The sequence below is a fragment of the Kitasatospora viridis genome (assembly GCF_007829815.1).
GTDB lineage: Bacteria > Actinomycetota > Actinomycetes > Streptomycetales > Streptomycetaceae > Kitasatospora > Kitasatospora viridis.
Genome location: NZ_VIWT01000001.1, coordinates 785525 through 841502, shown reverse-complemented (window position 1 = coordinate 841502; position 55978 = coordinate 785525). Strand labels below are relative to the sequence as shown.

The following is a 55978-nucleotide window of genomic DNA, read 5'->3' as shown; positions in this document are numbered from 1 at the left end:
AGGAGAGGCCGCTCTGCCGGTTGGTCCACCGGCGGGCGTGCGCCTGGTCGGCGGCGTCGGCGAAGACCACCTCGCCCTCGGGGGCGATCTCGGTCTCGCCGGAGAAGGTCAGGTAGGACTCGGTGCCGCGGGCGTACCGGACCTCCAGGTGCTCGGTCACCTTGGCCAGGTCGAAGACCGCGATCGGCACGGCGAAGGCGAGCGAGACCGCGTTGCACAGGTCGATCAGCGGGTGGATCTCCGGCAGCGAGCGCTCCTTGCGGTAGCGGCGCAGCAGCGACTCGGAGGCGCAGCGGTACTGGGTGGGCTTGAGGCCCATCTTGGAGAACGTCCGCCGCCACGCCTGGATCTCCGGCATCTCGCCCTCGGCCCCCGCCGCCAGCCGCGCGTCGGCGCTCTCGTACAGGGCGGCGACCCGGTCGCGGACCGGGGCCTCGGGCGAGACCCCGTCCACGAGGAGCACGCCGGGCACGAGGGTCGGGAAGTCGCGCCAGATGTCAGCCGAGTGCTGGAAGTACACGGAACCGCCTAGCTACTAGTAGTCGTATCGGTGGTGATGGTGGGTCAGATCTCGAAGGCCAGCACCGCGGCCAGGGCGGCGAAGGCACCGGCGAAGGCCCGCCGCATCCCGGTGACCACGGCCGGCCGGGCCACCACCTTGTCGCGGAAGGCCGCCGCGAAGCGGCCGTAGAGCACGAACACGGCGAAGGTCATCGCCATGAAGACGCCGCTGAGCTCGCTCATCGGCAGCCAGGCGTTGGGCTGCTTGGTGTTGACGAACTGCGGCAGGAACGCGAAGAAGAAGATCGTCAGCTTCGGGTTGAGCAGGTTGATCGCGATGCCGGTGCGGATCACCTTCATCGCCGGCAGCGCGGGGGCGTCCTCCTCCACCGCGAGCACGCCCTTGTCCTTCAGCGTCCCCCAGGCCATGTAGAGCAGGTACGCCACACCCGCGTACTTGATGGTCTGGAAGGCCGCCGCGCTCGCGTTCAGCAGCGCGGCCAGCCCTGTGATGGCGGCGATCATGTGCGGCACGATGCCGAGGGTGCAGCCCACGGCGGCGACGATGCTGGCCCGGGTGCCGCGCGAGAGTCCGGCGGCGACGGTGTAGAGGGCCCCGGTGCCGGGCGTCGCGACAATGGCGAGTGACGTCAGCAGGAAACTGATGCTCAAGGCGGTCCTCCGGGCCTTCCGAACAGAGCTCAAATCACTTGGCGTAGGCACGACGATACAGGTCGGGCGGGTGGGCCAGCGGCCTCGAACAGAAGTGATAGATGACATTCCGGAAGTGTAATAATCGACACAAGGAACTCCGGGTGAATTCCCAGTTCGCCTACCTCCCCCAGTTCCGCCTACTACGATGACGGATATGTTCGTCAAAGTGTGTGGTGTGCGGAACGCGGCCGATGTGGCGGCCGGTGTGGCGGCCGGCGCCGACGCACTCGGATTCATGCTGACCGAGAGCGTGCGCAAGCTCGACACCGGCACCGCCCGCGCCCTGGCGGCCGAGCTGCCCCCCGGCGTGCTCTCCGTCGGCGTGGTCAACGGCGTCCCCGCCGCCGAGGCCGGCCGACTCGCCCTCGCCGCCGGCGTCCGCGCCCTGCAACTGCACGGCCGCTACACCCGCGAGGACTTCGCCGCCCTCGCCCACCTGCCGCTGCGCCTGCTGCGCGCCACCCACCTCGACCCGGACTCCGCCGAGCCCCCCGAGCTCGCCACCGGCGCCTACGGCGAGGAAATGCTGCTGCTCGACTCCCCGAGTTACGGGCGCGGCGAACGCTGGGACCTGGGCCGCCTCGAATCCGCCCGCCCCAGCGGAAAGTGGCTGCTCGCGGGCGGTCTGACCCCGGCCAACGTGGCCGGGGCGATCCGGGTGGCGAAGCCCTGGGGAGTGGACGTGTCGAGCGGCGTGGAATCCAGCCGGGGAATCAAGGACCCGCAATTGATCCGCGATTTCGTGGCGGCGGCCAAGAACGCGGCGAAGGCGGAGAACGCCGAAAACGTCGAGAACGCCTGAAAAGGGGCGATTCGCGGAATTGGCGCGCCATTCGCCGGCCGGCCGAACCGCTCGCGCGCAACCGCGGCCCGGCCGGCCACCGTGCAGGGTGGCCGGCCGGGCCGGGGGTTCGTCAGGCGGCTTCGTCAGGCGGCTTCGTCCGGGGCCAGTTGGTGGAAGCCGGTGCCGGCGTAGGCGCCGCGGGCGGTGTTCACCACGCCCGTGCCGGACTCCAGCGTGGTGGCGCGGGCGTAGATGCCGCCGAAGCCGCGCTGGGCGCCGAAGATGCCCCAGACCACCAGCCAGGGGACCAACTCGCCCCGCTCGTCCGGGAAGTACTCGGTCAGCGGGGCGATCCGGCGCTGCACCAGGAACGGGCCGTCCAGCCCCGCGGTGACCCGCTCGTGCCAGAGCTGCGGCGTGACCTGCTCGTCCCAGCCCAGCAGCACGCCCTGGCCGCCGTGCAGCAGGGTGGGCTTGAGCACCAGGTCGTCCTGGTGGGAGAACACGTAGTCGAGCAACTCGACCTGCTCGCCGTCCTCCAGGGTGACCTTGCCGGGGCGCAGCATCCTGGTCCACGGCAGGATCCGGTCCAGGCTGTCGCGTTCCGGCTCGGTGAGCAGGTGGCGGTTGCGCTCGTCGGAGAGCATCGCCAGCGCGCCCTTGCTGGCGAAGGCCTCCGACTCCATCGGGGTGAAGATCTTGACCTGCCCGGCCGCGGCGGCGTCCAGCAGCGGGTCCAGCAGGGCGGCCGCCTCCGGCGACTCCAGCAGGTCCTCGATCAGGAAGAGCCGGTGGATGATGTCCACCTTCAGGTCGCCGAGCCGCACCGCGCCGTCGCGGACCGCCAGCTCGCCGACGTGGCAACCGTGCACGTTGATCCCGCGGGCCCGCCAGTGGTCCACCGTGAGGGCCACGTAGGGCGCCAGGTCGGCGTAGCTGGACGGCCAGTCGGCGATCACCACGACCGGGTCGTCCTGCGGCGCGAAGCCGGACTCCACCACGATGTCGTGCAGCTTCTCGGTGGTGAAGTCGGCGAAGCCCAGCCGGTGTTCGGCGGCGAACTCGCGCATCAGCGGGTGCTCCAGCAGGGCCCGGGACATCTCGCCGACGTCGAGGCCGCCCAGCGCGCTGCCCATGTTGTACTCCAGCAGCTTGAAGCCCGACCCGTCCACGTACATGTCGGCGCGGACCTGCTTGGTCACCGCGCTGCCCCGGCTGCGCAGGATCGCCGAGACCTGCACCTCGGCCATCCCGACCGCCCGGGCGAAGGCGCCCAGGTCCCCGCCGAAGAGGCGCTCCGGCAGGGCGGTCAGCGCGGAGTGCAGGTTCTCCAGGTCGGCCTGCAGGCGCACCCGCTCCCGGTGGCCGAGGAAGAGCGGGCGGGACAGGAACCTGCCCTGGTAGAAGGCGACCAGCATCTCGTTGTCGGGTTGGCTGCCGATGAGTTCGGAGGCGACCGCGCCGTGGGCGCGCACGCGGTCCAGGTAACTCGCCGTCAGTTCGGTGCGATCCGTCACGCGGGCCGCCTTTCCCAGGCTGGAGCGGTGGGGGAGGGGGGTTCAGTGGTCGCGCAGTTCCAGCGTGCAGCACTTGACGCTGCCGCCGGCGAGCAGGAGTTCCGACAGGTCGACTCCGACGGGGTTGAAGCCGCGGGCCTTGAGCTGCTCGATCAGGCCCGAAGCCGCCTGCGGGAGCAGCACGTTGTAGCCGTCGCTGAAGGCGTTGAGGCCGAACACGGCGGCGTCCTGCTCGGTGGCCAGCAGTGCGTCGGGGTAGAGCTCGCGCAGTACGGCGCGGCTGCCGGGGGTGAACGCCTCGGGCCAGTACATGATCTCGGTGTCGGAGAGCACCGAGAGTGCGGTGTCCAGGTGGTAGTGGCGGGGGTTGACCAGGGTCAGGCTGGTGACGGGCAGGCCGAAGAACTCCTGTGCCTCGTGGTGCGAGCGCTGGTCGGTGCGGAAGCCGGTGCCGGCCAGGATCCGCCGGCCGACCGGGAGGTAGTCGCCCTCGCCCTCGTTGATGAACTCCGGCCACAGCAGCTCCTGGTAGCCGTTGCGCCGGAACCAGGAGAGGTAGGCCGGGCCCTCGGCGGTGCGCTCCATGTGCCGGAACCGGGCGGCCAGCACCTTGCCGTCCACCACCGTGGCGCCGTTGGCCGCGAACACCATGTCGGGCAGGCCGGGCACGGGCTCGATCACCTCGACGGTGTGGCCGAGCGAGGTGTACAGCTCGCGCAGCCGCTCCCACTGGAGCAGGGCGAGGCCGGTGTCGACCGGCTTCTCGGGCTGCATCCAGGGGTTGATCGAGTAGTACACGTCGTAGTGGCTCGGCCGGCACATCAGCAGCCGGCGCGGGACGGCCGTCCTGGCTGGGGTGGCCTCGCGGCCCGCTCCGATGACGTCGGTGTACGGCATTCCTGGTTCTCTCCTCGGTGTGGGCCGGACCCGCGGTGCGGGGCCCGGCCCGGGTCCGGTGGGTCCGGGCCGGGTCGGCCTGGATCCCGTGGCCTAGGGTCTGTCTCGTAATTCCCGCCGGGTCCGGCCCGCCCGGCACGCCCTCTCGCCGCACGGCCGAAACGCCCAAGTAGCTCCGCTACGAGGACGTTCCTGCCGCACGCCGAGAGAACGCACCGAACGACCCGGCCTGATCCGACGCGAATTACGAGACAGACCCTAGGTCCAGTGGCCTAGATCCCCTTGAGGCCGGTCGACAGCTCGCCGGTCAGCGGGGTGACCGCGGTCTGGTAGTCCGCGATCATCTCGGTGATCTTCTTGTCGTAGTTCTCCTCCCATTCGGCGCTCGCGTAGAACGCCTCCTGGACGGAGACCCGCAGCTCCTCGGACGGGAAGCTGCGGATCAGGTAGTAGCCGTCCTCGGTGTTGAGGGCGGGGCCGAACGCGATCACGTTGATGCCCCAGCGGCGCATCATCGGGATCGTCTCCTCCCGGCTCACCCGGTCGAACTCCTCGCGGGTGCCCGGTTGCACGGTGAACAGACGGATCTCCAGCAGGCTCATGGTGCCCTCTCTCCTTCGGTTCCGACAGACCGTCAGAAAACCGTCCTGGTCTAGCCGTTCAGCGTGGCGGCGAGCAGGGCCGTCATCTCCTCGACGGTCCGCACGGCCTGGAAGGCCCGCAGCTCCAGCCGCACCCCGAAGGCGCTCTCCAGCTGGGCCAGCGCCTCCAGCGAGGCCAGGCTGTCCCAGTCGTAGCTGGCCAGCACCGGCTGCGCGGCCAGTGCCTCGGGCTGCTGGTTCAGCACCTCGCTGAGCACCTCCAGCACCCGGCTGCCGACCTGCTCGACGGTGTTCGTCATGCTCCCTGCTCCTCGTTCTCTCGGGTGTTCGCGGTGTCCTCGGTGCCTCCGAGGCTGGTGATCCACGACGGGGTCGGGTCGGGGGTTCGGCCCGGCAGGAAGACGAAGTGCCCCTCGCCCTCCGGGACGAAGCCCGCCTTCTCCCAGAACCCCGCCGCCACGCCGTTCTTGGCCGAGGGGGTGAAGCGGCCCTCCAGCACCTCGGCCCCGGCCCGTGCGGCCAGTTCGGCGAGCCGCCCGGCGATCGCGAACTCGACCCCGCGTGACAGCACCCGGCAGCTCAGCACCAGGTTGAGCACGCTCCAGCGCTCCGCGTCCCGCGCCACCCAGACCGCGCCCACCAGCCCCTCGTCGCCGAACCGGTCGGTGACCGAGACGCTGAGCGCCAGCCGGTCGGGGGCGTCGATCATGGCGAGCGTGGCCGCCTCGTCGAAGCGCACCCCGGTCAGGTTGAACTGGTTGGTGCGAGCGGCCAGTTGGGCGGCCCGGGCGACGGTGAACCGGGTCACCGGGGCGATCGTCACCCGCAGGTCGAGGGCCCGGAGGTAGTCCTCGGCCTTGCCGAAGCCGCCGGAGAACTCGGTGCGCAGGCTGCGCGCCCGGTAGAGGTCGGGCCGCTGGAGGTCGGTGCCGGTCAGCTCGACCACGTCGAACCAGCCGTGCCGCACCAGCGAGTCGACCAGCTGGGCCGGTTCGCCGCTCGCGTCGATGATCGCGACCTCGGGCAACTCGGCCGCCACGCTGCCGCGTTCGAAGTCCGAGTCGTCCATGAAGACGAACGAGTCGGTGCCCAGGCCCAGCGTCTCGGCGGCCTGGCGCAGATTGCCCGCCTTCGGCGCCCAGTTGACCATGCTCACCGAGAAGGCCTCCGGGCGCAGCAGCGCCGCGGGGTGCCCGGCGAGCGCCTCCTCGACCGGTCCCGGGTCGTTCTTGCTGGCCAGCACGAGCACCACGCCCTGCTGCCGCAGCCGGCTGACGGTGCGTTGCAGGTCCTGGAAGCTCTTGCCCGGGTAGAGCCCGCCGAGTTCGACGCCCTCCGCCCCGACCTCGCCCAGCACCCCGCCCCACAGGGTGTTGTCCAGGTCGAGCGCCAGCACCTTCCTGGACAGCCCCGAGCGGGCCTGGGCGATCCGCCGCACCTCGTTGGCCAGGAGCAGCAACGCCCCGTCCGTGTAGGGCAGGTCGGCGTACTTGTGCAGGCGCTGGTCGCGCGCGGCCACCGGGGACTCGGCGAGCAGGCCGACCAGGTCGACGACCTGCACCTGCGGGTGCTCCTCGGCGAGCGCCAGCAGGCCGGCGTTGAGCCGGTGCCAGAGCCGGGTCAGCGCGCCCCTGGTCCGCAGGCTGAGCATGGTGTCGCGCAGGGCGCGCGGCAGCGGGACGGTGTGCAGGACCAGGGTCGCCTCGGTGCCGCCCAGCGCCGCGCCGATCAGCCCGCCCAGTTGGGCCAGCCGGTCCTCGACGTAGTCGGCGGCCGCCTGCGGCGCGGTCACGTCCAGGTCGTCGGGCAGGAAGTAGGACTCGTCCAGCAGGCACAGCAGCAGGTCGCTGGCGTGGTCGAAGTCGCCGGTGGCCAGGGTGAGTTCGAAGGTGCCGTAGGGGGCGAGCGCGATCGTCGGCAGCGCGCCCGCGCCCACCAGGCAGGCGCGCAGCAGGTGTTCGAGCGGTCCGACGGTGCAGGCGGCCACCACCGAGACGCGCAGCGGCCGCAGCCGGCCCTCCGGGTCGGTGAGCCAGGCCAGCGCCCGGCCGGCCTTGCGCAGCACGCCGGTGTCCTCGGTCTGGGCCAGGGCGAGCCGCAGGTCGGGGCTGGGCGCGGTGCCGGCCGCGACGGCCGCCTTGAGTGCGTCGACGAGTTCGGGCATCAGATCCTGACCAGGGTGCAGTACCAGCGCATGCCGATCGAGATGCCGATCAGCGCGACCAGGTCGCCGGGGACCAGCTCGCCGGAGCGGCAGTACTCGGCGAGCGTCACCAGGTGGTCGGCCGCGCCCATGTGGCCGTGCTGGGCGGCGATTTCGGCGCTGGTGCGGTCGATCGGTACGTCGAAGGCCTCGGCGATCTCCTCGAACGAGCCCTGGTTGTCGTTCAGGTGGATGATCTTCTTGAGCGAGTCGCGGGTGACGCCGGCCCGCTCGCAGGCCTGGTCGGTCACCTCGACCAGGCGCCGGTTGAGCGCGGCGACGAACTCCTGGAGTCCCTTCGGGTCGGTGCGGAAGTGGTTGACCACCGCCTCCAGGCCGTTGGCCTCGGTCTTCGAGGACCAGTCGGCGGGCGCGACCGGGGCCACCTCGCCGCCGTACTCGGTGCGGAACCAGTAGGACACGTCCGGGTCGGTGAACTGCACGGTGGTCAGCCAGCGCCCGAAGTCGTGGCCGCGGCGCAGCACCACGGCCGAGGCGCCGTCGCTGTGGATCGAGTTGTTCACCCGCATCCGGTTGCGGTGGAACTCGCTGACCCGGTTGACCGCGACGAACAGCACGTTGCGCAGCGTCGGGTCGGTGGCGAACAGGCCGGCCACGTTGCCCAGGCCCGTGACGCCGGAGACGCAGCCCTCCATCAGCAGCAGGTTCGGCTTGAGCCGCACCCCGATCTCGTGGGCCAGCGCCGAGGAGGCGTCCCAGTTGAGGTAGCCGGGCACGTCGGAGAGCGCCAGCACGACGTAGTCCACGTCCTCGACGGTCAGCCCGGCGTCCTCGATCGCGGCCAGCGCCGCCTTGGCGGACAGCTCGATCGCGGTCACCTCCTCGGGCGCCCGGTGGAAGGTCCGGTAGCCCCACTGGAGCACCCGCTCGGGGTCGTCCACGAACTCGGTGAGCACCTCGGTCCCGACCTTCTGGTCGGCGCCGAGCGAGTAGCCGAATCCCGCGATGCCGAAGTCGGCGAATTGGTTCGTCGTCATCTCTGTTTCCTCAGTCCTTCACACGGTCTGGCTTTCGGGGACGGTCGGCCCGAACTGGGCGGTCCGTCGGTGCTGTTCCAGGGGGGTCTGGTCGATCCGGGACATCGCGGTGCGGAGCAGCGGGGGCGCCATCAGCGAGGTCGCCACGGCGACCAGGACGACCACGGTGTAGGTCGCGGAGTCGAGCACGCCCAGGCGCAGCCCGACCATCGCGATCACCACCTGGACCACGCCGCGGGCGTTCATGCCGGCGCCGAGCGCCAGCGCCTCCCAGCGGCCGAGCCGGCTGGCCCGGGCCCCCAGGTAGGCGCCGCCGAACTTGCCCAGCACGGCGACCAGCAGGGCCGTCAGCGCCATCAGCGCCACCGACGGGCGGGCCAGCGCGGTCAGGTCCATCCGCAGGCCCGCCGAGGCGATGTAGACGGGCGCCAGCACCGAGAGGGTCACGGTGCGCAGCGGGGCCAGCTGGAGCGGGCCGACCGCCCCGGTCGCGGTCACGGTCACGCCGCAGACGAAGGCGCCGAAGATCGGCTCCAGGCCGAGCGCCTGGGTGCCCGCCGCCGACAGCAGCACCAGCACGGCGGTGGTGCCGACCACCGTGCCGGTGCCGCCGTTGCGTTCGGCCCAGCGGTAGAGCGGGCCGACCAGCAGCCGGGCGGCCAGTACGGCGGCCAGCACCACGACCGCCAGCGCGACCACCGAGTGCACCACGGTGCCGGCGGTGACCCCGGTGGTGGCCATCGCGGTCACCACGGAGAGCAGCAGCCAGCCCACCGCGTCGTCCAGCATGCCCGCGGTCATGGTGAGTTGGCCGATGTCGCGGTGCAGCAGGTTCATGTCCAGCAGGGTCTTGGCGATCACCGGGATGGCGCTGACGCACATCGCCACGCCGAGGAAGGCCGCGAAGGTGGTGCGGTCGCTGTGCGGGGCGAGCAGCGAGGCGGGCAGCAGCAGGCCGAGGCCGACGCCCAGGGCGAGCGGCAGCACCAGCCCGGCCGAGCTGACCCGGGCGGCGGTCGCGCCCTGCTTGCGGACCAGTGCGAAGTCCAGGTGGCTGCCGCTCACGCCGACCAGCAGCATCACCCCCAACTGCCCCACCGCGTCGAGCAGGTGGACCTGCTCGACGTTGTGCGGGAAGAGCCAGCCGGACAGTGCGGGGGAGAGCGAGCCGAGCACCGAGGGGCCGACCAGCACCCCGGCGCACAGCTCGCCCGCCACCGCCGGCCAGCCCAGCTTCACGGCGAGCCGCCCCAGCAGCACGGCCAGCGTGAGCAGCGCGCCGAGTTGGAGCAGCAGCACCAGCAGCGGGTGGGCGCCGATCGGTGCGATCGGCGCCGCGCCGGCCAGCGCCACCTCAGTCCTCAAGGTAGTACCAGTTCTCGGGGTTGATCATCCCGAACGGGTTGATCGGCCCGAAGCCGTGCAGCTGGTCGGAGACCTCGAAGATCCGGATCGGGAAGTTCGGCATGAAGACCACCGGCGCCTGCTCGGCGATGTAGTCCTGGTACTCGTAGAGCACGTCCAGGTCGTCCGTGGTCACGGTCCGCTCGATCAGCTCGTCCGCCCGCGGGTCGCTGTAGTGCCCGAAGTTGCCGCCGGCGTCCGTGCTGAACAGGATCTCGCCGGTGGGCCGGTGGAAGACCCAGCCGCCGTTCCAGGTGCAGGCCTCCCACCGGCAGGGGTCCTCGGGGCTGGGCACGCAGGGCGCGTCCTCGGCCACCAGGATCGAGCCGTAGACCTCCTCCAGGCGCACCTCGATGCCGGCCTTGGCGGCGTCGTCGCGGAACTGCTCCACCACCCGGGTCAGTGCGGGCCGGCCCTCGACGTAGCGCAGCAGGAAGCTCGCCCAGGTGCCCGCCGGGATGCCCTCGCCCGCCTGGCCGAGGCCGGTGCCGGGGTTGACGCAGACCGCGGGGGTGGTGGAGGTGTCCCAGCCGTTCTCCGCCAGCAGCTGCTTGGCCCGCTCGGGGTCGAACGGCAGCGGCCAGGAGCCCTCGCGCTGGCGCGGCGAGACGAACTCGGTCTTCGGGAAGACCGGCACCGGGCCGTTCTGCCGGTAGGCGTAGCCGTTGTAGACGTCGCGCACCGCCGAGTCCTGGTCCAGGCAGGACTGCAGGGCCTGGCGGAAGTAGGTCTGGGCGATCAGCTTGCCCTGCACCGTCGGGTTGTTGAAGTTGAGCGAGATGTAGCGCACGCAGTAGGCGGTCTGCGGGTGCATGGTGAAGCCGGCCAGCGGGTTGGGGCCGCCCTGGTCGGGGCTGACGGCCGGCTCGGTGGCGAAGCTGAGCGGCAGGAAGCCGACCTGGAACTCGCCGCGCTGCAGCGCCTCGTACTGCTCCTCGTCGGAGAACGTGGGGATCTGCCGGAACTCGTCCAGGTAGGGCTTGTTCGGGCCCGAGTAGTGCTCGTTGGGGACGAAGGTGACGACCCCTTCGAGGGTGTAACTCTGCAGCCGCCAGGGCCCGCTGACGATGGACCAGATCGGGCTGTCGGCCCACCGGGTGCGGTGCGCGTTGCCCTCCTCGACGTGGTCGCCCTGTTCGGCCATCAGGTAGGCGTAGACCGCCTCGACGTCCGCGAGGTCGCCGGAGGCGTTGGCCGGGCCCTGCTCGGTGCGGTCCCAGGCCTTGGGCAGCGGGGTGATGGTGGAGAGCTGGTTGAACAGCACCCAGCGCTGCGAGTAGACCTTGTCGAAGGTGAAGTAGACCTTGTCCTCGGCGAGTTTGCCGTAGTCGGTGAGGTTGTCCGGGAAGTAGCCGGGGACGTACTCGCCGTACCGGGCGCCCTTGACCTTCATCAGGTTGACCCAGAACAGCACGTTGTCCGCGCACAGCGTCTCGCCGTTGGACCACTGCCAGGGCTTGACGGTGATGGTGACGGTCAGTCCGTCCGCGCTCCACACCGGCTCCTCGCCGATGCTGTTGGCGTAGTCCACGTCCGGCACGCCGCCGGTGCCGAAGTAGTACAGCGTGCGGTACATCAGGGCCTGGAACTCCAGGATGTTGCGGGTGCCCATCCGCTCGGCGGGGGTGAACGGGAAGATCACCGCGGGCGGGAAGCCCGGGGCGCAGGCCCAGGTGACGACCCCGCCCTGCTTCGGCTTGCGATCGGTGGAGCTCATCGGGCGTCCTTCCCGCGGTCGTGGTCGGCGCTGCCGCCGTCGTCGATCTCCTCCAGGTACGACACGCCGCTGTCCGCGTGCGGGCCGTACCGCTCCCAGTGCTCGACCAGCCGGATCCGGCCGTCGGGCAGGGTCGCCGGGGTGGACTGGCAGCGGCCCGAGACCACCCGGCCGTCGCCCAGCACCACGCAGTAGGCGAACTCCAGTTCGCCGTCGGGGCCGCAGAGTCCGGTGAGGGTGCCGCGGCGGGCGTCGCCGCCGGAGAACTCGCCCCAGAGCAGGTTGCCGCGCTGGCGGTAGTGGGCCACCCGGCCGGACTCGCCGTGGTCGGCCCCGACCGGGCGGAACCGTCTGCCGTCGTAGTCGATCACTGCTCCTCCGCCGGGTGCGGGTCGAGCTCGACGGTGATCTTCTCGGCGAACTCGTTCATGGTCGCCATCGCGTCCTCCAGCGAGTCCCCGGTGGTGCCGAGGAAGCCGAAGATGGTGTTGCCGTGCGGCGGGCGCAGGATCACGTCGCCGGGCCGGGCGGTGATCTTCAGCAGGAAGGCCTTCGCGGAGTCGGCGACCTCGGCCGGCACGTCGATCGAGCGCACCACGCCGCCGTCGCTGATCAGGCACATCGAGGCGGTGTGCACGCCGGTCGGCCGGAAGTGCCGGACCTGCGGCCGCACGCCCGCGCCGATGTCGGCGACGGCCTTGATCGGGTCGTGGGAGGCGGTCAGCCGGGCGATCTCGTCCAGGCCGCCGCCGCCGACCCGGGCCGCGATCTCCAGCAGGTACGGCTTGCCCTGGTGGAAGCGGACCTCGGCGTGCGCGACGCTGCGGCGCAGGCCCTGGGACCACAGGCCCGCCTTGACCACCTCGTGCACGGCCGCGAGGTCCTCGGCGCTCATCGAGGTCGGCGCGTGGTGCACGTCGTCGTCGAAGGTGGCGCCCTCGACGGTGATCCGGTCCACCACCGAGCCGAGGTAGACCTCGTCGTCCCAGGCCACCGCCTCGATCAGGTACTCCTTGCCGTCCAGGAAGGACTCCACCAGCAGGCCGTTCGGGCCGAGGTCCAGGCCGGCCACCTCGGAGTTGGCCCAGAACATCTTCTGGATGCCCTCCTTGGCCTGGGCGTGGCGCTCGGCGAGCTCGGCGGCGTCGTCCACCTTGAAGACGTAGTTGCTGCCGGCGCCCAGGGTCGGCTTGATGATCACCGGGTAGCCGAACTCCTCGGCCGCGGCGAGCGCGTCCTCGGCCGACTCGACCAGGCGGAAGGCCGGGTGCGGGGCGTTGCCGCGCTCGTGCGCCTGGCGCATCAGGTACTTGTTGCGGCTGGCCTTGGCGGCCGCCACCCCGATGGTGGGCAGGCCGAGGCCCTCGGCCACCGCGGCGACGGTGATCACCGCCGACTCGGAGAAGGTGATCACGCCGTCGAACTGCTCGGTCTTGTGCCACTCCTGGGCCAGCTCGACGATCCGCGCGACGTCCCGGGTGCCGGCCAGCCGGTACTTCTCCTCGGGCCAGAAGTCGGGCGTGCCTTCGCCGTTGAGCACGTACAGGTCCACCCCGAAGGCCTCGACCTGGCGGTAGCGCGAGATGTAGTACGACAGGTACTGGACGGTTTCGATGGTCAGCAGTTTCACGATGTCTCCGTACAACCGGGTTGGGTACGACGTGAGTTGGGGGCCCACCGGGGCACCAGGAGCGATCCGGCGAGCAGCACCGTGGGCATTGCGGTGACGGCCGCCAGGGTGAGGTAGCCGCGGACCGCCCCGGCCTGGTCGCAGACGGTGGCGACCAGCACGGTGACCAGCACGGCGGCGGCCAGGCCGAGCGCGTTGACGGTGCCGAAGACCCGCCCGGCCCGGTCGGCGCGGACCGCCCGGGTCAGCTCGACCCGCGAGGGCAGCCGGCCCAGCGCGAAGGTGGTCCCGCCGAGCAGGATCCCGGGCAGCATGGTCCACACCGAGATCGGCTGCACCAGGGCCAGCAGCGCGCAGACCAGGTAGCCCCAGAGCAGCAACTTCCGGTAGTCGACGCGGTGTTGCCACCGCTGGTAGAGCGCGGCCCCGATCAGCATGCCGACGCAGGCCAGCGCGTCGACCACGCCGAGCAGGCCGGAGCCCTGGTGGAAGCGGCGCACCACCACGACCATCAGCAGCGTGTTGGCCGTGGTGGCGATGACGCTGCCGACGCAGTACAGCGCGCCGAGCCGCAGCACCGGCCCGTTCCCCGCCCGGGCCGGCCGCTCCCCGGCGGGCGCGGGGCGGTCCACCGGGCGGTGGCGCCCGATCAGCAGCATGCACGCGGCGGAGGCCAGGAAGGTCGCCGCGTTGAAGAAGAACAGCGGTACCACCCCGGCGAACTGGGCGACCACTCCGCCGACCAGGCCGGAGAGCACCATGCCCGCCTGGACCGCCATCTCGTAGCGCGAACCGAAGGTCCCCAGCCGCTCGTCGGCGATCCGCTCCTTGACCAGCGCCTGGCTGGCGGGCGTGAACAGCGCCGCCAGGCAGGCCAGCAGGAAGCTGACGGCGTAGGCCCCGACCCGGGCCGGCCCGTGCGCCAGCAGCCAGGCCGGCAGGGCCAGCGCGGCCAGCGCACTGGCCGCGTCGGCCAGCAGGCACAGGGTCCGCCGGTCGAACCGGTCCGCCAGCCGCCCGGCCGCCGCCGAGAGCGCCACCTGCGGCAGGGCCGTCACGATGTACACCCAGCCGACCGAGAGCGCGGTGCCGGTGCTGCGGAAGACCAGCAGCGAGGCGGCGATCAGCTGGATGTTGTTGCCCAGGTTGGTGACGAACGCGGCCGGCAGCAGCAGGCGTTCCGCCCGGCCCACGGTGAGGTGGGCCGCCGCGGCCGCCGGCGGCAGGGAGGTCGAGGTCATGGCAGCGGCGGTACCCGGAAGGGTGCGATCTTGTCGGCCGGCCCGGCGTCGAGCGCGAGCACCACCCCGGCCTCGGCGGCCCGGCGCGCGGTGTCCACCAGGATCGGCGCGGACCAGGCGAGCAGCGACCGCACGGCGGCCAGCAGGTCGCCCAACTCGCCCGGCCCGGCGGCCCGTTCGTTCAGCTCGGCGATCCGGTCGGCGAGCAGCGCGGCGGCCCGGGCGACGCTGAAGCCGGTCAGCTCGAAGCAGTCGCGCAGTGCGGCCGCGAACCGCTCCTCGTCGGCCCGGCCGGCGGCGGTGATCTGCTGCGGCTCCGCGCCGACCGGCTCGGTGCGCTCGGCCAGCCGGGCGGCCAGCTCGTTCCACGGGCCGGTCAGCCGGCGGGCCGTCACCTCGGCCAGGGCGGCCCGGTCGAAGTTGGTCCGCTCCCGCTCGGGCAGGGTCAGCGCCAGGTAGAACCGGGCGGTGTCCCGGGGCGTTTCGGCCACCAGCTCGGCGCCCCGGATCAGGTGGTTGCGGCTGGTGGAGAACTTGGCGTGGTCCAGCTCGTAGAACTCGTTGACCACGCTGGCGCTCGGCCGCACGTAGCGGTCGCCGTGCGCGAGCAGCAGCACCAGGTCGACCAGGCCCCAGTGGTAGACGTTGTCGAAGCCGTGGAAGTAGACCGGCTCGGCGCCGTGGGACGCCTTCCAGTACTCGTCGTACGGCAGCGAGCGGTCCGCGCCGTTGGCCCACCAGGTGGCGTACATCGAGGCCGGCATGGCCTCCACCCACGGGTAGACGACCTGGCCCGGGGTGGGCGCGAACGGCGCGGGGACGCCCCAGTCGCCCGGCACCGTCACCGGGATCACCGGCAGCGGACGGTCCAGCAGTTCGCGGACCAGCCGGGCGGGGCGCGGGCGCCAGCGCGGCAGCACCTCGGCGAAGTGCGCCTCCAGTTCGGCCCGGTACTCCTCCATCGGCAGTGCCAGGATGGTCTCCTCGCGGTACGAGACCGGGTCCTCGGCGTCCAGCGCGTAGCGGGCCTCGCGCAGCTCGTCGAAGTTGTTCGGGTGGCCGCAGTCCTCGCAGCCGCCGCCGCTGCTGGCGGCCCCGCAGCTGGGGCAACTGCCGCTCAGCAGGCCGTCGTAGAGGTACTGGCCGGCCCGCTCGGCGTACGGCAGCCGCACGGTGAGGGTGCGCAGCCGGCCGGCCTCGTGCAGGGCGCGGACGAACTCCGTCACCGCCTCGCGGTAGCGGGCGTCGATCGGCGGCAGCACCCGGCCCTCGGGCGCGGACAGTTCGATCCCGAGCGCGGTCAGCGAGCCCTCGATGGCGAGGGTGGACTCGGCGGCCAGCCGGGCGGGCGTGGTGCCCTGGCGCCGGGCGGTGGAGGTCACGTAGGTCTGGCTGTCGTCGGTCGCGGTGGTGTAGGTCACCGGCAGGCCGGCTGCCCGCAGGTAGCGCGCGTACACGTCGGCGGCCAGGTACGGCCCGGCCATGTGGCCCACGTGCAGGTCGCCGTTGGGCGTCGGGGTGGCCGCGATCAGGATCCGGTGCCGCTGCTCGGCGGTCATGCCCCGGCACCGCCGCTCGGGCCGGTGCCGGCGTGCGGGCCCGCCCGGTGCTTGGCGAGGAAGCCGCCCGCCAGGTCGGCGTCCCACCAGATCGCGTAGAACTCGAAGTCGGCGTCCGAGGAGTTGACCACCTGGTGCACGGTGTTCGGCTCGAAGTGGATGACGTCGCCGGCCACGAACGGCACCCGCTTGCCCTCGGTGCGGATCTCCGAGGCGCCGAACAGCGCGATCCAGATCTCGTACTCGTGGTGCCCGTGCTCGCCCGACTCGGTCCCGGGCGCGACCACGCACCAGGAGCCCTCGAACGGGGCGTTCAGCAGCGGCCAGGGCACCAACCGCTGGGCGCGCAACTGGTTGTCGGGCTTGAGCGCGGCCCGGTCCAGCGGACGGATCTCATGTGCCATGGTGAATCTCCTCGAAGAGTGCCGGTGCGAGCGACGGGCGCGCGCGGTGTGGCGTGCTGACGGCCCGTCGGGTGACGCCGGGTCGGGCGTCAGGCGACGTCGGCCAGCAGCGGGGCGTGCGCGGCGTCCTGGCCGCGGTGCAGCAGCAGGTCGGCGACGATCTCGCCGGAGCGGCCGGCCAGCACGCTGAGCAGGGAGTCCGAGATGCCGTGGGTGGCCTCGTTGACGCCCTGGAGGTAGCACGAGGCGCCGTCGGCGCCGTGCGGCATGGTGAGGCGGTAGTTGCGGTCCACGGTGATCTCGTCGAGGCCGAGGTCGGCGGCCAGCCGCCGCACCAGCTGCGGCATCCTGCCGTCGAAGCCGGTGCCGAGCAGCAGCAGGTCGCAGCGCGACTCGCTGGTGGCGCCGGTCTTGCGGTCGCGCAGGGTCAGGACGATCTCCTCGCCCGCCATCCGGGCGGCCGTGATCTCGGTCATCGTGACGATCTTGAGGCGCTCGGCGCCGGCCAGGCGCTCCAGGTACCGCTGCCGGTAGAGCGTCTCCAGCATGGCCGGGGCCAGTCCCGCGTAATTGCTCAGGTGCATTTCCCGCAGCAACTGCTCGCGGGCGTCGGCGGGCGCCGCGTGGAAGTCGTCGATGAACGAGGTGTAGTAGATCTCGTTGGTGAACTTGCTGGACTCGTAGTTCTTCAGGCCGATCGAGCGCATCACCATGGTGGTCTCGGCGGCCGGGAATCCCTGGTGCGCCGCCCAGAGCAGCTCCGCCGCGCTCTGCGCACCCCCGATCACCGTGATCCGGTGCTTCCCGGCCGGGTCCAGGCCGGCGATCCGGGCGGAGTACTCCGCGCTGTGGATCACCCGCTCGGCCGGCAGGCCGGCGAACTCGGCGGGGATCCGCGGGTCCCGCCCGGCGCCGACCACGAGGTCCCGGGCCAGCACCTCGGTGCCGTCGGAGAAGGCGGCCAGCCAGCCGGTCACCTTGCCGTCGGCGCCGCGCCGCGGGGTGATGCCCTCGCACCGCCGGCCGTAGGAGACCCGCACCTCGCTCAGCGAGTCCGCCACCCACTGGAGGTAGCCGGAGATCTCCTGGCGGTACGGCGTGAAGGTGCCGAGGTTGATGAAGTCGTCGAGCTGGCCGACCGAGTGCAGGTAGTTGATGAAGGAGAACTTGCTGCGCGGGTTCCGCAGCGTCACCAGGTCCTTGAGGAACGAGACCTGACTCTGGGTCCAGGGCAGCAGCATGCCGCGCTGCCAGACCACGTTGTCGTGCTGCTCGACCAGCAGCGTCTTTCCGGCGACGTCGGCCGGCGCCAGTTCCTCCAGGGCGACGGCCAGGGCGAGATTCGCCGGGCCGGCCCCGATGGCGAGCAGTTCGACTTCCTGTCTGTTCAATGCCATCCCCTGTCAGTGAACATAGGAACTCCGGAGCCCGGGAATGCCAGGGCTCGATAACGGGAGGAGCCCGCGCGATGCCGGGGCTCGGGAGATCGAGAATGAGGAAATGCGGGGTGAGGGAATACGGGGTCCGGGAGCTCGGGGGCTCGGGGACCGGGGAGTCGGGCGTCCGCGAGATCGGCAGTCGCGAAGTCGGGGGCCGGAACTCGGAATTCAATCCGCGACCGATGCTGCCAGCCGGATTTTAGGATGGCAAGTCTTCGTCGGGAGTTTCACCTGAGAAGACCGCGGCGGCGGCCGAACGGGCCGCCAGCAGCGCGTACTTGGCCGCGCCGCCGGTGCCGCCGGTGAAGCTGAGCAGGGCCGCGCCGGGCAGGCAGGCGCGCAACCGCAGGCCGCCGGCGGGCGCGTAGCAGTCGGCGGCTGCCACCGTGACGGCGTCCGGGCCGGGCCAGGAGTCCAAGCCGAGCCGCTGGGCAGCGAGTTCGGCGACCCGGCGGGCCAAGTCGGCGTCGGTGCGCGGCGCCGCCGGATCCACGTCCCACTCGTCGGTGGGCAGGCCCAGCAGGAAGCGGCCCGGGCCGGCCGGGCGGCCGTAGAGGCCGCAGGTCTCGTCGACGAAGGCGCCGAGGCCCGGCGGGGTGCCACGGCCCAGCGTGTACTGGATCCGCTTGCTCCGCAGGCCCCCGCCGGGTAGGCCCCAGGCGGCGAGCAGGCCCGGTGTCCAGGGGCCGGTGGCCAGCACCACGGTGTCGTACTCGGCCGTGGCGCCACCGGCGGTGCGCACGGTGCCCTCGGGCAGCACCCGGAGCACCGGATCGGTGCGGACCGTCGCGCCCGCGCGGACGGCCTGCGCCAGCAGGGCGTCCCGCAGGGCGGCGGGGGAGAGGTAGCCGGCCTGCCGCTCGACCACCGCGACGGAGCCCGGTGGCAGGTCCAGGAACGGCTTCAGATCGGGGAGTTGGCGCAGTTCGGCGGAGCCGGGCAGCAGCTCGTCGAGCAGCCGCAGCACGGTGTGCAGGGCGGCCGGGTCGGTGCCCGGGGGCAGCACGACGGTGGAGTCGAGCTCGCGGTAGTCGGCCCAGCCGCGCAGCAGGGGTGAGGCGCGCAGCTCGGCCAGGCTCTCGGCGGCCGCGCGGGCCCTGGCCGGGTCGGTCTCGAAGCCGCGCAGCAGTCCGCCGGAGGCCTGGGTGGCGTCCGTCCGGCGGCCCTGCTCGCTGGTGAACAGTGTTGGCTTGAGGCCCAGTTCGGTGAGCCGCCAGGCGAGCGCCGCGCCGGCCAGGCCGCCGCCGACGATGGCCGTGCGGACGGTGCCGGTGCGTGCGGCGGCCGTGCGGACGGTGTCGGTGCGGATGGCGGCGGTGCGTGCGGCGCCGGTCATGACGCGTCGGTCGCGGGCTCGGTGCGGCGGTACTCGACCAGCTCGACCAGCAGCCCCGCGGGCCGCTTGGCGTAGACGAAGGCCACCCACATGCCGGGCCGCGCGCCGGGTTGCGGCTCACGGTCCACCGGCACCCAGCCGAGCCCCCGCAGTCGCTCCAACTCGGCTGCCACGTCGTCCACTTCGAAGGCGACGTGGTAGAGCCCCGGCCCGTGGTCGGCGAGCCGGCGGCTGATCGCCGCCTCCTCGTCGAGCGGTGCGACCAGTTCGACGGCGCCGCCGCCCTTCGCGGCCTGCCAGAAGTCGCAACTGACGCCGTACGTCTCGGCGTTGCCGCTCTCCCCGAGGCTCAGTCCGAGGGCGGCGAGCAGGTCGCCGGCGCCTTGCGGGTCGCCGGTCGCCACCCCCACGTGGTCAAGTCTGACGATCACGGTTCCCCTATCCGATGCGTCGTGCGCGGCCGCGCAGTTCGGTTGCCAGCTCCCGCCAGTTGTCGGCGCACTCCAGGGCGAGGGCCGACACGGTGGGCAGCAGGTGCGGTGGTATCGACTGGAGTTGGTGTTCCGCCTCGCCGGCCACCAGCAGGCGCTGGTGCAGCCAGGCCAGCAGCGCCCGGCCGCTGTCGGTGAACCGCAGCGAGGGGTCCCGGCGCAGGCTCTCCAGGCCGGCGAACGCCTCCTCGGCGCGCAGCCCGGCCGGCGGTCGCGCCGGGGCGGTCCGGTTACCGGTCCGGCTGCCGGTCCGGCTGCCGGTCCGGCCGGTGGCCCGGCCGTCGGCCCGGGCCCGCACGCCGTGCGCGGTGCTCACCGAGACCCCGGCGGCCTGGGCGATCTCGCGCAGCGACGCGTCGGGCCGCTCCCGGATGGCCTTCAGCACCCGGCGCCGGCCCTCGTCCGCGTTGACCGGCCGCAGCCGCCCGTCGCGGCCCACCCGGGCGGTCGACCGGGCGTGTCCGGCGGTGGAGCGGCGGCGGAGTTCGGCGACCGTCTTGGCGGACAGTCCGGTGGTGCGGGCGATCGACCGGTCGGACATCTCCGGGCGCATCGTGACGATGCGCATCGCGGCGGCCTTGCGCTCCGCGGTGGAGAGCGGCAGCCCGTGCGCGATGTTGGCCTGCACCGAGAGGAGGTAAGCCGCCTCTTCGGTGCCGTCGAAGAACTCGACGGCGATGGAGTCCTCGCCCTTGAGCCGGGCGGCCCGCAGCCGGTGCAGCCCGTCGATGACCCGCATGGTCTGACGGTGCACCAGGATCGGCGGCAGCGCGGCGTCGGTCCCGGCGAGGCGGGCGATGTGGGCCTGGTCCTCGGTGGTGAACCGCGGGGAGTCCCCGGGCAGCACCGAGTCGATGGGAATGCGGTCGATGGTGTTCAATGCGCGCCCCCTGTACGGGATGTACGGTGCGCACCGCGCCGACCCCGGTGGTGCCCGCCGGGTGCGGGCCGGCCGTCGCCGGCCGGCCCGCACCCGGGGTCAGACGGTCGAGCTGACCGGCTCCGGCTCCGGACTCCCGCCCACGGCGGACTTCTTGGCGCCGGGGAAGGCGAACAGGCCGAGCACGCAGGCCGCGGCGGCCATCAGGCCGAGGGTCGGCCAGACCATGCGGCCCAGGCCCAGGAAGAGCTCGCCGCCGATGATCGGGCCGATCGCGGTGCCGAGGTTGAAGGTGAACTGGAAACTGCTGATGTAGATCGGCTTCAGGTGGCCGGGCCCGGCGATGGCCGGGTAGGAGAAGATCGCCGGGCCGGCCATGATCTCGGCGCAGCTCCAGATGAAGGTGCCGATCAGGATGACCGCCCCGCCCAGCGGGAAGCCGTAGAACATCTCGCCGACGCCGACCAGCGCCCAGGCCACCACCACGGTCAGCCGCAGCGGCCACTTCTGGGTGAACTTGGTCAGCGGCAGTTCGAAGGCGATCACCATGAAGCCGTTGAGGGCCACCGCCAGGGTGTACCAGAGCACGCTCACGTGCTCCTTGGCGACGTCCAGCGGCAGCGTGCTGGTGTACTGCACGTAGACGATCGTGTTGAACAGCATGCCGATCAGGAAGAACAGGTAGCGCCGGTCGCGCAGCACGGTGCGGTAGCCGCCCGCCTCGGCCGGTGCGGCCTGCGCGGCGGCGCCCGGCTCCGGGTCCGCCGCCGGGTCGGCGCCGGCGGCCTTGACCGCCGCCGCGGCCGCGGCCTCCTGCTGCTTGGACGGGATCAGGAACCAGGCGATCAGCGCGTAGACCACCGCGACCAGCGCCTCGCCCCAGAAGAGCACGGTGTAGCTCTTGTGGCGCAGGTTGAAGAGCGCGTAGCCGAGCAGCGGCGAGGCCATCGTGCCCAGGTTCAGGCCCCAGCGGTAGATCCCGAAGATCATCACCTGCCGGGAGTCCGGGGTGAGTTCGGACAGCAGCGCGGCCGAGGCCGGCCGGTAGATCAGGCCGACCGCGCTCACCAGGAAGACGGCGGCCACGATCGCCGGGTAGCTCGGCACGTACACGATCGTGGCCAGCAGCACCGCCGAACTCGCCATGCTCAGCACGGTGGAGTTCCGTGCGCCGAGTCTGGTGGCGAGCGCGCCGCCGATCAGCACGCCCACCATGCCGCCGGCGCCGTAGGCACCGAGGGCCAGCGAGGCCTCAGCCGTGGAGTAGCCCTTCGACACCAGGTAGAGCACCAGGAAGATGGTGAGGAAGGCGCCGAGCCGGTTGACGATGACGCCGGCCAGGATCGCCTTGACGGCTGGGTTCGACTCCTTGAACGTGACCCAGGCGCCCGGGCCTTGGGAGGTGGGCTGCTGCTCGTTCTCGGTCATTTGCGATGGCTGTCTTTCAGTCGGACGACAGGGGTGGGACGGGTGGTTCAGACCGAGTTGACGACCAGCGCGGCGCCGGCCTCGTCCAGCGCCCGCCGGCAGGCGTCCACCGAGTCCGCGGCCACGGTCGCGAAGGCGATCCGGCCCCAGACGGTGCCCTTCGGCGGCGGCGAGACGACGGCACCGGGGGCGGCCACGACCACCGACCGGTCGATGGCGGCGGGCAGTTCGCCGTCGAAGGCGACCTCGCCGAGGGTGGTGTCCTCCTCCTCGACGTAGAAGAAGCGGACCCCGCTGACCCGCTGGCGCGACGGCGTGAGGTCGGGTGCCAGGCCGCAGGCGACCGAGGCGGCGGCCAGCCCGGGGTCGATGCCGGTGGCCAGCAGGCCCAGGTAGGGGATCAGGTCGCCGCCGAGCCGCCCGTTGACCTCGATCAGCTTGGGGCCGTCGGCGGTGAGCATGAACTCCGAGTGGGTCCAGGCGTTCTCGACGCCGAGCGCGGCGTGCGCCTCGCGGAGCGCGGCGACCAGCGCCGGGTCGGTGAGCAACGGGTCGTCGGCGTCGACGAAGTGGCCGATCTCCTCCGCGTAGGGCGGGTAGCCGACCACCTTGCGGCCGATGAACAGCGGGGTCACCTCGCCGTCGCGGATCGCCGCGTCCACGCTGATCTCCTCGCCGGTCACGCACTCCTCGACCAGGTACCGCTCCGCGGAGTTGTAGCGGACCGGGTCCGGGATGGTGATCGAGGTGGTGAAGGCGAAGCCGGCGCTCAGCGCGGCCGCGTCGTCGACCCGGATCACGCCGAGGCTGGCGCCGAAGCCGCGGGGCTTGAGCACGACCGGGTAGCCGAGCCGCTCGGCCGCGGCCAGCGCCTCCTGCTCGGTGCCGACCGGCACGGAGGCGGGCTGCGGCACGCCGGCGGCGGCGAGCGCCGCGCGGGTCTGCGCCTTGTCGCGCATCCGCCACAGCACCGCCGGGTCGCCGTTGGGCAGGCCCAGCGCCTCGGCGATGTAGGCCGTGGCGTGGATGCGGACCTCGTCCCAGCAGAGCACGCCGGCGATCGGGGTGGCGGCGTGCAGGTCCAGGGCCGCCTTGGCCATCGCCGGGCCGTCCCAGGTGTCGGGGAGCACCGTCCAGCCGCTCAGGTACTCCTGCTCCCAGGACGGTTCGACGGTGTGGAAGAGGTGCACCTCGAAGCGGGTCGCGATGGACTTCAGGAGGTACTCGCGGTAGGGGCGCATACCGGATGCGACCAGGAGGAGAAGGGGCCGGTCGGTCGCGTCGTCACTGCCGGTGGTCATGGTTCTGGGTTCCCTTCCCGGGCCTGCGTGATCGGCACGGCCAACGCGCCCACCTGGTCGCACCGTTGGAGTCTTGTGGAGTCCGCCGGAGTCCTGGGGGGTACGAGCGCGATAGCACAACCTACAAGTGGCCCTGACGGACTGTCGAGAGATCGGCCATCGGGCTGGCCGGGCCCGCCCAATCAGACCGCAAATGGGCTGCTTTGAGAACCCTCCGCCCGCCGGTGATCACGCTGTCAACCACTGGTGCGCGTGTTCAACCGCTTGTTCCCCACACTCGAACGCGGACGGCGGCACTCCCGGCCGGGGCAAGTGTGGCCCAGCGAACCGCTGATGACCACGGATCAGGGGTGCCGACGGCCCGCCGCGGCGTGCATCATGTCCCTCTGTCGGCTCTCCCGGGGTCGGGACCGGGTCCAGCAGGGCGCAATTGTCGCCGCTGGGCTTCTCCGGGCATTCCCGTATTCCCTGAATTCTCCTCAGAATGCTGCTGAAAAGGGGATGTTTGCATGACCAGCCTCACCAAGGCGGAAGCCTCCCACCGCGCCGGCGCCATTTCGGTCGGCGGCTACCGGGTCGAGCTCGATCTCACCGGCACCGAAGGGGTGTTCCGCTCCACCACCACCATCCGGTTCTCGGCCGCCGATCCGGCGGCGGAGGTCTTCTTCGAACTCCGGCCGGCCGCGCTGCACGAGGTGGTGCTGAACGGCGCGCCGCTCGACGTGGCACTGCTCGACGACGGGCGCTTCCCGCTGACCGGACTGTCCGGCCTGACCGGACTGTCCGGCCTGACCGAACTGACCGGCCTGTCCGGCCCGGCCGGCGAGAACGAGCTGCTCGTGGTCGCCGACATGCCGTACTCCCGCAGCAACGAGGGCCTGCACCGGTACACCGACCCGGCGGACGGCCAGGTCTACGTCTACGGCTTCCCCTACGCCGACCAGGCGCCGCGGATCTTCGCCTGCTTCGACCAGCCGGACCTCAAGGCCCCGTTCTCCTTCGCCGTTTCGGCGCCCGAGCACTGGCAGGTGCTGTCCACCGCCGAGGCGACCCGCACCGCGCCGGGCCGCTGGGAGATCGGCCCGACCGCACCCCAGGCGACCTACCTCACCACGATCGCCGCCGGTCCGTACACCTCGTTCACCACCGACCACGACGGCATCCGGCTCGGCCTGCACTGCCGGGCCTCGCTGGCCGAGGCGCTGGCCGCCGACCTGGACGAACTCTTCGACGTCACCCGGCGCTGCCTCGACGAGAGCCACCGGCTGTTCGGCGTCCGCTACCCGCTGCCCAAGTTCGACCAGATGTTCGTGCCGGAGTTCAGCGTCATCTCGCTGGACCACCCCGGGCTGGTGCTGCTGCGCGAGCAGTGGCTCTTCAACTCGGCCGCCCCCGACAGCGAGCGGGAGACCAGGGCGGTCATCCTCGCCCACGGCATCTCGCTGATGTGGATGGCCGGCCTGGTCACCAACGCCTGGTGGGACGAACTCTGGCTGGGCCAGGCGTTCGCCGACTACCTCGCGCACCGCATCCCCTCCGAGGTCACCCGGTTCACCGGCCCGCCGACCACCTTCGCGGCCCGCCGCAAGGGCCAGGCCTACGACGCCGACCAGCGCCCGTCCACCCACCCGGTCAGCGTGGCCGGCGAGTCCGTCGCCGCCGCCCTGCTCGACCTGGACCGGATCTCCTACTTCAAGGGGCACTCCGCGCTGCGCCAGCTCTCCGCCGCGATCGGCGACGAGGCGCTGCGCGCCGGGCTGCGGCTCTTCTTCGAACGCCACGCCCACGGCACCGCCAGCTACCAGGACTTCCTGAGCGCGCTGAGCGAGGCCGCCGGGCAGGACCTCACCCGCTGGTCCGACAGCTGGCTCAAGTCGGCGAACGTCAACACCCTGGAGCCGGAACTGGCCGCCGCCGACGGCGTGATCAGCGCCGCCGCGATCCTGCAGACCGCCCCCGCCACCCACCCCGTGCTGCGCCGGCATACCCTGGACATCGGCCTGTACGACGCCGACGGAACCCGCACCGCGCTGCTCCGCACCGTGGTCGACGGCGCCCGCACCGAGGTGCCCGAACTGGTCGGCCTGCCCGTGCCCGCCCTGCTGCTGCTCAACGACGGCGACCTGACCTACGCCAAGATCCGCCTCGACGAGCGCTCCCAGCAGGCGTTGCCGGGCCTGCTCGCGGGGCTCGCGCCGATCAACCGCGCGATGCTCTGGTGCCAGCTGCTGCTCGCCGTCAAGGACGGCGCCTACCCCGCCGCCGCGCACCTCGCGCTGGTCGCCGAGATGGTCGCCGTGGAGCCGGAACTCTCCATCCTCACCGAGGTGCTGGAGCAGGCCAGGTTCCAGGTCGCGGACAGCCTGCTGGACCCGGCCGAGCGCCCGGCGGCGGTGGCCCGGATCGCCGACGCGCTGCGCGAGCGGCTCGCCGCCACCGGCCCGGCGGCCGAGGAGGGCCTCACGCTCTTCCGCGGCCTGCTCGACTTCACCCCGGACGCGGCCGAACTCGCGGGCTGGCTGGGCCCGGTGGAACTGCCGGCCGGCCTCGCCCTGGACACCGACCTGGCCTGGCGGATCCGGCTGCGGCTCACCGCCCTCGGCGGTCTGGACGCCGCCGGGATCGAGGCGGCGCAGGCCGCCGACGCCTCCTCCGACGGCGCGCTCGGCGCCCTCCGGTGCCGGGCCGCGCTGCCCGATCCGGCCGCGAAGGAGGCCGCCTGGAACGCGCTGCTCTCGCCCGGCGAGCTCTCCAACTTCGAGGTCTTCGCACTGGCCGGCGGCTTCTGGCAGCCCGAGCAGGAGCAGCTGACGGCGCCGTACGTGGTGCGGTTCTTCGAGGAGCTGCCCGCGGTGGCCGGCAAGCAGGGCGACCTGGTGCTGGACCTGCTGGTCAAGGCGCTCTACCCGAAGCACTCGGCCCGCCCGGAGACGGTGCGGCTGGCCCGGGCGCTGCTGGACAGCGGTCAGCTGCCCGACTCGCTGCGCCGGGCGGCCGCCGACCTGACGGACGACCTGGCCCGGGCGGCGGCGGTGCGCTGACGGCACGTCAGATGCGCCCCGGGGCGGGGTGCACGACACCCGCCCCGGGGCGGCTCAGGCCGCCTCGGTGACCTGAGCCGGGGCGCCCGGACCGTACTTCCCGTAGGCCAGCGCCCCGGCGCCCAGCAGCAGCGGCCAGACCAGGTACTGACCCGACATCACCAGCAGCACCGCCACGGCGGCCAGCGCCACCAGCGCCGCGCCCCAGGCCACGCTGCGCCGCGGCAGCAGCTTCACCGCCGCCCCCACCCCCAGCGCGTACACCATCACGAAGGAGCCGGTGGTCAGCAGCACCAGCGGTGCCGGACCCACACCGGCCGCCTCCACCGCGCCGAGCGCCAGCAGCGAGAGCACCGCCACCGCGGCCAGGCTGCGCCGCGGCACCTCGCCCGCCACGCTGCCGCGCGCCAGCACGGCGGGCAGCTGCCCGTCCCGGCCCAGCGCCGCACCCAGCTTGGAGGCACCGGCCCAGTAGGCGTTCATCGCTCCCAGGGTCAGCAGCAGCGCCGCACCGGCCGCCAGCACCCGGGCGTTGCCGCCGAGGCCGCTGGCCATCAGGTCGCCGAGCGGCGCGCTGGAGTTGGCCGCGCCCGGCCCGAGCACCACGATCACCGCGAAGGCCAGCACCAGGTAGAGCGCGCCGACGATCAGCACGGCCAGCCCGGTCGCCCTCGGCAGGTCGCGGGCGGGGGAGCGGAACTCCCCGGCCAGGTAGGTGATCGCCTCCCAGCCGGCGAAGCTCCACACCAGCAGCGCGGCGGCCGGCCCGATCGCCGACCACCCGTGCGGCGCGAACGGGTGCAGGTGGGACAGCCGCGCCTGCGGCAGCGAGGACGCGACCGAGACCAGCAGCAGCGTCACCAGCACCACGGCCAGCGCGAGTTGGAACCGTCCGGAGACCTTCAGCCCGACCCAGTTGGCCAGCCCCACCACGGCCATCAGGGCGGCCGCCGTCACCACCGTCGTGGTCCGCCCGCCGCCGAGCGCGGAGGAGACGTACGCCCCGCCGAACAGCCCCGCCGCCGCCGAGCCCGGCGGCACCGCGAAGTAGAAGCACCAGCCCGCGATCGAGGCGGCCCGGGGCCCGAACGCCAGTCGCGCGTAGTAGGAGACCCCGCCCGCGTCCGGGTAGCGCGACCCGAGCGCCGCGAACGTCACCGCGAGCGGCGCGGACAGCACCACCAGAGCGGCCCAGGCGAGCAGCGAGGCCGGCCCCGCCACCTTCGCCGCCATCGCGGGCAGCGCGATCACCCCGGTCCCCAGCACCGCCCCGACGTACATCGCGGTGCCCTGCACGAGTGACAACGTGCCCTGGTGGGAGGTGGATTGGTCGGATCTACCGGGAGTCTCAGCTACATCGGTCACCGGGACACTATGGCAGCTCCGCCCCGGAAACACCCGGGCTTGCACCAACGAGCGAACGCCGGGATGTCCATCGACTGTTGAACGCCGCCCGGCACGGTGACCGGCATGAACGAGAGCGCGTCCGACGGCCTGGCCCACACGCTGGCCGACCGGGACTTCTACCTGCCGCTGGAGGCGGCGCCCGATCCCGGGGCGCCGTTCGCGCCGGGGCGGGTCGGCGCGGGGTGGCAGTGGCGCACGGGTGGGGTGTGGACGTACTGGGTGCCGCCGGGCGAGTCGCTCGGGGGGCTGCCCGTGCAGGGCTGGAAGGTGCACGTGTCGGCCACGGCGGCGCGGGCCGGGCAGGTGCTGGACGCGGCGGCCGAGGTGTTCTTCGCGCACCGGGTGGTGTTCAAGCACCTGTCCGCCGAGGCGTACTTCCGCTACCTGCACCACAAGCACGGTCCGCGCCAGCAGGCCGGGAAGTTCATCGCCGGCTACCCGGTGGACGTCGAGCGGGCCCGGGAGGTGCTGGAGGCGCTGCGGGAGCGGCTCGGTGACGAGCCGGGGCCGTTCGTGCTGACGGACCGCCGCTACCGGGACTCGCCCACCGTGCACTACCGGTACGGCGGGTTCCGCCCGGCCCGGCGGCTGCGCGCCGACGGCACGGTGGCGCGGCTGATCCGGCGGCCGGACGGCGAGTGGGTGGCGGACCTGCGGCTCCCGGCGTTCACCCTGCCCGACGGCGTGCGCGACCCGTTCGCGGAGCCCGAGGCCGAGCCGGAGCCCGCGTCGGCGGGGCCGGTGGTGCTGGGGGAGTACGAGATCACCGCCGCCCTGCGCCACAGCAACGCCGGCGGCAGCTACCTCGGACAGCACCGGGCCACCGGCCGCAAGGTGTTCGTCAAGGAGGCCCGGGCACACAACGGGCTCTCGCCGGATGGCAGTTGCGCGCAGGAACGGTTGCGCCGGGAGCACCGGACGCTGGTCGCCCTGCACGCCGCCGCGCCGGGCCTGGCCCCCGAACCGCTCGGCTACCTGCGGGAGTGGGAGCACGAGTTCCTGGTCACCGAGTTCCTGGGCGGCACCTCGCTGCACGAGTGGACGGCGCGGCACGCGCCGGTCGCCCGGGCCGCCGCCACCCGCGAGCAGTTCGCGGCCTACTACGCGCGCTGCACGCGGCTGGCCGAGCAACTGGAGCGCGCGGTCGGCCGGTTGCACGAGCTGGGCTACGCCTTCGGCGACCTCAACTCCCGCAACGTCCTGGTCGACGAGGGCCCGGACGGCCGCGACACCCTGCGGCTGATCGACTTCGAGACGGCGACCACCGCCGGGCAGCCGTCGTTCCGCATCGGCACCCCCGGATTCGCCCCGCCACGCGGCCTGTTCGGGGAGGACCGGGAGGGCCGGGACCGCTACGCGCTGTCGGCGGTGCTGCTCTGCCTGCTCTTCCCGCTGCACCCGGTGCTCGACCGGTCACCGGCCAACCTCCCGCTGCTGGAGCGGGAGTTGACGGCGCTGTCGCCGGTGCCGGCGGAACTGTGGCGCAAGGCAACCGAGTTCGTCCCGGCGCGGCCGGCCCGACCGCTGGACACCGCGCTGCCCGAGTTCACCGCGGGCGTGGCCCGCGGCCTGCTGGCCCTGGCAGGGCGCGGGCCCGAGGACGCGGTGTTCCCGCTCGCGCCGGACGCCTACCGGACCAACCGGCTCGGCTACGCGCACGGCCTCGCGGGCATCCTGTCGGCCCTGCGACAGGCCGCCGTCCCGGTGCCGGCGGAGTTCACCGAACGGCTGCGCCGCGCCGCACTGGCCGGGCGCGCCGAGCTCCCGCCCGGCCTGAACTGCGGCACGGCGGGCATCGCCTGGGCACTCGCCGAGCTCGGCGAGCCGGACGCCGCGACGGCGCTGGCCGAGCACGCCGTGAACCACCCGCTGGGCCTGACCTGCGTGACGCTCGGCGACGGCGCGGCCGGGATCGGCCTCGCGCTGCTCGCCGTGCACGCCCGCACCGGCGACCAGCGGCTGCTGGAGCGGGCCGACGCGCTGGGCGACCGGATCGCCGCGGCCACCCGGGCCGGCGAGGCCTTCGGGGCGGCCGACCCGCGCGGTCTGCTGGCGGGCCGGGCCGGTCTGGCGCACTTCCTGCGCCAGCTGTCCGCGGCCACCGGCCGGCAGGGCCACTACCGCACCGGGCTGCGGCTGATCCACGAGGAGCTCGACCGGGCCGTCGAACTCCCGGGCGGCGCACTCTCGTTCGCCCCGACGGCGGGATCGCGCCGGGCCGTCCCGTACCTGGCCGGCGGCTCCGCCGGCGTCGGCCTCGCGCTGCTCGGCTTCGCCCGGCCCGGGGCGGACGACCGGCTGACGGGGGCCCTCGGGCGGATCGTCGCCGACGCCTCCAAGCCCCTGACCGTGAAGGCGGGCCTGTTCCGCGGCCTCGCCGGTCTCCTGATCTTCCTCACCGACCACGCGGCCTGGTCCGGTGGAGCGTCTGCCCGGCAGACGGTCGACCGGTCCGCCAGGTGCCTGACCACCCATGCGATCCCGCACGGGGACGGCTTCCGCTTCCTCGGTGGGGACGGCCGCCGCTACAGCTGCGATCTCGCGAGCGGCTCAAGCGGCGTCCTCCTCGCGCTCGGCCGGGCACTCCAACCGGGGCCGGGAGGCTTCCTGGCCCCGGTGCCCGACTGAGCGTCAACCATCACCACCCACTCGAAAGGAACCGAACCCGATGAACAACGTGCTGGCACTGCAGACCCTGACCGCCGAGGCCGCCGCCGAGGCCGAGCTGCACCTGAGCGCGATCAGCGACGAGTGCGACGTCGACTGACGCACACCGAAACACCCCCGGGGGGGCGGGCCGCTCACCGAGCGGCCCGCCCGCCGCCACCTACCCCGATCCGCCGCCCTCCGGAGTACGCCCGATGCCACCGCCCACCCGCGTCCCGCTGTCCGTCCTCGACACCGGCCCGGTCGAACGGGGCGAGACGCCCGGCCGGGCCCTCGCCCGGACGATCAGCCTGGCCCGCCAGGCGGACCGGCTGGGCCTGGCGCGGTTCTGGGTGGCCGAGCACCACGGCGCACCCAACATCGCGACCTCCTCGCCGGCGGTGCTGCTCGCGGCGATCGGCGCGGCCACCCGGCGGATCCGGCTCGGCTCGGGGGGAGTGATGCTGCCCAACCACCCGCCGTTCACCGTGGCCGAGCAGTTCGGCACCCTCGACGCGCTCCACCCCGGCCGGATCGACCTCGGCATCGGCCGCGCGCCCGGCACCGATCCGCGCACGGCGGCCGCGCTGCGCAGGCTCCCGGTGGACCGCTTCCCCGAGGAGCTCGCCGACCTGCTCGGGTTCCTGGGCGGCGGCTTCCCGGCCGGCCACCCGTTCGAGGAGGTCACGGCCGTCCCGGGCCGCCGGCTCGGCGCGGGGGCGGTGTGGCTGCTCGGCACGAACACCGCGAGCGCCCGCACCGCCGCCCGGCTCGGCCTGCCCTTCGCCTACGCCCACCACCTCAAGCCCGGCTCGGCCCGGGCGGCCTTCGACGCCTACCGCGGCGAGTTCCGCCCCTCCGCCCACCTGGCCGAGCCGCACACCATGCTCTCCGTGCAGGTGGTCTGCGCGGACGACGACGCGCAGGCGGCCCGGCTGTGCGACCCGCTGGAGCTGTGCATGCTGCGGGCCCGCAGTGCCCCGATCGCCCCGTACCCCTCGGCCGAGGAGGCCCGCGCGCACCGCTGGACGGCGCAGGAGCGCGAGTGGGCGGACCAGCACCAGGCCGCGCAGGCGGTCGGCAGCCCGGAGAGCGTCGGGCAGCGGCTGGCGGAGCTGCTCGTGGACACGGAGGCCGACGAGCTGATGATGGTCAGTATGCTGACCGACACCGCCGCCAAACTGCGCTCGCTCCTGCTGGTGCGTCAGGTGCTCTCCCGCCCGGCCCACGAGTGGTTCTGACGACCTGACAGCGCGCGCCAATGCAGTGACCGTGAATCGAGAGGACCAGGATGTCCCGCATCATCACCGCCGCCATACCCGTGCACGGCCACACCGGCCCGCTGCTCGCCATCACCGCCGACCTGGTCGCCCGCGGCCACGAGGTGGTCTTCCTCGGCGGCTCGCGGTTCGCGAAGGCGGCGGCGGAGACCGGTGCGCGGTTCGTCGCGCTGCCCGCCGAATCCGACTTCGACGACCGCGACCTGGCCGCCTGGTTCCCGGCGCGGGAGGCCACGGCGCCCGGCCCGGAGCGGCTGGTCTTCGACGTCAAGCACATCTTCACCGACCCGGTGCCCGGCCAGTACCGGGCGCTGCGCGAGCTGCTCGCCGAGTTCCCGGCCGACGCGGTGATCGCCGACCTGGCGTTCAACGGCGCGGCGGCGCTCGCCCTCGCGCTGCCGCCGCAGCGGCGGCCCGCGGTGATCAGCATCGGCACCAGCGCGCCCACCCTGCCGAGCGTGGACACCGCCCCGTTCGGCCTGGCCCTGCCGCCCGAGCCGGGGGAGGCCGGGCGGGCGCGCAACCGGACGCTCAACGAGCGGGTGGCGCAGGCCCTCGCGCCGCTCGCCGACTACCTTGCCGAGACCTTCGCCGGCCTGGGGCTGATCCTGCCGGCGGGCTCCCACCGCGCCGTGATCCCCGCCCTCGCCGACCACTACCTGCTGCTGACCGTGCCGGGGCTGGAGTACCCGCGCAGCGACGCGCCGGCCAACTTCCGGTGCGTCGGCGCCCTGCCGGCGCCGCTCGTCGAGGCCGTCGAACTGCCGCACTGGTGGCCGGAGCTGACGGGCGGCCGGCCCGTCGTGGTGGTCACCCAGGGCACCGTCGCCAACCGCGACCTCAGCGAGCTGGTCGCGCCCACCGTGCGGGGCCTGGCCGACCGGGACGTGCTGCTGGTCGCGGCGACCGCCCGCGCGGACGGTCCGGGGGAGCTGGCCGAGCTGCTGGGGGAGCTGCCCGGCAACACCCGCGTCGGCGGCTACCTGCCCTTCGAGCTGCTGCTGCCGCACGCCGACCTGCTGGTCACCAACGGCGGCTACGGCGGCGTGCACGCCGCGCTGCGGCACGGCGTCCCGCTGGTGGTCGCGGGCGCCACCGAGGACAAGCCGGAGGTGGCCGCCCGGGTGCAGTGGGCCGGCGCGGGCGTCGACCTGCGCACCGGCCGCCCCGAGCCGGCGGCGATCGCCGGGGCCGTCGACCGGGTGCTGGGCGACGCCGCCCACCGCGAGCGGGCCCGGGCGCTGCGCGGCGAACTCGCCGCGCACCGGCCGCTCGACACGATCGCCGCCCTGGTGGCCGACCTGGGCTGATCGAGCCTCAGCCGGCGAGCGGGCGGGCCGACCCGCGCACCCGGACCCCGGCCGCGCGGGCCCGCTCGGTCCAGGCCTCGGGCGGGTCGCCGACCACGGTGACCGGCAGGCCCTGCCCGAGGAACTGCCGGACCAGCGGCCAGGCGAGGTCGGCCAGCACGCGGGCGTCGCCGTCCAGCGCACCGGCCCAGGCGTCCAGGTCGATGGTGACGCCGTCGGCCGGGGCGGACCGCTCGGGCTGCTGCGGCTCTGCGCGTTCCAGCAGCAGGCGCCGGTTGGCAGCCAGCAGGTCGACCGGCGGCCGGCCGCCGTCGCCCGGGCCGGCGGTGAGGGCGCCCGCGACCGCCCGGCCGGCGTTCCGGGTGACCCGGGCCAGGTCGTCCATGGTCGGGGCCATGAAGTAGCCGTCGATGTCGCTGCTGAGGATCCGGCTGATCGGGCCCCGGAAGTCGGCGTCGTAACTGTCGTCGGTGAACTCGGTGGCGAGCAGCCGGGCCTGCGGGAACTGCCCGCGCAGCAGGCCGAGCAGCTCGGCGCTGACGGCCGGGATGAGCACGATGTCGGCGTCCGGCCCGGCCTCGCGGATGTCCACCACGATGTGGCCGGGGCCCAGGCGCTCGGCGAGGGCCTCCCGGGCCGGCGGCTTGAGCGCGATGGCGGTGACGACGACGACCGGCCGGCTGCCGGTGGCCGAGCCGACCAGCGGCTCGGCAGCCTCGGCCGGCCCGGCCGGTTCGGTCCGGGCCTCGGCCGGTTCGGCCGCCCGGCTCGCGGGCACCGGCAGGGTCGAGTCGTCCAGCGCTGCGTCAGAAGCCATGGCCCCCAAGACGCGTGCCGTGCCGGGAGCGGTTCCGTCGAGTGCGAACCGCGCCCGGCGCGGCCGCGCTCAGCCGGCGTTGATGTACTGGTCGGCCCAGGCGCTGATGATGTGCGCGGCCCGCTGCGCCTGGCCCCGCACGGTCAGCAGGTGGTCCGCCCCTTCGAGCGAGATGAAGCTGCGCGGGTGCTGGGCCTCGCGGAAGATCTCGCTGGCGTTGGAGATGTCCACGGTGTCGTCGGTCGGCGAGTGCATCACCAGCAGCGGCCGGTTCAGGTCGCGGATCCGCTCGCGCAGCCGGGCCTGGCGGACGTCGTTCACGAAGGCGCGCTTGAGCACCAGGGTCCGCCCGCCGACGAACCACTCGTGCGAGCCCTCGCTGAGCACCCGCTCCACGACCGCGTCGTACTGGTGCTCGACGTGGCTGGGGTCGGAGGGCGCCCCGATCGTGGCGACCGCGCGGACCCCGGGGGCGTCCGCCGCCGCGGCGATCGCGGCGGCCCCGCCCCAGGAGTGCCCGACCAGCAGGTCCGCCGGCGTCCCGCGCTGCGCCATCAGCTCGGCCGCGCGGACGGTGTCCTGCACCTTGATGGTGAAGGACCCGTCCCCCCAGTCGCCGTCGGAGTCCCCGATGCCGAGGTTGTCGAAGCGCAGCATCCCGATCCCCTCGCGGGCCAGCTGCTTGCTGACCCGCGAGGCGGCCGGCGAGTTCTTGCCGAGGGTGAACCCGTGGACGAAGATCCCCCAGCCCCGGACCTCGCCCTCCGGCAGCTCGATCGAGCCGGCCAGCTCGGGGCCGACCACGCTGGGGAACCGCACTTCTTCGGACATGATCGCCTCGGCAGGAGCTGGGACTGGACGGTGTGCAAATTCGACTGATGGATCGTCAGACGGCCGGCTGGTAACCGGAGTTCGGGTTGCCGGTGACCAGCGCCGTGATCTCGGCGGCGAGCTCCGGGCCGAGCTCGCCCCAGCCGTCCTTGTAACCGTAGACCCCGCCCAGCGTGCGGGCCTCGTAATCGCCGTTCATCACCTCGACGTCGTTGGCCGTGATCAGCCCCGGGTGGGCGACGCCGAGCGCCGACGAGACCTTGGTCAGCTCCTTGCGCAGGGTGCGCAGGTAGACGGCGGCGCGGGTGGACTTCAGCGCCGGGTCGAGGCCGCGGGCCAGCCACTGGTTCTGGGTGGCGATGCCGGTCGGGCAGGTGTCGGTGTGGCACTTCTGGGTCTGCAGGCAGCCGATCGAGAGCATCGCCTCGCGGGCCACGTTGACCATGTCGGCGCCCAGCGCGAAGGCGACCGCGGCGTTCTCGGGCAGGCCGAGCTTGCCGGAGCCGATGAAGGTCAGCTCGTCGGTCAGCCCCAGCTCGGCGAAGGCGCCGTAGACCCGGGAGAAGCCCATCCGGAACGGCAGCGCCACCGAGTCGGCGAACATCCGCGGCGCCGCACCGGTGCCGCCCTCGCCGCCGTCGATGGTCACGAAGTCCACGCCGCGGTCGCCGCGCGACATCAGCGTGGCCAGCTCCTGCCAGAAGCCCATCTCGCCGACGGCGCTCTTGACCCCGACCGGCAGGCCGGTCTCGGTGGCCAGCAGCTCGACGAAGTCGAGCATCGAGTCGACGTCGCCGAACGCGGTGTGCCGCGAGGGCGAGGCGCAGTCCTTGCCGACCGGGATGCCGCGGATCTCGGCGATCTCCGGGGTCACCTTGGCGCCCGGCAGCATCCCGCCCAGCCCGGGCTTGGCGCCCTGCGAGAGCTTGATCTCGATCGCCTTGACCGGCGCGCTCGCGACGACGTCCTTGAGCTTGTCGAGGTTGAAGGTGCCGTCCTCGTTGCGGCACCCGAAGTAGGCGGTGCCGATCTGCAGCATCAGGTCGCCGCCGTTGCGGTGGTACGGGGAGAGGCCGCCCTCGCCGGTGTTGTGCATGGTGCCGGCCAGCGCCGCGCCCTTGTTGAGCGCGGTGATGGCCGCGCCGGAGAGCGAGCCGAAGCTCATCGCCGAGATGTTCACCACGCTGGCCGGCCGGAACGCCTTGGCCCGCCCGCGCGGCCCGCCCAGCACCTTGGCCGAGGGGATCGGCGACTGCGGGTCGTGCGCGTCGGGCAGGGCGGTGGCGGCGAAGGTGCGCTGCTTCAGGTAGGCGTGGCCCTGCACGTGCTCGACGTCGAGCTCGGTGCCGAAGCCGAAGTAGTTGTTCTCCTCCTTGGCGGAGGCGTAGATCCAGCTGCGCTGGTCACGGCTGAACGGCCGCTCCTCCTCGTTGGAGGCCACGATGTACTGCCGCAGCTCCGGCCCGATCGTCTCCAGCGCGTACCGCGCACGTCCGAGCACCGGGAAGTTGCGCAGCAGCGCGTGCTTCTTCTGGAGCAGGTCGTGGGCGGCCACGACGGCTATGGCCGCCGCGGCGACGGCACCGATCTTCCGCGCGTGCATGAACGTTCCTCCTCGGTGCACGGTCCGCTCCGCCGTGCGATGGGGCGGCGCGTCGTGCTGGCGTGGCGTTGGGCGACGGGCAGGGCCGGTCAGGCACGGCGTCCGCCGGAGAATGCGGAACGATACTAGGAGGGCTGCGCGGCCGACCGGCGGCCAGGGTGCTCGGTGGTCCCAGGGGGCCCGGTGGTCCTGGTGGTCCCACTGGCCCACTACGGCTGGGCGGCCTCCCGCACCCAGGCGCCCGCGCCGAGCCGTCCGGTGGTGCCGAGGTCGAGCTCCGGGGTGACCATCACCGGCGCGGCGCCCGCGAAGGCCCGCACCCGGACGTAGGGGGCGTTCACCGGGGTGCCGTCGGTGGTGGTGTTGCGCCAGACCAGGGTCGCGACGGCGCCCTCGCCCGGGTGCAGCGCGATCGGCGCGGGCGGGGTGTCCGCGCCGGTGCCGGTGGCGATCGCCGCGCCGCCGCGCAGCACGTCGATCCCGTCGACCTGCCGGTGGTCCGCGTCCAGCAGCTGCAGCTGCGGGTAGCCGTTGACGTTCACCGTGGCGGTGCCGCAGTTGCGCAGGTGCAGGCCGACCGCGCGCAGGCCCATCGCGGCGTCGGGCTCGTCGTCCGCGTACACCCGCACGCCCGAGGCCGGGCAGGGGCCGCCGGGCGCCGGGGCCTCGGCGGTCGGCACCCGGCGGACCTTGACCACCTTCAGGTGCGTTCTGTCGGGCGTGGACCGGTCCAGCTCGACCTGCCCCCGCACCGTGGCCCCCGCCGGGACGGCGGTCACGGTCCGCGGCAGGTTGCCGATCGCGCCGCCGCTCGGCGAGAACTGCGTGAACAGCACTGCCACGTCGGCCGGTTCAGTGTCCGGGTTGGTCACCTCGTACTGCGCGCAGCCGGGGCCGACGGCGGTGATCCGCACCCCGTCCCGCGCGGGTGCGGGGGTGGCCGACGGGACTCCGCACGCGCCGGGGCTGGCGGCGGACGGGGCGGCGGCCTCGCCGTCGCAGCCCGCGAGCAGCAGGCCGGCGACCGCGACGGTTATCGCTGCGGCCAGTGGACGTGGGCGGTTCTCGATCCGGTACACCAACCGATGTGATCATGCTCCCGCACCGGCGGGCAGTGAGCCGCGCCACTCGCCCTGCAACAGCTGTGCAACGGTCGTGCTTGAGCGAACTCTCATCCGCGACCGCTACCGTTCCTGGGCGATGCATTGATGCTGTGTGAAGGGGGAGGGAAGTGCAGGTGAATCAGAGTCGGCGCCGCGTGCTGCTCGGACTCGCCGCGGCCCCGCTGCTGCTGGCGGGCTGTGGGTCGACCTCGAAGAAGAAGCACGGGGCTGACGCCGCATCGGCTGCCGCCCCGGGAGCGGACGTGACGGTGATGATCATCCGTCACGGCGAGAAGCCGGCCGATGGCGCGGCCGGCCACGACGAGACCGGCCACCCCGACAAGAGCTCGCTGACCGACCGGGGCTGGCAGCGGGCCGACGCACTGCCGCACCTGTTCACCCCGCAGCCCGCAACCGGCCTGCGCACCCCGGCGAAGGTCTACGCCGCCACCGACACCGGCCCGCACGCGGGCGCCCACCGGATGCGCGAGACCGTCACCCCGCTCGCCCAGCAGCTCGGCCTCACCCTCGACCTGACCTACGCCGAGTCGCAGGAGGCCGCGTTGGCGGGCGCCGCTGCTGCGCAGCCGGGCCCGGTGCTGATCTGCTGGGAGCACACCCGGATCCCGGCGATCGTCAAGGCACTGGCGCTGGCGCCGGATGCCGGAGCGCCGAGCGCCTGGCCGGGCGACCGCTTCGACCTGGTCTGGGTGTTCACGCGCACTGCCGGTGTCTGGTCCTTCCAGCAGGTGAACCAGCACTTGCTGCCGGGGGATGCCTGACGTCGGGCCAGGTCAGGCGCAGGGTGGTGACGACGCCGAGGAGGGCGCCGGCGAGGAGGAGCGCGAGGGTGTAGACGGCGGCGAGGGCGATCATCGGCGGACTCCGAGCAGGCGGTGGCCGAGGTGGTCGGCGAGGTCGTGGAGCAGGTCCTCGGCCTGGCGGCGGGTGAGGGCGAGGGCGAGGTGGTCGCCGGGGGCGGCGTTGATGTCGAGGTCGATGGCGGCGCGGAGTTGGAGGGCCGCGTCGGGGACGGTCTCGACATCGAGGTGGGCGACGGTGGTGCGTTCGGTGCGCACCTGCTGGACGAGCATGGGGATCACGACTCCCACGGTCGGGCCTCCTCGATGAGGGCGAGGAGGTTCAGCACAGTGCTTACCGGCGCGTTGCCGAAGTTGACGAGGGTGTGGCCGTTGACGGTGCCGTTGGTGCGGGCGGATCCCCAGAGCAGGCCGAACTTGGTTCCCTTGTCCTGGAGTTCGCGGATCAGGTCGGTGACTTGGGCGTCGGTGTAGTCGCGGGTGGCGGGGTCGTCGGGCGCGATGGGGCTCATGCGGCGAAGTCCTGTTCGAACCAGACGGCCTTGCCCCCGTGCTTGCGCGGGGCGGTGCCGAAGCGGTGGGTGAGGGAGCGGACGAGGTGGAGTCCGCGTCCGGAGAGCTCGTAGGGGTCGGCGGAGCACGCGGTGCGCTGGTCGGGCAGGTGGGGGCTGTCGTCGGCGACGGAGACCCGGAGCGTGCGGTCGAGGAGCACGACGACGACGGTGGGCGCGGGGCTGCCGCCGTGCTTCCAGGCGTTGACGAAGAGCTCGTGGAGGGCGAGTTCGGCGTCGCAGATGAGGTCGGCGGGCCACCCGACGCAGGTGAGGGCCTCGCGCAGCTCCTCGCGGGCGGTGGACCAGTCGGGCGGGGGTTCGGGCAGGCTGAAGGTACGCATGGCGGAACTCCATGTGCTGGGTTCAGTGAGGTGGTGAGGTGATCGGCGGATGCGTCGCCGTGAGCCAGGCCGGGCGCGTGCGGCTGCTCTGCGGAGCACGAGGCATGAGGGCAGCAGGCGCCTACTGCCCTGGTGACAGGCGTTACTGACGATCCGTCGGATCGACCTGAGAACGACGATAGCGCAGCCTGACTTCAATTGAAGGCACGTGCCGTAAAGTTCCCTCTCCCGTGGGATCCCGAGCTCGGTGGACCTGCTCTCGGCGCTGGCGGCAGACTGATCCCACACTGATCGAGAGGACGCCATGCCACTTCGCCGCGACCCGACCCTGCGTCAACGCCGCCTGGGCGCTGAGCTGCGGCGGATGAGAGAGCAGGCCGGAATGGGTGGCAGCCAGCTCGCTCGTACGCTCGGCCTGAACCCCACTCAGGTGACTCAGATGGAGGCGGGCAAGATCGGCGTCAGCGCCGAGCGCCTGCGTACCGTTGCTACGGCCTGCAAGTGTGCCAACGAGCCGCTCATCGACGCGCTCGCCGTGATGGCCACCGAGCGAGAGAAGGGCTGGTGGGAGGAGTACCGGGGCGTTCTCCCGGCCGACTTCCTCGACGTGGCGGAGATCGAGGGCCACGCGACGGGAATCACCGTCTTCAACATGACCTTCATCCCGGGACTGCTACAGACGAGTTCCTACACGGCATCCGTGTTCACGAAGGGCTTTCCGCCACTTCCGCAGCAGGATGTCGACCAGCGAACCACGTTCCGGCTTCGTAGGCAGCAGTTGATCCGCTCTGGCGGGACCCCGTTTGTGGCGTTCATCCACGAGGCTGCTCTGCGAATCCAGTACGGTCAGTACGGAGTGCTCCACGAGCAGCTGGGTGGCCTCCTGGAGGACTCCGAACTCCCTGGATTCTCGATCAGGATCGTGCCCTTCGACACCGAGGACTTTCCCGGCCCCAGCGAGAACCTGTTCTACGCGGAAGGGCCAGTACCCGAGCTGGATACCGTTCAGGCCGACTCGTCACTCAGCTCCCACCTCTTCGACTCGCCCGCCCACCTGGCAAGCTACCGGGAGATCCTGGCGCGGATCGAGTCCGTCGCTCTGTCGGAGTATCAGTCGCGGGACTTCATCCGCTCCATCATGAAAGAGGCGAAGGTCAAGCATGAGTGACGTCGGTTGGCAGCGGTCCAGTTACACCGCCAACAGCAACAACTGCGTTGAGGTCCGGACAGTCGACGGCCTGGTCGAACTCCGCGAGTCCGACGACGGCGACGTCATCGCCCGCACCACCCCCCTCAAGTTCGCCAAGTTCCTCCAGGGCATCAAGGCCGGCGAGTTCGACCACCACGCCGACTTCACCGCCTAGCCCCGCCCCACCCCCGACGGCCCCTCGCTCCCCCTCCCCCCGAGCGAGGGGCCGCGCCGTTCGGCGCGGAGGACTACGCGGGCCCCACCCGCAAGCCGTACACACCGTCCGCGATCAACTCGAACCCGTGCCGCTCCCATGCCCGACGAAGCTTCACCACCGCCTCCTCGTCCGCCCTCCGTACCTCCGGATCATCGGACTCGTAGCTGCACACCTCGCCCGGACCGTGCTGCGGGTGGATCGGCGCGGGGTAGCAGATGGCCACGGTTCCGGGGATGGCCAGTCGGCGCAGCGCGGTGACGGCCAGGCTCATCCCTACGCCTTTGCCCCGCCATTCCTCGGTGACTTCCACCGACTCAAGCAGTAGGAGGAGTGAAGGGTTGAGCTCGGCCACCAGCGGAACGAGTCGGCCGTCCTCGGTGAAGACGACGCGGGGGATTCGGTCCAGCACCCCGGGATCCGCGTCCAGTGTCTGACGGGGGTTCGGGACGGCGCCGAGGGCGACACGGGTGATCTCGGCCGTGCCGAAGACCGTGGTGTCGGCCTCGGTGTAGAACGACGCGGTCCAGCGGTCGGCCTTCGTGGTCCAGTCCGCGTCCGCGTAGTGGCGTGAGGCATAGGCAATCAGGAACCTGTCCTGATCGGTCATTTGTGCTCTCCCTTGCGACGGGGCGGCCCCCACGCCGCGTGCGCGCGGAGGCCGTCCAGTGTGTCAGCTCTTCGACGGCGGGGGTGTCAGCTGCCCGAGCCCGGGTTTGCCCGGATGGATCGGCACGGCTACTTCGGCTGCGGGGTGGGCTGCGGCTCCGGCGCCGGGTTGCCCCGGTGCTTCGGCGGGTCCTTCGGCTCTCCCTTGTGCTTCATCCTCGCGCTGGTCATGGCCGTTCCTCCTACTCGTTGGTGGGGGCGGTGGTGTCGCTGTCGGGCGGCATCGGACCGGGGGGCCTGTCAGCCGGCCTGGGGGTCGTCATACTGGCTTCACTCCTTACCGAGGAACCGTCCTGGCTCGCCTGATGGCGGCCGGGCCGTGTGGTGGAGCAGAGCTCACCTCGGCCTGACGGCCTGCCAGCAGCTGGCCGGGGTGAGCCGCCCGCGCCGGAAGTCCAACCACGGTCCGGCACGGGAGTTCATGGGTTCTTGGGCGGCCGAATCAGCAGGCGGTCGTTGTTCAGCTGCTGGACGGCGGCCCGGAGGCGGACCATGGTGTCGGACTCCGCCGGCTCCAGCGCGTCGGGTCCGGTGGATGGCCCGGTTTCGCCGGACCCGTCGAGTTCGCCTTGGATCAGGTCAGGAGCGTCAGCCACGTCTGCGGGCGTTCACCACGTGGCGGCGCCTGATCCGTCCAAGGCTTTCCACTCGGGCGCCGGGACGGCGAACGCGGCACGCACCGTCCCCTTTGGGGGCATGGTCGCGTCCGAGGGCAGCACTCATCCTCAGTCCCTCTCCTTCACCAACGCGGTGGGGCACTGGACAAGACCGTAGGAGCGTCGGCCGGCGGCATTCAACGAAGTTGCTCGAAGTTGCTGGAAGTCTCCTGAAAGAGGGTGCGGCGCTGCCGTCCGCTTGACCTCGGGGTAGTCGCGGGGCGAAGGTCGGATGTGACACGCGGCCGGATCAGGGAGGAGCAACATGCGGCAACAACGCAGCGACGGCGACGACTTGACCGCTACGTTCTTCTGCACGGACCCCGAGTCCCAGGGGGGCGTCGAGTGCGAGACCTTCTACGAGACCGACCGTGAGTCTTGGATCGTGCAGCTGAAGAAGCGCGGACCGAAGGTCCGGGATCAGCTCGTCGGATTGGCCGATGACGAGACGTTCGGGGAGATGTCCGGGCGGACCATGGATGTGTTCGTGCGGAAGTACGTCAGGGAGCGCTATGGAATTGATCTCGGCATCACGCCGACTTGAGCTGCTGTTCGGTCAGCCCGCCCAAGAGGTCCGGAAGCTGGAGCTCCGGGACTTCTACGAGGTGGACCGCCCGCTGTTCGAGGCGTGGCGCTCGGGCGACCGTGCGACGGTCGACGAGACGATGCGTGGGCATCGTGCGTTTCTGACCGGGAAGGCCGCTCTCGGCTTCCCCTACCGGCGTGTGCGGGTCGTCTCAGAGCCGCTCTCGGAGTACCAGCGGATGGCGGTCGAGTTGGCCGACCCCGAGGAGCGTCTTCGGTGGCTCCCCCGTGCTCTAGTGTCGTCGGTGCCCCTGCCCGGGAACGACTGTCTGATCCGTGATGACCTGGTGATCTTCAACCTCATGGGGGGAGACAACCAGCAGGCCGAGATCCAGCTCTCGACCGACCCGGACGTGGTCGGGTTCTGCAATGAGGCGTTCGATCGGGCATGGTCGCTCGGCGTCCCCAACGGTAAGTACAAGTCCTGACGGCATGTCAGACCAAGAACCATCCGAGTCCGCGAAGCGCGCATTCGGAACTCAGCTCAAGGAACTGCGTCGGGACACCAAGCTGTCGGGCGTCGAACTCGCGCGGCGCTGCGGTTGGCACAAGACCAAGGTGTCCAAGATCGAGCACGGGACACAGATCCCGACCGAGGACGACATCCAGAAGTGGGCGACGGCCTGCGGCATCGAAGGGCAGATCCCCGAACTCATCGCGGTGAGCCGTGAGATCGAGCAGATGTGGACCGACTACAAGCGCTGGCACCGGCCGGGGATGAAGCGTCTCCAGTTCCAAGCCATGGACTTGTACGCGAAGACAAGGCTCCTGCGCGTGTACGAGTCGCTGTTCATCCCCGGATTCCTACAGACCGTCGAGTACGCCAAGGCGCAGTTCGCCATCCACGCCAGGCTGCACGGTCTACCGCTGGACGACGTCGAGGAGGCCGCACAGAACCGGATGGCCCGTAAGCGCTTCCTCGGTACCGGAGCGCCGATCTTCTCGTTCCTCCTGGAAGCGTCCGCGCTGACCAACAACACGGGAGGCGCAGCGGTGATGAACGGCCAACTCGATCATCTGCTGGAGGTGATGAAGCTCCAGTACGTGTCCATCGGGATCATCCCCCAAGGCCGGGAGCGGTCGCTCTACCCGGGCGAGGGCTTCTACCTGTTCGACGAGAGCCTGCTCAAGCAGGAGTTCTGGTCGGGGGCGTTCCAGACGTCGAGACCCGAGAACATCACGTACTTCGTCCGGGTGTTCGCCGCCCTGCGGAACCAAGCCGTATTCGGCGCCGCCGCCCGATCCGAGATCGAGGCGGCTCGAAGCCGCCTTCCAGGGCCCTGAGAAGCGTCGGCTGGCAGAAATCCAGCTACAGCGGCGCGTCGAACGAGTGCGTCGAGGCCCGTGCGGTCGACGGTCTGATCCGCATCCCGGCCCGCATGGTGCCGATCCTCCGAAAGGCGTGCGATGCCGCAGAACGAACCGACCTTCGCTGAACTCCTCAGCGCCACCGAGCACTCCGCCGTACACCTGGAGATGCGCGACACCTACGCCGTCACCCAGGAGACAGAAGCCTTCGCCGCGTGGCGCGACGGATTCAGGTACGACCCCGTCGACCGGGCGTCCTGGTGGCGCCCCTTCCTGGACCTGATCAGCGAGACTGTGAACCGTGGCGTCGTCGTGCGCCGGGCCCGGATCGTCTCCGAGCCGGTCACCGAGTACATCAGGTACGAGCACTCCGGCACCTTCACCAACGTCGCTGCAGGCGAACAGGTCCGCTGGCTGCCCCGCCGACTCGCTTCTGACATCGCACTGCCCGGCAACGACTTCTGGCTGTTCGACGGCCGGTTGGTCCGCTTCCACCACTTCACCGGCGACGGCGCTTGGACCGCCGACACCTTCGACACCGAACCCGCCGTCGTGAAGCTGTGCGCCAGTGCCTTCGAAACGGTGTGGGAGCGAGCCACCCCGCACGACCGGTACACCGTCTGACCCCGCGAGCACTGGACCGCCAACCCTCATGTCCTCCCCGTCACCCAGCGCCCAGTCCGCTCGGGTCGCGGTCGCCGTCCGAGCGGCGAGCAGCTCTCGTCCAGTTCGGGCTGTCGCCCGGGAAGTCGGCCGGGTGAACGAAGTGCGGTGCGTCGTGGGGGAATATTCGAGAATCGGGGCTTCTCAACGGGCGGCTTCACGGCACGCTGGTTCAGCCCGTCCGACGGTGAGAGGAGTGGCCATGAGCCGACGACTGCGGTACATCGGAAGCAATTGACGGCCGGCCGATGCCATGGCCTGGTGCTCCTCGACTGGGAGGGCTGGGGCATGCCACCGGTCGGCTTCGACGCTGCCATGCTGCACAGCTACTCACTCCTCGTCCCGGAAGTCGCCGCACAGGTGAGGCACCACCTCGGCCACGTCCTGGAAACCCCTGCCGGCCGCTTCTCCGAACTGGCCGTCATCACCATGCTGCTCCAGAGCGCCGAGCGCGGGGACCACCTCGACCGCGCAACGCCGCTGCGAGAACGGGCAGCCTTACTGCTCGACTCGGTCGAGTAGACAGCGCTCGCGACTCTCCGAGCCGCACGGAGTCCGACAACACGACTGGCCCGTAGAGGCCACGCGTCACTGTCCGCTCCTGGAGCGTGCAATGAGCCAGTCGGCCGTCACCTCGATCGCCTCGTCCTCCCGGTCACGGGAGTCGAAGCCGTGGTCGGACCCTCGCACGGTGTGGAAGTCGCAGTTCCCGTGCCGGGCCGCCGCCTCACGTGCCACGTCGTAGGAGACGTAACTATCCTGGTCGCCATGGACGATGAGCGCCGAAGTGGCATCGGCGACGAAAGACTCACCGGGCTGCCAGTGGCGCATCTCTGCGAAGAGCACTCGGCTGAGCTCGAACTCACCGTCGAGCAGCAGCACTCCCGATTCCTCCTGCTGTTTCAGTGCCTCTGGTCCGAAGTTCTCCAGCCCCCACGGAAGCTCCGGTTCCAGGAAGGTGCGCCGCAGATCCAGCACGGGGTTCCAAAGCACCAGTCCGGCCAACTTCCCGGACAACCAGCGCAGGGAGAGGCACGTGGCCACCGCCCCGAAGCTCGCGGCGATCACGAAGAGCGGGGCGCCGGCCTCCTCGTCCTGCGCTCGATCGAGTGCGGCCTGGAGGTCGAGCAGTTCCCCTGAGATGGTGATCCCGCGCTGGCTCCCTTCACTCTCCCCATGGCCTCGAAAGGAGAACCTCAGCACCGTGAATCCAGCCGCCACGAGCGACTCGGCCAGACGCTCGAACATGCCACCCTCATCCAGGTCAGCGGCGATACCGTGAGCCTGAACCACGACTCCCCGAACGGTCCGACCATGCGGTACCGGGTGGAAGACCGCATCAAGACCCACACCGTCAGCAGCAGTAAGAGCGATCCGGTGCACGGCCTTACTCTCTGTCGTAGTGTCAATTGCCTTTAACGCTAACTGAGATAGAGCCGACCTCGCCGCCCACAGAGCCTTCGCCGAGTTTGAGTCGTCAGCTCCCGAGCGTGGTGTCCAGGAATTGCTGCACCGGCTCGTAGAGACCGTAGGGCACGTACTCGGGGATCTCGGCGAGAGTCACCCAGGCGAGCTGGTCCAGCTCCTCCGTGTCGACCACCTCGGCGGTGCCGCTGACGACCTCGCAGGCCGTGTACGACATCAGCCGGCCGGTCTTCGGGTGCACGCGCTCACCCAGGAGCTTGATTGCAGTCACATCGAGCCCGGTCTCCTCCGCAGTCTCGCGGACGGCTGCCTGCTCGGGCGACTCACCGGACTCGATCTCACCGGCCGGGAACTGCCAGGAGAGCTGGCCCTCGCTCACCCGTCTCCTCACCATCAGGACACGGCCTTCCTGAACCACGATCGCGGCGGCGATGCCCGGACGGTCCTCGGCAGTCAGTTGTGTCACGTCTGCTCCTTCAGGGCAGCCAGGACGGATGGGTAGAGCGTATCGGCGTCGATGACGCGGATCGCCGAGTTTCGAGGAACCCACACCACATCGCGGTTCTCGACGGCGTCGCTCTTGCTCGCCCCGCCAGAAGTTGCGGCATTCGCCTCCTCATCCCGGAGGTCGCCACACGGTTGAGGCACCACCTCGGCCGCGTCCTGGAAACCCCTGCCGGCCAGCTCTCCGAATTGGCCGTCATCACCGCACACGGCTCACTGTGAGCTCCGTGGGTTCAGCCGCACAGTCGCGCTTGACCTCAAGCCGGCTTGAACTCCTAGCGTTGACTGCATCGACGGGATCAACGAGAAGGGCAGGGCCCGGCCGTGGAGTACTCGCACAGCGATGCCGAACTGATCAAGCAGCCGATCGGATACTGGAGTTGGGCGGCCTACAAGGCCATCGTCAGCCGTACTCGGGGCGCGTTGGCCGAGCTCGCCCTCACGCAGCCGCAGTGGTGGGTGCTCGCCCAGCTCGCCCGTGCTGCGGAGCCGAAGACCCGCGACGACGTCTCCCGAGTGCTGCGCGACTACCTCGACACCGGGGAGGACGCCCTGGACGCCGAGATCGACGCGGCCGTCGAGTGCGGCTGGGTCTCCGAGGCCGCCGGGGGGCGACTCGATCTGACCCCCGTAGGCCGGGCGCTCTTCGACAAGGCGGCGGCCCTTCAGGGCGACCTCTGGGCCGAGCGCCACGCGGGTGTCTCCGACGAGGAGTACCTGACCACGCTGAAGGTCCTGCAGCGGTTCATCCACAACACCGGAGGCCAGGCCTGGCACCACTGAGGGCCCTGCCAGTTCGGGCAGTTCGGCTGCCCGAACGGCTCCGGTCGGCGGCTCGTGGCGACGGATCACCGGCCCGCGTAGTAGACGTGGCAGCGGGACGGCGCGAGGAAGACCGGGTTCATCGGGCAGGAGGAACGACGTGCGGACGATCGGCACCGACAAGCAGCAGCCACCGGTGGCGCGGACGGTGCCACACGGCCAGTCCGGCTCCGTTGCGCACCCCAGCCCGCTGACCGCGCGGAACATCCTCGCCCTCCAGGCCACGGCGGGGAACGCCGTCGTCGTGCAGCTGACCCGCAGCTCCGGCCCCGTGACACGCAGTCAGGCCGTCCTCAACGAGAAGACGAACGAACTCCAGCGGATCACCGAGGAGTTCTACGCACAGAAGGCCGCCAATCTCGCGCAGCTCCTCGACGGGGCCGAGGAAGGCATCGACACAAGCCAGTACGACCTGTGGTCCGGGCCGGCGAAGCCGGACATGGCGCCGGCCTACGGCGGAATCGGGCAGACCGGGGAGAGCCGGGCGAAGGCGGCCGAGGGCTTCCGGATGGACCAGACCGCCCAGCACCACAAGGCCCTGGCTCAGCTCAAGGCAGCCGGATACGACATGTCCGACTTTCCCCGCGACCCGGACTACGTAGCGGAGTTCAGCGCGTGGCTCGCCGCGAACGAGCGGGCCGGAATCCGGTACGTTCCGAGGAAGGCCCAGGCCAAGTTCCTTGAGCTCAAGGCCAACAGCTCCGGGACCGGTCAAGCCGTACTCGATCCTGAGGACTCGACAGGTGCGGGCCCGCAGCACGAACTGGTCGGGTACCACCGGGCCCAGTTCGGCTCGGCCTGGGAACCGACCTCGGACGCGGTCGCCAGGTCCTCGACGCTGGCGATGATTCCGGTCCGGAGCTTCGGGCTCGACGAGCCGCACGCCACCGAACCGAACCGCACGGCTCACCCCCGACCGCACGAAACCGTTCAGGCGCAGCGTGAGATCCCCATGGTGATCAAGCACGCCACCGACGTCGCCAACGCCCTGAGGCGCAACTCGGCGCTGCGCACCGAGATCGCCGGGCTGGTCACCGACGCGAACACGGGGGAACAACTCGCCGAACTGGCCGCTGAAGTGGCGCGGGGCGGCGGGCTCTTCGAGGAGGGCGCGCGGTTGCTCGGCCTGGAGAACGAACCGCGGGACCGCCGGAGGAGCGCTGAAACCATGCGCCACGGCAGGGACATCGCCCTCACCGGCATGAGGGAGTTCGACCGGATCCTGCATGCCGCGGGCTACCCCGCGGCCCGGGGGCACGCCTGACGCCTGACGGTGCTTCGGCGGTTGCGTGAAGGTCCTGTGAGCTGATCCAGGACGTCAAGGGGGCGTCAAGATTGCCGGGATCACGCACTGCGCGCGAGCCGGGGCCGCTGCCACTCTGACGCGTGCGGTTCCACGGAGGAGCCGCCGGGGGACGCGTAGAGGCAGGCGAGCACAGTGCGGGGCTTTCTGGGGGCGGTGACCGGGTTTCCGACCGCGGTCTTCACCTTCGCGCTGGTCGTGGTGGTGGGTTACTGGGTGCTGGTGCTCGTCGGGGGAGCGCATCTGCACGGGGCCCGGGGGCACCACGGCGGCTACGGGAACGGCCATGGCCAAGACCACGGTCACGGCCATGGCCACCGGCACGGCCACGGCGGCCTGCAGCGCGTGCTGGGCCTGGGCGGAGTGCCGATCACGGTGGCGGTGTCACTGGTGATCGCCTTCGCCTGGTTCGGCTCACTGGCGGGCGGGGTCTGGCTCGGTGGCGGGGGAGGTGCCGGCTGGCTCGCGCTGCCGTTGGCGCTGGCCACCGGGTGGGTGGGGGCCCGCCTGTCGGTGCTGCCGCTGCGGCGGCTGATGCCGGAGCCGGCCCCGCCGCCGACCCGCCGGGACTTCGTGGGCCTGGGCTGCGTGATCCGCACCGGCCGGGTCGGGCCGGACTTCGGCCAGGCCGAGGTGCGCGCGGCCGACGGCTCCTCCGCCGTGGTGCAGGTCCGGCAGAGCCTCGACGACGCAGCCGGCCCGGGCGGTGAGCTGCGGGCGGGAGCCGCCGCGCTCATCTACGACTACGACGCCGAGGGCGAGTACTTCTGGGTCATGCCCGCCCCGGCCTCCGCCACCTGACGCGACGTCGGCTGCGCCGTCGTCGGTCCGTCAACTCATTCGATCATTCCTGGCACCAGTCAGTCCAAGGGAACAGCCATGTCTGTCGTCACCATCGGTATCGGTGTGCTCGTCGCCGTCCTCCTGCTCATCGGCCTGGGCACGCTGCTGCTCTTCGGTCGGCTGTTCCGCAAGGTGGTGCAGGGCGAGGCCCTGATCATCTCCCGTCCCAAGGGCGTCGCCGTCACCTTCACCGGCGCGCTGGTGCTGCCGATGGTGCACCGCGCGGAGGTCATGGACATCTCGGTGAAGGCCATCGAGATCCACCGGGCCGGCAAGGAGGGCATGATCTGCAAGGACAACATCCGCGCCGACATCCAGATCACCTTCTTCGTCCGGGTGAACAAGACGGTCGAGGACGTCGTCAAGGTCGCCCAGGCGATCGGCACCGAGCGGGCCAGCCACCAGGAGACCCTGCAGAACCTGTTCAGCTCCAAGTTCGCCGAGGCGCTGCGCACCGTCGGCAAGCAGCTGGACTTCGCCGACCTCTACACCCACCGCGAGGAGTTCCGCGACCGCATCATCGCGGCGATCGGCACCGACCTGAACGGCTACCACCTGGAGGACGCGGCGATCGACCACCTGGAGCAGACGCCGCTCGCCCAGCTGGACCCGACCAACATCCTGGACGCCCAGGGCATCCGGAAGATCACCGAGCTGACCGCGCTGGAGCACATCCGCACCAACGACTTCCAGCGCAACGAGCAGATGGAGATCACCCGGCAGGACGTCGACGCCCGCGAGGCGGTGCTGGAGCTGGAGCGCCGCCGGGCCGAGGCGGAGATCCGCCAGCGCAAGGGCATCGAGACGCTGAAGGCCCAGGAGGAGGCCGCCACCGCGCAGGTGCAGGAGGAGGAGCGGCTCAAGGCGCAGGGCGCCGCGCTGCGCACCGAGGAACTGCTCGGCGTGCAGCGGGAGAACCAGCAGCGGGAGATCGCCGTCGCCGAGAAGAACCGCGAGCGGGTGCTCGCGGTGGAGACCGAGCGGATCGAGAAGGACCGGATGCTGGAGGTGGTCAACCGCGACCGCGAGGTGCAGCTGGCCAAGGCCGAGATGGAGAAGGAGGTCGAGGCCGAGAAGCGCGGGGTTGCCGAGGTGGTGCGCGAGCGGATCGCGGTCGAGCGCACCGTCGCCGAGCAGGAGGAGGAGATCAAGCGGGTCCGGGTGGTCCAGGAGGCCGAGCGCACCCGGCAGAGTGTGATCATCGCCGCCGAGGCGGAGGCGCAGGAGCAGCTGGTCAAGGACATCAAGGCGGCCGAGGTCGCCGAGCAGACCGCGCACCTGCGGGCCAAGGAGCAGCTGGTGCTGGCCGAGGCCGGCCAGAAGAGCGCCGAGCTGGAGGCCGCCGCCAACCTGCGCCGGGCCGAGGGCGAGCGGGCGCTGGCCGGTGCGGTCGGACTGGCCGAGGCCGAGGTGGCGGAGCGTCAGGCGCTGGCCGACGCGGCCGGTGTCCGGGCCCGGCTGGAGGGCGAGGCGGCCGGTCTGAAGGAGAAGGCGGAGGCGATCGAGAAGGTCGGTCTGGCCGAGGCCGCCGTCGCGGAGCGCAAGGCCAACGCCGAGGCCGCCGGCATCCGGGAGAAGCTGCTGGCCGATGCGTCCGGCGTCCGGGCCCGCCTGGAGAGTGAGGCCGCGGGCCTGCAGGAGAAGGCGGCCGCGATCCAGAAGGTCGGCCTGGCGGAGGCCGCGGTGGCCGAGAGCAAGGCCAACGCGGAGGCGGCGGGCATCCGGGAGAAGCTGCTGGCCGACGCGGCCGGTGTCCGGGCCCGGCTGGAGAGCGAGGCGGCCGGTCTGAAGGAGAAGGCCGAGGCGATCGAGAAGGTCGGCCTGGCGGAGGCCGCGGTGGCCGAGCGGATGGCGAGCGCGGAGGCCGCCGGCATCCGGGAGAAGCTGCTCGGCGAGGCCGCAGGCCTGGAGAAGAAGGCGATTGCGATGGCCGCCCTCGACGAGGTCTCCCGCTCGCACGAGGAGTTCCGGCTGCGACTGGCCGCCGACAAGGACGTCCGGATGGCCCAGCTGGAGGTCCAGGCGAAGGTGGCCGAGGCGCAGGCGTCGGTGCTGGCGGCCGGCCTGGAGAGCGCGGACATCGACATCGTCGGCGGTGACAGCGTCTTCCTGGACAAGCTGGTCGGCGCGATCTCCTTCGGCAAGTCGATCGACGGGGCGGTGCAGGGCTCGGACATCGTCCAGGCACTGGGCGCCGACTGGCTGAGCGGCGAGCGCAAGTTCAGCGACGACGCGACCGAGGTGCTGCGCGGCCTGGCGGCCGGCGGACCGTGGAACCTGGCGATGCTGACCCGGCTGCTGGGCAGTGCCGGTGACGGCGTCCTCCCGGCCGAGCCGGTGCGGGTCGTCGTCAACGCAGCGGGCAACGCAGCGGGCAACGGCACGGGCAGCGGCGCGGGCAGCGGCACGGGCAAGTAGTCCAACGTCCGACGGGCAGCGGACAAGTAGTCCGCTGCCCGACAGTCCGTCAGAACACCAGTCAGGCAAGGGGAAACGGGAACAGCCATGGGCGTCGAGGGCGGCACCTACCAGATCCTGCGGGCACGGCTCGCCGAGCGCGCGGCGGAACTGGGGCGGCGGGCGGCGGAGTTGAACGCCCACCGGCAGGAGGCCTTCGGCGCCCGGGCGCTTGAGCTCGCGGCCTCCGCCCGGCCGCGCACCGCGGGGGAGGGCGCGGCCTGCGGGATCGTCGCGGTGCGCCCCGGCGCGCTGCTGCTGGGCACCACCGCCCCCGACCTCGGCGCCGGCCTGCTCTCGCTGCACGCCCCCGACGGCACGGCGCTGGACAGCGGCGCCGTGCCCGGCCTGCTCGACGACGAGCGGTTCCACCGCGACCTGGCCGAACTGCTCCGCTACTACCGCGACGCCCGCCTCGCCGACCTGCTGCGCACCCCCTCCGGGCGGCTGCTCGCGGTCTTCCGCACGGGCGAGAACGACGGCGACCAGCGGGTGCTCAGCTGGCAGTTGACGGACCATCAGGTCGAGTACCTGGGCAACCACGGCGAACGCGACCTCCCGCAGCCGCCCGCCTACGAGCTGCCGTGGACCGTCACCGGGCGCGAGCACCACGACCGCGGGCGGATCCGGATCGAGGGCGGCGGGGGCGCCGTCTCCGTCGCCACCACCGGCGGCAGCCTGACCGTCCACGCGCTGCCCGGAGACCGGCCGCTGTACGAGGAGGAGGTGGTCGAGCCGCTGCAGAGCCTGGCGGACGCCACCGTCGCCTACGCCGAGACCGGACCGCTGCTGCTCCTGCGGATCCGCCCCTACAACGAGCCGGCCGACCGCTACCTGGTCGTCAACACCCGCACCGGATCGGTGCGCCGGCAGGACTCGCTCGGCCTCGGCGCCCGGCTGCTGCCCGCCGAGCAGGGCCTGATCTTCCCCGGCGGCTACGAACTGGCCGACGGCACCCACCGGGCGTTCCGCACCGAGGGCGCCCAGGGCCAGAGCGGCCTGCGCTTCGACGCCGTGCTGCCCTCGCCCAACGGCGAGGACCTGCTCTACGTGCTGCGCCGACCCGGGCACGCCCAAGTCCTGCTGCTGCCCTGGAACACGGTCCGCCGCGAGGCCGCCGCCGCCCTGCACGGCGCCGCGCACACCCTGCTCCCCGACGGCACCCTGGTGCTGCTCAAGCCGGACCGCGAGCCGGTCCGCACCCACGAACTCCAGCTCTGGCAGACCCCGTTCCAGTCCGCCGACCACGCCGCCGCCCAACCCGTCGGCGACGGACCGCTGGCCCGGATCGGCAACGCCGACCTGGTGCGCGGCATCGCCGACTGCCTCGACGTGGTCCGCACCGCCACCGCGGCCGCCGACGCGTCGGGGCCGGAGACGGCCGCCGAGCTGATCCTGGACGCCTGCGCCAGGACCGCCGACCGCCACTACTGGCTCGGCGACACCGGCCTGCTCGAACCGCTCGCCGAACTGCGCGAAGCCGCCGAGCAGGTGGCCGCCGAACAGGACCGGATCCGGGCGCTGGCCGGCCGCGCCGCACAGGCGCTGGAACGGGCCGCCGGCGAGGCCGCCGCCCTGCTGCGCCGCTCGCATGGCGAGCCGCCCGCCGACGCCGACGCCTGGACCGGGCTGCTCGCCGAGCTGCGCCAGGCCCAGGGCCGCACCCGCGCCCTGCGCGACCTGCCCCAACTCGACCTGGCGGCACTGGAGAAGGTCGAGGCGGAGCTGGCCGCCGAGCTGACCGCCGCGACCGAGCGCGCCTTCGCCTTCTTCGCCGGACCCGATGCCTTCGCCGCCCCGCTCGACGCGGCCCGGGCCGCCGCCGAGCACGCCGAGTCGGTCACCACCGCCGCCGAGGCGACCGCGCTCGCCGACCGCCTGACCGAGCAGGCCGACGCCCTGGCCACCGTCACCGACCTGGTCACCGGCGCCGTCGCGGCCGACCCGACCGCCGGAACGGCCGTGCTGCTGACCATCGGTGAGGTGCTGTCGGCCGTCAACCGGGCCCGCGCGGTGCTCGCCAACCGCCGCCGCGCACTGCTCGACGCCGAACACCGGGCCGCGCACGCCGCCGAGTCGGCGCTGCTCGCCCAGGCCACCACGGCCGCCCTCGCCGCCGCCGACACCCCGGCCGGCTGCGACGACCAACTCGCCCGCCTGCTGCTGCGGGTGGACGCCCTGGAGGCCCGGTTCGCCGAGGCCGAGGACCTCGCCGCCGACCTGGCGGTGCGCCGGGAGGAGCTGAAGCAGGCCTTCGCCGCCCGCCGCCAGACCCTGCTGGACGAGGCCGCCGCCCGCGCCGACCGGATCGCCGCCTCCGCCGAGCGGGCCCTCGCGGCGCTGCGCCGCCGACTCGCCGGCCAGACCTCCGCCACCGAGATCCACGCCGCCCAGGCCGCCGACCCGATGGCGGTGCGGGTGCGCGCCGCGGCCGCGGAACTGCGCGGGCTCGACGACCAGGTCCGCGCCCAGGAACTGCTGGACGCGCTCTCCGGCGCCGTCGGCACCGCGCTGCGCGACCTGCGCGACCGCGCCGACCTGTCCGCCGACGGCGGCGCGAGCGTGCGGCTGGGCCGCCACCGTTTCGCGGTCCGCCGCGAACCCGTCGAGCTGACCCTGCAACCCGAGGGCGAGGGCCTCGCCTTCCTGGTCACCGGCACCGGCTACCGCAGCCCCGCCGACCTGCCGCAGCTGCTGGCCGGGCGCGAGTTCTGGACCCAGCCGCTGGTCAGCGAGTCCCCGGCGCTCTACCGGGCCGAGTACCTGGCCGCCGGGCTGCTGTCCGCGGCCGAGGACGGCGAGGAGCCGCTGCTCGACCAGGTCCGCCGCGCCGCCGAACGCGCCTACGACGAGGGCTACGAGCGCGGCGTCCACGACCACGACGCCGCGCTGATCCTCGACGCGCTGCTGCGCCTGCGGGCCGGCGCCGGCCTGCTCGAACACCCCGCCCCGGTGCGCGCCGCCGCCCAACTGTTCTGGGCGCACGGCGCCGACGGCGGGCAGCGGGCCGGCTGGCAGCGCCGGGCCCGCTCACTGGCCCGGGCCGCCGACCACTTCGGCGCGGCCGGATCGGCGGCGGCCCGCTCCGAACTCGCGGCCGAACTCTCGTCCGCCGCCGGGCAGTTCGCGGACTCTCTCGGGCTGCTCGGCGCAGCGGCCCGAACCGGGGACTACCTGCTCGCCGAACTCGCCGACCCGCGCGAGGGGTTCGCCGCCGCCGGCACCGCCCGCACCCTGCTCGACGGCTTCCGGCAGACCGCCGGCGCCGCCGCCCTGGCCGACGACCTGCGGGCGCTGGCCGACGACCTGCCCGCCCGCCACCAACTCGCCGCCGCCTGGCTCGGCTCCTACGCGGGCCCGGACGCCGAGGGCCTCGACGAGGCCGTCGCCCAGCTCTGCGCACCCGAGCTGCCGCGCTACCCGGTCGACGCCCCGGTCGGCGAGACCGTCACCGGCCTGCTCGGCGCCCACCCGCGCCTCACCGACGGCCGGCTGACCGTGCGGATCGACCAACTGCCCGACCTGGCCCGCAGCTTCCGCGAGGAGCGGGCCCCGGCCTTCCGGGCCTTCCAGCGCCGGCGCGCCGACCTGCTGGCCGCCGAACGCACCCGGCTGCGGCTGGACGACTACCGGCCCCGCCCGCTGGCCGGCTTCGTCCGCAACCAGCTCATCGACCAGGTCTACCTGCCGCTGCTCGGCGACAACCTGGCCAAGCAGCTGGGCACCCTCGACGCCGGCGCCGGAGCCGACCGCAGCGGCCTGCTGCTGCTCCTCTCCCCGCCCGGGTACGGCAAGACCACCCTGCTGGAGTACGTCGCCGACCGCCTCGGCCTGCTCATGGTCCGGGCCGACGGCCCGGCCCTCGGCACCGCCACCACCTCGCTCGACCCCGACCGCGCGCCCGACGCCGCCGCCCGCCGCGAGGTCGAGAAGATCGTCTTCGCCCTGGAGGCGGGCAGCAACGTGCTGCTGCACGTCGACGACATCCAGCACGTCTCGGCCGAACTGCTGCAGAAGTTCATCCCGCTCTGCGACACCCAGCGCCGCATCGAGGCGGTCAGCGGCGGCACCGCCCGCAGCTTCGACCTGCGCGGCCGCCGGTTCGCCGTCTGCCTGGCCGGCAACCCGTACACCGCGAACGGCGAACGCTTCGAGATCCCCGACATGCTGGCCAACCGTGCCGACGTGTGGAACCTCGGCGAGGTTCTGACGGGCCATCAGGACCTCTTCGCCCTCTCCTTCCTGGAGAACGCGCTGGCCGCCAACCCGGTGCTGGCCCCGCTGGCCGGCGCCGACCCGGCCGACCTGCGGCTGCTGGTCGCACTCGCCGACGGCGACCCGGCCGCCCAGGCCGACCAACTCACCCAGCCGGTCGCCGAGCTGGAGCGCGCGGTGGCCACGCTCACCCGGCTGCGCCGGGTCCAGCGCACCGTCCTCGCCGTCAACAGCGCCTACATCGCCTCCGCCGCCCAGGCCGAGACCACCCGCACCGAACCGCCCTTCCTGCTCCAGGGCTCCTACCGCACCATGGCCCAACTCG

53 protein-coding genes (2 of these 53 cut by a window edge) are annotated in these 55978 nt (G+C 72.3%); 20 read left to right on the top strand and 33 right to left on the bottom strand.

Annotated features, from left to right (window positions below; all coding sequences use genetic code 11):
* Both FHX73_RS03890 and FHX73_RS03885 read right to left on the bottom strand, forming a co-directional pair.
* Positions 1-520: the 5' portion of a B3/B4 domain-containing protein gene (locus tag FHX73_RS03890; protein WP_145903288.1), read on the bottom strand. The gene continues 173 nt to the left of window position 1, outside the view; the window shows 520 of its 693 coding nt (coding positions 1-520); it begins with the start codon at positions 518-520; the stop codon falls past the left edge of the window.
* A gap of 44 nt (positions 521-564) precedes the next feature.
* Complete coding sequence (locus tag FHX73_RS03885) at positions 565-1173, bottom strand: LysE family translocator (RefSeq protein ID WP_145903287.1); 609 nt, start codon at positions 1171-1173, stop codon at positions 565-567.
* Positions 1174-1369: 196 nt separating this feature from the next.
* Here FHX73_RS03885 and FHX73_RS03880 point away from each other — a divergent pair, with 196 nt between their 5' ends.
* Positions 1370-2017, top strand: coding sequence for a phosphoribosylanthranilate isomerase (locus FHX73_RS03880; RefSeq protein WP_145903286.1), 648 nt, complete (start codon positions 1370-1372; stop codon positions 2015-2017).
* A gap of 125 nt (positions 2018-2142) precedes the next feature.
* Here FHX73_RS03880 and FHX73_RS03875 read toward each other — a convergent pair whose 3' ends face one another.
* From FHX73_RS03875 to FHX73_RS03785, 19 genes are all read right to left on the bottom strand, one after another.
* On the bottom strand, positions 2143-3516 hold the full coding sequence (locus FHX73_RS03875) for a hypothetical protein (protein WP_211786133.1): 1374 nt from the start codon (positions 3514-3516) through the stop codon (positions 2143-2145).
* Positions 3517-3558: 42 nt separating this feature from the next.
* Positions 3559-4413 (bottom strand): dimethylargininase, encoded by an 855-nt coding sequence (ddaH, locus tag FHX73_RS03870; protein ID WP_145903285.1) that lies wholly within the window; start codon positions 4411-4413, stop codon positions 3559-3561.
* Positions 4414-4685: 272 nt separating this feature from the next.
* Positions 4686-5015, bottom strand: a complete 330-nt coding sequence (locus FHX73_RS03865; protein ID WP_145903284.1) for an NIPSNAP family protein — start codon at positions 5013-5015, stop codon at positions 4686-4688.
* Positions 5016-5065: 50 nt separating this feature from the next.
* Positions 5066-5314, bottom strand: coding sequence for an acyl carrier protein (locus FHX73_RS03860; protein WP_145903283.1), 249 nt, complete (start codon positions 5312-5314; stop codon positions 5066-5068).
* A complete protein-coding gene (locus FHX73_RS03855; protein ID WP_145903282.1) occupies positions 5311-7179 on the bottom strand; it encodes an HAD-IIIC family phosphatase in 1869 nt (622 codons plus the stop codon). The genes FHX73_RS03860 and FHX73_RS03855 overlap by 4 nt, the downstream gene beginning before the upstream one ends.
* The gene (locus FHX73_RS03850) at positions 7179-8216 is read right to left on the bottom strand and encodes a 3-oxoacyl-ACP synthase III family protein (RefSeq protein WP_145903281.1); all 1038 of its coding nucleotides are present in this window, start codon (positions 8214-8216) and stop codon (positions 7179-7181) included. Before FHX73_RS03850 ends, FHX73_RS03855 begins: the two co-directional genes overlap by 1 nt.
* Before the next feature lie 18 nt (positions 8217-8234).
* Positions 8235-9581 (bottom strand): cation:proton antiporter, encoded by a 1347-nt coding sequence (locus tag FHX73_RS03845; RefSeq protein WP_246213334.1) that lies wholly within the window; start codon positions 9579-9581, stop codon positions 8235-8237.
* Positions 9571-11337 carry an ABC transporter substrate-binding protein gene (locus FHX73_RS03840; protein ID WP_145903280.1) on the bottom strand — a complete coding sequence of 589 codons (1767 nt, stop codon included), beginning with the start codon at positions 11335-11337 and terminating at the stop codon, positions 9571-9573. The genes FHX73_RS03845 and FHX73_RS03840 overlap by 11 nt, the downstream gene beginning before the upstream one ends.
* Positions 11334-11708, bottom strand: a complete 375-nt coding sequence (locus tag FHX73_RS03835; protein ID WP_145903279.1) for an avidin-fold protein — start codon at positions 11706-11708, stop codon at positions 11334-11336. Before FHX73_RS03835 ends, FHX73_RS03840 begins: the two co-directional genes overlap by 4 nt.
* Positions 11705-12967 (bottom strand): ATP-grasp domain-containing protein, encoded by a 1263-nt coding sequence (locus tag FHX73_RS03830; protein WP_145903278.1) that lies wholly within the window; start codon positions 12965-12967, stop codon positions 11705-11707. Before FHX73_RS03830 ends, FHX73_RS03835 begins: the two co-directional genes overlap by 4 nt.
* A complete protein-coding gene (locus FHX73_RS03825) occupies positions 12964-14208 on the bottom strand; it encodes an MFS transporter (RefSeq protein WP_145903277.1) in 1245 nt (414 codons plus the stop codon). The genes FHX73_RS03830 and FHX73_RS03825 overlap by 4 nt, the downstream gene beginning before the upstream one ends.
* A complete protein-coding gene (locus tag FHX73_RS03820) occupies positions 14205-15767 on the bottom strand; it encodes a class I tRNA ligase family protein (RefSeq protein ID WP_145903276.1) in 1563 nt (520 codons plus the stop codon). Before FHX73_RS03820 ends, FHX73_RS03825 begins: the two co-directional genes overlap by 4 nt.
* Positions 15764-16171, bottom strand: a complete 408-nt coding sequence (locus FHX73_RS03815) for a cupin domain-containing protein (RefSeq protein ID WP_145903275.1) — start codon at positions 16169-16171, stop codon at positions 15764-15766. Before FHX73_RS03815 ends, FHX73_RS03820 begins: the two co-directional genes overlap by 4 nt.
* A gap of 89 nt (positions 16172-16260) precedes the next feature.
* Complete coding sequence (locus FHX73_RS03810) at positions 16261-17568, bottom strand: lysine N(6)-hydroxylase/L-ornithine N(5)-oxygenase family protein (protein WP_425461358.1); 1308 nt, start codon at positions 17566-17568, stop codon at positions 16261-16263.
* Positions 17569-17809: 241 nt separating this feature from the next.
* Positions 17810-18946, bottom strand: coding sequence for an FAD-dependent oxidoreductase (locus FHX73_RS03805; RefSeq protein WP_145903273.1), 1137 nt, complete (start codon positions 18944-18946; stop codon positions 17810-17812).
* Positions 18943-19356 carry a VOC family protein gene (locus tag FHX73_RS03800; protein WP_211786132.1) on the bottom strand — a complete coding sequence of 138 codons (414 nt, stop codon included), beginning with the start codon at positions 19354-19356 and terminating at the stop codon, positions 18943-18945. The genes FHX73_RS03805 and FHX73_RS03800 overlap by 4 nt, the downstream gene beginning before the upstream one ends.
* A gap of 28 nt (positions 19357-19384) precedes the next feature.
* Positions 19385-20317, bottom strand: a complete 933-nt coding sequence (locus FHX73_RS03795) for a ParB/RepB/Spo0J family partition protein (RefSeq protein WP_145903271.1) — start codon at positions 20315-20317, stop codon at positions 19385-19387.
* A 99-nt stretch (positions 20318-20416) separates the two neighbouring features.
* A complete protein-coding gene (locus tag FHX73_RS03790) occupies positions 20417-21745 on the bottom strand; it encodes an MFS transporter (RefSeq protein ID WP_145903270.1) in 1329 nt (442 codons plus the stop codon).
* 47 nt (positions 21746-21792) lie between these two features.
* Positions 21793-23046, bottom strand: a complete 1254-nt coding sequence (locus FHX73_RS03785; RefSeq protein ID WP_145903269.1) for an ATP-grasp domain-containing protein — start codon at positions 23044-23046, stop codon at positions 21793-21795.
* Positions 23047-23555: 509 nt separating this feature from the next.
* Here FHX73_RS03785 and pepN point away from each other — a divergent pair.
* Entirely contained in the window at positions 23556-26087 is a 2532-nt protein-coding gene (gene pepN, locus FHX73_RS03780) for an aminopeptidase N (protein WP_145903268.1), read from the top strand.
* A 54-nt stretch (positions 26088-26141) separates the two neighbouring features.
* Here the strand turns inward: pepN and FHX73_RS03775 are convergent, their stop codons facing one another.
* Positions 26142-27383, bottom strand: coding sequence for an amino acid permease (locus FHX73_RS03775; protein ID WP_246213764.1), 1242 nt, complete (start codon positions 27381-27383; stop codon positions 26142-26144).
* Positions 27384-27557: 174 nt separating this feature from the next.
* Between FHX73_RS03775 and lanKC the strand changes: the two genes are divergently transcribed.
* From lanKC to FHX73_RS03760, 4 genes are all read left to right on the top strand, one after another.
* Positions 27558-30122 (top strand): class III lanthionine synthetase LanKC, encoded by a 2565-nt coding sequence (lanKC, locus tag FHX73_RS03770; RefSeq protein WP_145903267.1) that lies wholly within the window; start codon positions 27558-27560, stop codon positions 30120-30122.
* A gap of 40 nt (positions 30123-30162) precedes the next feature.
* A complete protein-coding gene (locus FHX73_RS45495; RefSeq protein WP_211786131.1) occupies positions 30163-30261 on the top strand; it encodes a class III lanthipeptide in 99 nt (32 codons plus the stop codon).
* 94 nt (positions 30262-30355) lie between these two features.
* Positions 30356-31381: an LLM class flavin-dependent oxidoreductase gene (locus FHX73_RS03765; RefSeq protein WP_145903266.1), complete on the top strand. Its 1026-nt coding sequence runs from the start codon at positions 30356-30358 to the stop codon at positions 31379-31381.
* A gap of 50 nt (positions 31382-31431) precedes the next feature.
* Complete coding sequence (locus tag FHX73_RS03760; protein WP_145903265.1) at positions 31432-32730, top strand: nucleotide disphospho-sugar-binding domain-containing protein; 1299 nt, start codon at positions 31432-31434, stop codon at positions 32728-32730.
* Between the two features lie 7 nt (positions 32731-32737).
* Here the strand turns inward: FHX73_RS03760 and FHX73_RS03755 are convergent, their stop codons facing one another.
* From FHX73_RS03755 to FHX73_RS03740, 4 genes are all read right to left on the bottom strand, one after another.
* The gene (locus FHX73_RS03755) at positions 32738-33547 is read right to left on the bottom strand and encodes a hypothetical protein (protein WP_145903264.1); all 810 of its coding nucleotides are present in this window, start codon (positions 33545-33547) and stop codon (positions 32738-32740) included.
* Positions 33548-33616: 69 nt separating this feature from the next.
* Positions 33617-34378, bottom strand: a complete 762-nt coding sequence (locus FHX73_RS03750; protein WP_145903263.1) for an alpha/beta hydrolase family protein — start codon at positions 34376-34378, stop codon at positions 33617-33619.
* 55 nt (positions 34379-34433) lie between these two features.
* Positions 34434-35981, bottom strand: coding sequence for an FMN-binding glutamate synthase family protein (locus FHX73_RS03745; RefSeq protein ID WP_145903262.1), 1548 nt, complete (start codon positions 35979-35981; stop codon positions 34434-34436).
* 209 nt (positions 35982-36190) lie between these two features.
* Positions 36191-37060: a DUF4232 domain-containing protein gene (locus tag FHX73_RS03740; RefSeq protein ID WP_246213763.1), complete on the bottom strand. Its 870-nt coding sequence runs from the start codon at positions 37058-37060 to the stop codon at positions 36191-36193.
* 158 nt (positions 37061-37218) lie between these two features.
* Here FHX73_RS03740 and FHX73_RS03735 point away from each other — a divergent pair, with 158 nt between their 5' ends.
* A complete protein-coding gene (locus FHX73_RS03735) occupies positions 37219-37866 on the top strand; it encodes a histidine phosphatase family protein (protein WP_246213333.1) in 648 nt (215 codons plus the stop codon).
* A 90-nt stretch (positions 37867-37956) separates the two neighbouring features.
* Here FHX73_RS03735 and FHX73_RS03730 read toward each other — a convergent pair whose 3' ends face one another.
* The 3 genes from FHX73_RS03730 to FHX73_RS44480 are packed head-to-tail and all read right to left on the bottom strand — an operon-like array spanning position 37957 to position 38800.
* The gene (locus FHX73_RS03730) at positions 37957-38196 is read right to left on the bottom strand and encodes a hypothetical protein (RefSeq protein WP_145903261.1); all 240 of its coding nucleotides are present in this window, start codon (positions 38194-38196) and stop codon (positions 37957-37959) included.
* Positions 38184-38417 carry a hypothetical protein gene (locus tag FHX73_RS03725; protein WP_145903260.1) on the bottom strand — a complete coding sequence of 78 codons (234 nt, stop codon included), beginning with the start codon at positions 38415-38417 and terminating at the stop codon, positions 38184-38186. Before FHX73_RS03725 ends, FHX73_RS03730 begins: the two co-directional genes overlap by 13 nt.
* Positions 38414-38800: an ATP-binding protein gene (locus FHX73_RS44480; protein ID WP_145903199.1), complete on the bottom strand. Its 387-nt coding sequence runs from the start codon at positions 38798-38800 to the stop codon at positions 38414-38416. Before FHX73_RS44480 ends, FHX73_RS03725 begins: the two co-directional genes overlap by 4 nt.
* A 304-nt stretch (positions 38801-39104) precedes the next feature.
* Here FHX73_RS44480 and FHX73_RS03715 point away from each other — a divergent pair, with 304 nt between their 5' ends.
* On the top strand, positions 39105-39968 hold the full coding sequence (locus FHX73_RS03715; protein ID WP_145903258.1) for a helix-turn-helix domain-containing protein: 864 nt from the start codon (positions 39105-39107) through the stop codon (positions 39966-39968).
* Complete coding sequence (locus FHX73_RS03710; RefSeq protein WP_145903257.1) at positions 39961-40164, top strand: DUF397 domain-containing protein; 204 nt, start codon at positions 39961-39963, stop codon at positions 40162-40164. Before FHX73_RS03715 ends, FHX73_RS03710 begins: the two co-directional genes overlap by 8 nt.
* A gap of 73 nt (positions 40165-40237) precedes the next feature.
* On the opposite strand, the gene FHX73_RS03705 is transcribed toward FHX73_RS03710, so the two are convergent.
* A complete protein-coding gene (locus tag FHX73_RS03705) occupies positions 40238-40813 on the bottom strand; it encodes a hypothetical protein (protein WP_145903256.1) in 576 nt (191 codons plus the stop codon).
* A 980-nt stretch (positions 40814-41793) separates the two neighbouring features.
* On the opposite strand from FHX73_RS03705, the gene FHX73_RS03700 reads away from it, so the two are divergent.
* From FHX73_RS03700 to FHX73_RS03675, 6 genes are all read left to right on the top strand, one after another.
* Entirely contained in the window at positions 41794-42072 is a 279-nt protein-coding gene (locus tag FHX73_RS03700) for a hypothetical protein (RefSeq protein WP_145903255.1), read from the top strand.
* Positions 42041-42541, top strand: coding sequence for a DUF6879 family protein (locus FHX73_RS03695; protein ID WP_145903254.1), 501 nt, complete (start codon positions 42041-42043; stop codon positions 42539-42541). Before FHX73_RS03700 ends, FHX73_RS03695 begins: the two co-directional genes overlap by 32 nt.
* 4 nt (positions 42542-42545) lie before the next feature.
* The gene (locus tag FHX73_RS03690) at positions 42546-43397 is read left to right on the top strand and encodes a helix-turn-helix domain-containing protein (RefSeq protein ID WP_170304829.1); all 852 of its coding nucleotides are present in this window, start codon (positions 42546-42548) and stop codon (positions 43395-43397) included.
* Positions 43337-43549, top strand: a complete 213-nt coding sequence (locus tag FHX73_RS47485) for a DUF397 domain-containing protein (RefSeq protein ID WP_170305047.1) — start codon at positions 43337-43339, stop codon at positions 43547-43549. Before FHX73_RS03690 ends, FHX73_RS47485 begins: the two co-directional genes overlap by 61 nt.
* Positions 43521-44045, top strand: a complete 525-nt coding sequence (locus FHX73_RS03680) for a DUF6879 family protein (RefSeq protein WP_145903252.1) — start codon at positions 43521-43523, stop codon at positions 44043-44045. Before FHX73_RS47485 ends, FHX73_RS03680 begins: the two co-directional genes overlap by 29 nt.
* 300 nt (positions 44046-44345) lie before the next feature.
* Positions 44346-44606 (top strand): hypothetical protein, encoded by a 261-nt coding sequence (locus tag FHX73_RS03675; protein WP_211786129.1) that lies wholly within the window; start codon positions 44346-44348, stop codon positions 44604-44606.
* A gap of 66 nt (positions 44607-44672) precedes the next feature.
* On the opposite strand, the gene FHX73_RS03670 is transcribed toward FHX73_RS03675, so the two are convergent.
* From FHX73_RS03670 to FHX73_RS44475, 3 genes are all read right to left on the bottom strand, one after another.
* The gene (locus tag FHX73_RS03670; protein WP_281292711.1) at positions 44673-45377 is read right to left on the bottom strand and encodes an alpha/beta hydrolase; all 705 of its coding nucleotides are present in this window, start codon (positions 45375-45377) and stop codon (positions 44673-44675) included.
* A gap of 184 nt (positions 45378-45561) precedes the next feature.
* Positions 45562-45975, bottom strand: coding sequence for an NUDIX hydrolase (locus FHX73_RS03665; RefSeq protein WP_145903250.1), 414 nt, complete (start codon positions 45973-45975; stop codon positions 45562-45564).
* Positions 45972-46223: a hypothetical protein gene (locus FHX73_RS44475; protein WP_170304828.1), complete on the bottom strand. Its 252-nt coding sequence runs from the start codon at positions 46221-46223 to the stop codon at positions 45972-45974. The genes FHX73_RS03665 and FHX73_RS44475 overlap by 4 nt, the downstream gene beginning before the upstream one ends.
* 114 nt (positions 46224-46337) lie before the next feature.
* On the opposite strand from FHX73_RS44475, the gene FHX73_RS03655 reads away from it, so the two are divergent.
* The 5 genes from FHX73_RS03655 to FHX73_RS03635 form a co-directional block, all read left to right on the top strand.
* Entirely contained in the window at positions 46338-46796 is a 459-nt protein-coding gene (locus FHX73_RS03655) for a MarR family winged helix-turn-helix transcriptional regulator (protein ID WP_145903248.1), read from the top strand.
* Between the two features lie 139 nt (positions 46797-46935).
* Positions 46936-48099, top strand: coding sequence for a hypothetical protein (locus tag FHX73_RS03650; RefSeq protein WP_145903247.1), 1164 nt, complete (start codon positions 46936-46938; stop codon positions 48097-48099).
* Between the two features lie 195 nt (positions 48100-48294).
* On the top strand, positions 48295-48939 hold the full coding sequence (locus FHX73_RS03645) for a hypothetical protein (protein ID WP_246213332.1): 645 nt from the start codon (positions 48295-48297) through the stop codon (positions 48937-48939).
* 78 nt (positions 48940-49017) lie between these two features.
* Complete coding sequence (locus tag FHX73_RS03640) at positions 49018-51399, top strand: SPFH domain-containing protein (protein ID WP_145903245.1); 2382 nt, start codon at positions 49018-49020, stop codon at positions 51397-51399.
* Positions 51400-51486: 87 nt separating this feature from the next.
* A protein-coding gene (locus FHX73_RS03635; protein WP_145903244.1) for a DNA repair ATPase crosses the window boundary here: on the top strand, positions 51487-55978 show its 5' portion. Its footprint extends 245 nt past the window's final position; the window shows 4492 of its 4737 coding nt (coding positions 1-4492); its start codon is at positions 51487-51489; the stop codon falls past the right edge of the window.

What these genes read in the sequence shown, in the direction of transcription:
- FHX73_RS03880 (WP_145903286.1), top strand. Translation starts at nt 1,370, where the DNA reads ATGTTCGTCAAAGTGTGTGGTGTGCGGAACGCGGCCGATGTGGCGGCC.
- ddaH (WP_145903285.1), bottom strand. Translation starts at nt 4,413, where the DNA reads ATGCCGTACACCGACGTCATCGGAGCGGGCCGCGAGGCCACCCCAGCC.
- FHX73_RS03865 (WP_145903284.1), bottom strand. Translation starts at nt 5,015, where the DNA reads ATGAGCCTGCTGGAGATCCGTCTGTTCACCGTGCAACCGGGCACCCGC.
- FHX73_RS03860 (WP_145903283.1), bottom strand. Translation starts at nt 5,314, where the DNA reads ATGACGAACACCGTCGAGCAGGTCGGCAGCCGGGTGCTGGAGGTGCTC.
- FHX73_RS03855 (WP_145903282.1), bottom strand. Translation starts at nt 7,179, where the DNA reads ATGCCCGAACTCGTCGACGCACTCAAGGCGGCCGTCGCGGCCGGCACC.
- FHX73_RS03850 (WP_145903281.1), bottom strand. Translation starts at nt 8,216, where the DNA reads ATGACGACGAACCAATTCGCCGACTTCGGCATCGCGGGATTCGGCTAC.
- FHX73_RS03840 (WP_145903280.1), bottom strand. Translation starts at nt 11,337, where the DNA reads ATGAGCTCCACCGATCGCAAGCCGAAGCAGGGCGGGGTCGTCACCTGG.
- FHX73_RS03825 (WP_145903277.1), bottom strand. Translation starts at nt 14,208, where the DNA reads ATGACCTCGACCTCCCTGCCGCCGGCGGCCGCGGCGGCCCACCTCACC.
- FHX73_RS03820 (WP_145903276.1), bottom strand. Translation starts at nt 15,767, where the DNA reads ATGACCGCCGAGCAGCGGCACCGGATCCTGATCGCGGCCACCCCGACG.
- FHX73_RS03815 (WP_145903275.1), bottom strand. Translation starts at nt 16,171, where the DNA reads ATGGCACATGAGATCCGTCCGCTGGACCGGGCCGCGCTCAAGCCCGAC.
- FHX73_RS03810 (WP_425461358.1), bottom strand. Translation starts at nt 17,568, where the DNA reads ATGGCATTGAACAGACAGGAAGTCGAACTGCTCGCCATCGGGGCCGGC.
- FHX73_RS03805 (WP_145903273.1), bottom strand. Translation starts at nt 18,946, where the DNA reads ATGACCGGCGCCGCACGCACCGCCGCCATCCGCACCGACACCGTCCGC.
- FHX73_RS03790 (WP_145903270.1), bottom strand. Translation starts at nt 21,745, where the DNA reads ATGACCGAGAACGAGCAGCAGCCCACCTCCCAAGGCCCGGGCGCCTGG.
- FHX73_RS03785 (WP_145903269.1), bottom strand. Translation starts at nt 23,046, where the DNA reads ATGACCACCGGCAGTGACGACGCGACCGACCGGCCCCTTCTCCTCCTG.
- pepN (WP_145903268.1), top strand. Translation starts at nt 23,556, where the DNA reads ATGACCAGCCTCACCAAGGCGGAAGCCTCCCACCGCGCCGGCGCCATT.
- lanKC (WP_145903267.1), top strand. Translation starts at nt 27,558, where the DNA reads ATGAACGAGAGCGCGTCCGACGGCCTGGCCCACACGCTGGCCGACCGG.
- FHX73_RS45495 (WP_211786131.1), top strand. Translation starts at nt 30,163, where the DNA reads ATGAACAACGTGCTGGCACTGCAGACCCTGACCGCCGAGGCCGCCGCC.
- FHX73_RS03765 (WP_145903266.1), top strand. Translation starts at nt 30,356, where the DNA reads ATGCCACCGCCCACCCGCGTCCCGCTGTCCGTCCTCGACACCGGCCCG.
- FHX73_RS03760 (WP_145903265.1), top strand. Translation starts at nt 31,432, where the DNA reads ATGTCCCGCATCATCACCGCCGCCATACCCGTGCACGGCCACACCGGC.
- FHX73_RS03755 (WP_145903264.1), bottom strand. Translation starts at nt 33,547, where the DNA reads ATGGCTTCTGACGCAGCGCTGGACGACTCGACCCTGCCGGTGCCCGCG.
- FHX73_RS03750 (WP_145903263.1), bottom strand. Translation starts at nt 34,378, where the DNA reads ATGTCCGAAGAAGTGCGGTTCCCCAGCGTGGTCGGCCCCGAGCTGGCC.
- FHX73_RS03745 (WP_145903262.1), bottom strand. Translation starts at nt 35,981, where the DNA reads ATGCACGCGCGGAAGATCGGTGCCGTCGCCGCGGCGGCCATAGCCGTC.
- FHX73_RS03725 (WP_145903260.1), bottom strand. Translation starts at nt 38,417, where the DNA reads ATGAGCCCCATCGCGCCCGACGACCCCGCCACCCGCGACTACACCGAC.
- FHX73_RS44480 (WP_145903199.1), bottom strand. Translation starts at nt 38,800, where the DNA reads ATGCGTACCTTCAGCCTGCCCGAACCCCCGCCCGACTGGTCCACCGCC.
- FHX73_RS03715 (WP_145903258.1), top strand. Translation starts at nt 39,105, where the DNA reads ATGCCACTTCGCCGCGACCCGACCCTGCGTCAACGCCGCCTGGGCGCT.
- FHX73_RS03710 (WP_145903257.1), top strand. Translation starts at nt 39,961, where the DNA reads ATGAGTGACGTCGGTTGGCAGCGGTCCAGTTACACCGCCAACAGCAAC.
- FHX73_RS03705 (WP_145903256.1), bottom strand. Translation starts at nt 40,813, where the DNA reads ATGACCGATCAGGACAGGTTCCTGATTGCCTATGCCTCACGCCACTAC.
- FHX73_RS03700 (WP_145903255.1), top strand. Translation starts at nt 41,794, where the DNA reads ATGCGGCAACAACGCAGCGACGGCGACGACTTGACCGCTACGTTCTTC.
- FHX73_RS03695 (WP_145903254.1), top strand. Translation starts at nt 42,041, where the DNA reads ATGGAATTGATCTCGGCATCACGCCGACTTGAGCTGCTGTTCGGTCAG.
- FHX73_RS03690 (WP_170304829.1), top strand. Translation starts at nt 42,546, where the DNA reads ATGTCAGACCAAGAACCATCCGAGTCCGCGAAGCGCGCATTCGGAACT.
- FHX73_RS03680 (WP_145903252.1), top strand. Translation starts at nt 43,521, where the DNA reads ATGCCGCAGAACGAACCGACCTTCGCTGAACTCCTCAGCGCCACCGAG.
- FHX73_RS03640 (WP_145903245.1), top strand. Translation starts at nt 49,018, where the DNA reads ATGTCTGTCGTCACCATCGGTATCGGTGTGCTCGTCGCCGTCCTCCTG.